Origin of the sequence: Aureimonas sp. SA4125 (assembly GCF_019973775.1) — a bacterium.
Classification (GTDB): Bacteria; Pseudomonadota; Alphaproteobacteria; order Rhizobiales; family Rhizobiaceae; genus Plantimonas.
The window spans coordinates 4,148,447-4,205,293 of sequence record NZ_AP025032.1; the positions used below are offsets into that span (position 1 = coordinate 4,148,447).

The 56,847-nt window shown below is 67.4% G+C and carries 52 protein-coding genes (2 of these 52 only partly in view); 28 read left to right on the plus strand and 24 right to left on the minus strand.

Annotated elements, in window-relative coordinates; translation table 11 throughout:
* The 9 genes from Sa4125_RS19670 to Sa4125_RS19710 all read left to right on the plus strand — a co-directional run.
* Positions 1-159, plus strand: the final stretch of a protein-coding gene (locus tag Sa4125_RS19670) for a reverse transcriptase family protein (RefSeq protein ID WP_224000800.1). The gene continues 879 nt to the left of window position 1, outside the view; the window shows 159 of its 1,038 coding nt (coding positions 880-1,038); the start codon falls outside the window, past its left edge; it ends in the stop codon at positions 157-159.
* Positions 160-357: 198 nt separating this feature from the next.
* Complete coding sequence (locus tag Sa4125_RS19675) at positions 358-1,986, plus strand: ABC-F family ATP-binding cassette domain-containing protein (protein WP_224000802.1); 1,629 nt, start codon at positions 358-360, stop codon at positions 1,984-1,986.
* 208 nt (positions 1,987-2,194) lie between these two features.
* Positions 2,195-2,599: a hypothetical protein gene (locus tag Sa4125_RS19680; protein ID WP_224000804.1), complete on the plus strand. Its 405-nt coding sequence runs from the start codon at positions 2,195-2,197 to the stop codon at positions 2,597-2,599.
* A gap of 210 nt (positions 2,600-2,809) precedes the next feature.
* Positions 2,810-3,958, plus strand: a complete 1,149-nt coding sequence (gene exbB, locus Sa4125_RS19685; protein ID WP_224000806.1) for a tonB-system energizer ExbB — start codon at positions 2,810-2,812, stop codon at positions 3,956-3,958.
* Positions 3,959-3,962: 4 nt separating this feature from the next.
* Entirely contained in the window at positions 3,963-4,484 is a 522-nt protein-coding gene (gene exbD / locus Sa4125_RS19690) for a TonB system transport protein ExbD (protein WP_224000814.1), read from the plus strand.
* Positions 4,481-5,467 (plus strand): TonB family protein, encoded by a 987-nt coding sequence (locus Sa4125_RS19695; protein ID WP_224000816.1) that lies wholly within the window; start codon positions 4,481-4,483, stop codon positions 5,465-5,467. The genes exbD and Sa4125_RS19695 overlap by 4 nt, the downstream gene beginning before the upstream one ends.
* A gap of 112 nt (positions 5,468-5,579) precedes the next feature.
* Complete coding sequence (locus tag Sa4125_RS19700) at positions 5,580-6,449, plus strand: fumarylacetoacetate hydrolase family protein (protein ID WP_224000818.1); 870 nt, start codon at positions 5,580-5,582, stop codon at positions 6,447-6,449.
* Positions 6,446-7,183, plus strand: a complete 738-nt coding sequence (locus tag Sa4125_RS19705; RefSeq protein ID WP_224000820.1) for an SDR family NAD(P)-dependent oxidoreductase — start codon at positions 6,446-6,448, stop codon at positions 7,181-7,183. Before Sa4125_RS19700 ends, Sa4125_RS19705 begins: the two co-directional genes overlap by 4 nt.
* Before the next feature lie 153 nt (positions 7,184-7,336).
* Complete coding sequence (locus tag Sa4125_RS19710) at positions 7,337-9,643, plus strand: EAL domain-containing protein (protein WP_224000822.1); 2,307 nt, start codon at positions 7,337-7,339, stop codon at positions 9,641-9,643.
* 58 nt (positions 9,644-9,701) lie between these two features.
* Here the strand turns inward: Sa4125_RS19710 and otnC are convergent, their stop codons facing one another.
* Together otnC and Sa4125_RS19720 are read right to left on the minus strand one after the other, a co-directional pair.
* Positions 9,702-10,346 (minus strand): 3-oxo-tetronate 4-phosphate decarboxylase, encoded by a 645-nt coding sequence (gene otnC / locus Sa4125_RS19715; protein WP_224000823.1) that lies wholly within the window; start codon positions 10,344-10,346, stop codon positions 9,702-9,704.
* Between the two features lie 14 nt (positions 10,347-10,360).
* On the minus strand, positions 10,361-11,383 hold the full coding sequence (locus Sa4125_RS19720) for a LacI family DNA-binding transcriptional regulator (RefSeq protein ID WP_224000825.1): 1,023 nt from the start codon (positions 11,381-11,383) through the stop codon (positions 10,361-10,363).
* A gap of 225 nt (positions 11,384-11,608) precedes the next feature.
* Between Sa4125_RS19720 and ltnD the strand changes: the two genes are divergently transcribed.
* The 8 genes from ltnD (at position 11,609) to Sa4125_RS19760 (ending at position 20,173) form a co-directional block, all read left to right on the plus strand.
* The gene (gene ltnD, locus Sa4125_RS19725) at positions 11,609-12,550 is read left to right on the plus strand and encodes an L-threonate dehydrogenase (protein ID WP_224000827.1); all 942 of its coding nucleotides are present in this window, start codon (positions 11,609-11,611) and stop codon (positions 12,548-12,550) included.
* The gene (gene otnI, locus Sa4125_RS19730) at positions 12,550-13,341 is read left to right on the plus strand and encodes a 2-oxo-tetronate isomerase (protein WP_224000829.1); all 792 of its coding nucleotides are present in this window, start codon (positions 12,550-12,552) and stop codon (positions 13,339-13,341) included. Before ltnD ends, otnI begins: the two co-directional genes overlap by 1 nt.
* Positions 13,338-14,597, plus strand: coding sequence for a 3-oxo-tetronate kinase (otnK, locus tag Sa4125_RS19735; protein WP_224000831.1), 1,260 nt, complete (start codon positions 13,338-13,340; stop codon positions 14,595-14,597). Before otnI ends, otnK begins: the two co-directional genes overlap by 4 nt.
* 11 nt (positions 14,598-14,608) lie before the next feature.
* Positions 14,609-15,373, plus strand: a complete 765-nt coding sequence (locus Sa4125_RS19740) for an SDR family oxidoreductase (RefSeq protein WP_224000833.1) — start codon at positions 14,609-14,611, stop codon at positions 15,371-15,373.
* Between the two features lie 108 nt (positions 15,374-15,481).
* Positions 15,482-16,546 carry a sn-glycerol-3-phosphate ABC transporter ATP-binding protein UgpC gene (gene ugpC, locus Sa4125_RS19745; RefSeq protein ID WP_224000835.1) on the plus strand — a complete coding sequence of 355 codons (1,065 nt, stop codon included), beginning with the start codon at positions 15,482-15,484 and terminating at the stop codon, positions 16,544-16,546.
* A 178-nt stretch (positions 16,547-16,724) separates the two neighbouring features.
* Complete coding sequence (locus Sa4125_RS19750; RefSeq protein WP_224000837.1) at positions 16,725-18,044, plus strand: ABC transporter substrate-binding protein; 1,320 nt, start codon at positions 16,725-16,727, stop codon at positions 18,042-18,044.
* A gap of 370 nt (positions 18,045-18,414) precedes the next feature.
* Positions 18,415-19,266, plus strand: coding sequence for a sugar ABC transporter permease (locus tag Sa4125_RS19755; protein WP_224008054.1), 852 nt, complete (start codon positions 18,415-18,417; stop codon positions 19,264-19,266).
* A gap of 61 nt (positions 19,267-19,327) precedes the next feature.
* A complete protein-coding gene (locus tag Sa4125_RS19760; RefSeq protein WP_224008057.1) occupies positions 19,328-20,173 on the plus strand; it encodes a carbohydrate ABC transporter permease in 846 nt (281 codons plus the stop codon).
* Between the two features lie 407 nt (positions 20,174-20,580).
* On the opposite strand, the gene Sa4125_RS19765 is transcribed toward Sa4125_RS19760, so the two are convergent.
* The 10 genes from Sa4125_RS19765 to Sa4125_RS19810 form a co-directional block, all read right to left on the minus strand.
* Positions 20,581-20,946, minus strand: coding sequence for a hypothetical protein (locus Sa4125_RS19765; protein ID WP_224000839.1), 366 nt, complete (start codon positions 20,944-20,946; stop codon positions 20,581-20,583).
* A 1-nt stretch (position 20,947) separates the two neighbouring features.
* Positions 20,948-21,682, minus strand: coding sequence for a hypothetical protein (locus Sa4125_RS19770; RefSeq protein WP_224000849.1), 735 nt, complete (start codon positions 21,680-21,682; stop codon positions 20,948-20,950).
* A gap of 122 nt (positions 21,683-21,804) precedes the next feature.
* Entirely contained in the window at positions 21,805-22,695 is an 891-nt protein-coding gene (locus Sa4125_RS19775; protein ID WP_224000851.1) for a DMT family transporter, read from the minus strand.
* Between the two features lie 200 nt (positions 22,696-22,895).
* Positions 22,896-24,710: an ABC transporter ATP-binding protein gene (locus Sa4125_RS19780; protein WP_224000853.1), complete on the minus strand. Its 1,815-nt coding sequence runs from the start codon at positions 24,708-24,710 to the stop codon at positions 22,896-22,898.
* Between the two features lie 211 nt (positions 24,711-24,921).
* A complete protein-coding gene (locus Sa4125_RS19785) occupies positions 24,922-25,866 on the minus strand; it encodes an acetamidase/formamidase family protein (protein ID WP_224000855.1) in 945 nt (314 codons plus the stop codon).
* A complete protein-coding gene (locus tag Sa4125_RS19790) occupies positions 25,856-27,481 on the minus strand; it encodes an ABC transporter substrate-binding protein (protein ID WP_224000857.1) in 1,626 nt (541 codons plus the stop codon). Before Sa4125_RS19790 ends, Sa4125_RS19785 begins: the two co-directional genes overlap by 11 nt.
* A gap of 29 nt (positions 27,482-27,510) precedes the next feature.
* On the minus strand, positions 27,511-28,431 hold the full coding sequence (locus Sa4125_RS19795; protein ID WP_224000865.1) for an ABC transporter permease: 921 nt from the start codon (positions 28,429-28,431) through the stop codon (positions 27,511-27,513).
* A complete protein-coding gene (locus Sa4125_RS19800) occupies positions 28,431-29,327 on the minus strand; it encodes an ABC transporter permease (RefSeq protein ID WP_224000867.1) in 897 nt (298 codons plus the stop codon). Before Sa4125_RS19800 ends, Sa4125_RS19795 begins: the two co-directional genes overlap by 1 nt.
* Entirely contained in the window at positions 29,324-29,938 is a 615-nt protein-coding gene (locus tag Sa4125_RS19805) for a transcriptional antiterminator (RefSeq protein ID WP_224000869.1), read from the minus strand. The genes Sa4125_RS19800 and Sa4125_RS19805 overlap by 4 nt, the downstream gene beginning before the upstream one ends.
* Positions 29,935-31,041 (minus strand): transporter substrate-binding protein, encoded by a 1,107-nt coding sequence (locus tag Sa4125_RS19810; RefSeq protein ID WP_224000871.1) that lies wholly within the window; start codon positions 31,039-31,041, stop codon positions 29,935-29,937. Before Sa4125_RS19810 ends, Sa4125_RS19805 begins: the two co-directional genes overlap by 4 nt.
* A gap of 167 nt (positions 31,042-31,208) precedes the next feature.
* Between Sa4125_RS19810 and Sa4125_RS19815 the strand changes: the two genes are divergently transcribed.
* The 4 genes from Sa4125_RS19815 to Sa4125_RS19830 all read left to right on the plus strand — a co-directional run bounded on the left by Sa4125_RS19815 (position 31,209) and on the right by Sa4125_RS19830 (position 34,309).
* Positions 31,209-32,630, plus strand: coding sequence for a TadE/TadG family type IV pilus assembly protein (locus Sa4125_RS19815; RefSeq protein ID WP_224000872.1), 1,422 nt, complete (start codon positions 31,209-31,211; stop codon positions 32,628-32,630).
* A 2-nt stretch (positions 32,631-32,632) separates the two neighbouring features.
* On the plus strand, positions 32,633-33,157 hold the full coding sequence (locus tag Sa4125_RS19820; RefSeq protein WP_224000874.1) for a TadE/TadG family type IV pilus assembly protein: 525 nt from the start codon (positions 32,633-32,635) through the stop codon (positions 33,155-33,157).
* 26 nt (positions 33,158-33,183) lie between these two features.
* Positions 33,184-33,699, plus strand: a complete 516-nt coding sequence (locus tag Sa4125_RS19825; RefSeq protein ID WP_224000876.1) for a hypothetical protein — start codon at positions 33,184-33,186, stop codon at positions 33,697-33,699.
* An 85-nt stretch (positions 33,700-33,784) separates the two neighbouring features.
* Positions 33,785-34,309 carry a biliverdin-producing heme oxygenase gene (locus tag Sa4125_RS19830; protein WP_224000878.1) on the plus strand — a complete coding sequence of 175 codons (525 nt, stop codon included), beginning with the start codon at positions 33,785-33,787 and terminating at the stop codon, positions 34,307-34,309.
* Here the strand turns inward: Sa4125_RS19830 and Sa4125_RS19835 are convergent, their stop codons facing one another.
* Positions 34,310-36,463, minus strand: a complete 2,154-nt coding sequence (locus Sa4125_RS19835) for a histidine kinase dimerization/phosphoacceptor domain -containing protein (protein WP_224000880.1) — start codon at positions 36,461-36,463, stop codon at positions 34,310-34,312.
* A gap of 141 nt (positions 36,464-36,604) precedes the next feature.
* Positions 36,605-37,054: a type II 3-dehydroquinate dehydratase gene (aroQ, locus tag Sa4125_RS19840; RefSeq protein WP_224000882.1), complete on the minus strand. Its 450-nt coding sequence runs from the start codon at positions 37,052-37,054 to the stop codon at positions 36,605-36,607.
* 355 nt (positions 37,055-37,409) lie between these two features.
* Here aroQ and Sa4125_RS19845 point away from each other — a divergent pair, with 355 nt between their 5' ends.
* Positions 37,410-37,685, plus strand: coding sequence for a hypothetical protein (locus tag Sa4125_RS19845; RefSeq protein WP_224000884.1), 276 nt, complete (start codon positions 37,410-37,412; stop codon positions 37,683-37,685).
* Between the two features lie 160 nt (positions 37,686-37,845).
* Positions 37,846-39,078: an amidohydrolase family protein gene (locus Sa4125_RS19850; protein WP_224000886.1), complete on the plus strand. Its 1,233-nt coding sequence runs from the start codon at positions 37,846-37,848 to the stop codon at positions 39,076-39,078.
* Between the two features lie 88 nt (positions 39,079-39,166).
* Here Sa4125_RS19850 and Sa4125_RS19855 read toward each other — a convergent pair whose 3' ends face one another.
* From Sa4125_RS19855 to Sa4125_RS19870, 4 genes are all read right to left on the minus strand, one after another.
* On the minus strand, positions 39,167-40,354 hold the full coding sequence (locus Sa4125_RS19855) for an aminotransferase class V-fold PLP-dependent enzyme (RefSeq protein WP_224000888.1): 1,188 nt from the start codon (positions 40,352-40,354) through the stop codon (positions 39,167-39,169).
* A 225-nt stretch (positions 40,355-40,579) separates the two neighbouring features.
* A complete protein-coding gene (locus Sa4125_RS19860; protein ID WP_224000890.1) occupies positions 40,580-41,731 on the minus strand; it encodes a carotenoid 1,2-hydratase in 1,152 nt (383 codons plus the stop codon).
* 259 nt (positions 41,732-41,990) lie between these two features.
* Positions 41,991-44,543: an FtsX-like permease family protein gene (locus Sa4125_RS19865; protein ID WP_224000896.1), complete on the minus strand. Its 2,553-nt coding sequence runs from the start codon at positions 44,541-44,543 to the stop codon at positions 41,991-41,993.
* A complete protein-coding gene (locus Sa4125_RS19870) occupies positions 44,533-45,264 on the minus strand; it encodes an ABC transporter ATP-binding protein (protein WP_224000898.1) in 732 nt (243 codons plus the stop codon). The genes Sa4125_RS19865 and Sa4125_RS19870 overlap by 11 nt, the downstream gene beginning before the upstream one ends.
* Positions 45,265-45,442: 178 nt before the next feature.
* Between Sa4125_RS19870 and Sa4125_RS19875 the strand changes: the two genes are divergently transcribed.
* Complete coding sequence (locus tag Sa4125_RS19875) at positions 45,443-47,734, plus strand: Tex family protein (RefSeq protein ID WP_224000900.1); 2,292 nt, start codon at positions 45,443-45,445, stop codon at positions 47,732-47,734.
* 122 nt (positions 47,735-47,856) lie between these two features.
* On the opposite strand, the gene Sa4125_RS19880 is transcribed toward Sa4125_RS19875, so the two are convergent.
* Positions 47,857-48,687, minus strand: a complete 831-nt coding sequence (locus tag Sa4125_RS19880; protein ID WP_224000902.1) for an aldo/keto reductase — start codon at positions 48,685-48,687, stop codon at positions 47,857-47,859.
* A 174-nt stretch (positions 48,688-48,861) separates the two neighbouring features.
* Here Sa4125_RS19880 and Sa4125_RS19885 point away from each other — a divergent pair, with 174 nt between their 5' ends.
* Positions 48,862-49,854 (plus strand): phosphotransferase, encoded by a 993-nt coding sequence (locus Sa4125_RS19885; RefSeq protein ID WP_224000904.1) that lies wholly within the window; start codon positions 48,862-48,864, stop codon positions 49,852-49,854.
* Between the two features lie 86 nt (positions 49,855-49,940).
* On the opposite strand, the gene Sa4125_RS19890 is transcribed toward Sa4125_RS19885, so the two are convergent.
* The 5 genes from Sa4125_RS19890 to ribA all read right to left on the minus strand — a co-directional run bounded on the left by Sa4125_RS19890 (position 49,941) and on the right by ribA (position 55,248).
* Positions 49,941-50,711, minus strand: a complete 771-nt coding sequence (locus tag Sa4125_RS19890; RefSeq protein ID WP_224000906.1) for a RibD family protein — start codon at positions 50,709-50,711, stop codon at positions 49,941-49,943.
* Between the two features lie 4 nt (positions 50,712-50,715).
* On the minus strand, positions 50,716-52,404 hold the full coding sequence (locus Sa4125_RS19895) for a sulfatase (RefSeq protein ID WP_224000908.1): 1,689 nt from the start codon (positions 52,402-52,404) through the stop codon (positions 50,716-50,718).
* A 135-nt stretch (positions 52,405-52,539) separates the two neighbouring features.
* Entirely contained in the window at positions 52,540-53,310 is a 771-nt protein-coding gene (locus Sa4125_RS19900; RefSeq protein WP_224000910.1) for an FkbM family methyltransferase, read from the minus strand.
* Between the two features lies 1 nt (position 53,311).
* Positions 53,312-54,049 (minus strand): CDP-alcohol phosphatidyltransferase family protein, encoded by a 738-nt coding sequence (locus Sa4125_RS19905; protein ID WP_224000912.1) that lies wholly within the window; start codon positions 54,047-54,049, stop codon positions 53,312-53,314.
* 62 nt (positions 54,050-54,111) lie between these two features.
* A complete protein-coding gene (gene ribA / locus Sa4125_RS19910; RefSeq protein WP_224000914.1) occupies positions 54,112-55,248 on the minus strand; it encodes a GTP cyclohydrolase II RibA in 1,137 nt (378 codons plus the stop codon).
* Between the two features lie 365 nt (positions 55,249-55,613).
* On the opposite strand from ribA, the gene Sa4125_RS19915 reads away from it, so the two are divergent.
* The 3 genes in view from Sa4125_RS19915 to Sa4125_RS19925 are tightly spaced (at most 10 nt apart) and all read left to right on the plus strand, a layout consistent with a single transcriptional unit that may run on beyond the window.
* Positions 55,614-56,402 carry a zinc-binding alcohol dehydrogenase gene (locus tag Sa4125_RS19915; RefSeq protein ID WP_224000916.1) on the plus strand — a complete coding sequence of 263 codons (789 nt, stop codon included), beginning with the start codon at positions 55,614-55,616 and terminating at the stop codon, positions 56,400-56,402.
* Positions 56,403-56,412: 10 nt separating this feature from the next.
* Complete coding sequence (locus tag Sa4125_RS19920) at positions 56,413-56,811, plus strand: 6-carboxytetrahydropterin synthase (RefSeq protein WP_224000918.1); 399 nt, start codon at positions 56,413-56,415, stop codon at positions 56,809-56,811.
* Positions 56,808-56,847 carry the 5' end (the start) of a glycosyltransferase family 4 protein gene (locus tag Sa4125_RS19925; protein ID WP_224000920.1) on the plus strand. It continues 1,007 nt past the right edge of the window, so 40 of the gene's 1,047 nt are visible here — the first part of the coding sequence; its start codon is at positions 56,808-56,810; its stop codon lies beyond the right edge, outside the window. Before Sa4125_RS19920 ends, Sa4125_RS19925 begins: the two co-directional genes overlap by 4 nt.

The window sequence follows — 56,847 nt, forward strand, 5'->3', positions numbered from 1 at the left end:
GGATCAACCTCGGAAACAGGCCGTAAGATTTCCGATCAGATGAACTCACTGAGACAGAAAAGGTCCGCAAGGCGATTTGCATCAGAAGCCACACGTAATGAAGTCACGAAGTCGCCTCCCGCCCCGAAAATGGCTGATCCATTGGGCCTTCCTTGGTAGTTGAATGTTGTGCGGACTCGTTGCAGCTCTGTTTTTTCCAACATAGCAATGGCCTCACTGTGCAGGTACTGGCCAAACCCACCCTCGCCACCACCCCCGCCCTGTGCTACAGCACCCCCTCGCATTGCACTGCAGCATGACGGCCATCCGGCTGCGCCTGCCGTCGCGCTCCGCTTTTCCGATGTCCGGGCTGAACCCATGCTGCAGATCAACAATCTCGTCTTCAACGGCTGGGGCCGGAAGTTCTTCGACGATGCGAGCGTGCTCCTGCCGGTCGGGGCGAAGGTCGGGCTGGTCGGGCGGAACGGCGTCGGCAAGTCGACGCTGTTCAAGCTGATCCTCGGGTCGCTGTCGCCCGATGGCGGCGAGATCGCGCTGCCGAAGGCGGCGCGGATCGGGTCGGTCGACCAGGAGCATCCGGCAACGCCCATCAGCCTCATCGACACCATTCTCGAGGCCGATCTCGAACGCGCCGAGCTGACCGCGTCGCTGGAGACCGCCGAGCCGGAGGCGATGGGCGACATCTACATGCGCCTCTTCGACATCGATGCCGACGGCGCGCCGGCGCGGGCGGCGGAAATTCTGGCGGGCCTCGGCTTCTCCACCGCCGATCTCGACCGGCCGATGTCGGAATTTTCCGGCGGCTGGCGCATGCGCGTGGCGCTGGCGGCGGCGCTGTTCTCGGCGCCCGACATGCTCCTCCTCGACGAGCCGACGAACTATCTCGATCTCGAAGGCGCGCTGTGGCTGGAAGCGCGGCTGAAAAAATATCCGCATACCGCGCTGATCATCAGCCATGACCGCGAGCTCCTGAACAATTCCGTCGACCACATCCTGCATGTCTCGGAAAAGAAGCTCGACCTCTACACCGGCGGCTACGACGACTTCGAGACGCGCCGGGCCGAAAACCAGCGCCTCGCGACCTCGGCAAAATCGAAGCAGGACGCCGAGCGCGCCCATCTCCAGAGTTTCGTCGACCGCTTCAAGGCGACGGCCTCCAAGGCCGCGCAGGCGCAGTCGCGGATGAAGCGCCTCGCCAAGATGCAACCCGTCGGCCTCACCATCGAGGAGCGCATCGCGCCCTTCACGCTGCCCTCGCCGAAACGCCCGCTGGCGCCGCCCTTGATGCAGCTCGACGAGGTCGACGTCGGCTATGCCGACGGCGTGCCGGTGCTGAAGGGGCTGAACCTTCGCCTCGACGTCAACGACCGAATCGGCCTTCTCGGCGTCAACGGCGCGGGCAAGTCGACCTTCGCAAAACTCGCCGCCGGCGCCCTGCAGCCTTTGTCCGGGCGCATGCAGCGCGACCGCCGGGTGGAAGTCGGCTGGTTCCACCAGCACCAGATCGAGGCGCTGGACCCGCAGGACACGCCGATGGACATCATCCGGCGGTCGCTGCCGGACGCCTCCGAGGCGCAGCGGCGCTCGAAGCTGTCGCAGTTCGGCTTCAATTTCGACAAGCAGGAGACGATCGTCGACGCGCTGTCGGGCGGCGAGCGGGCGCGGCTGCTGCTGAACCAGGTGGCGATGACGGCGCCGCACATCCTCATCCTCGACGAGCCGACGAACCATCTCGACATCGATTCCCGCCGGGCGCTGCTCGACGCCTTGAACGACTACGAGGGTGCCGTCATCCTCGTCACGCATGACCGCTCGCTGATGGAACTCGTCGCCGACCGCCTGTGGCTCGCCGCCGACGGCCATGTGAAGCCCTTCGACGGCGACATGGACGACTACGCCAAATTCGTCCTCGAACGCACCCGCGCCGGCCAGCGCGCGCCGAGCCAGGTCCGCGAAGGCAAGCAGAAGAAACGCGCCCGGGGATAAGGGCTTTGGCGCGGGCCGCGAGGTGGCAGGGCGGCTGATGCTGGTGGCGCGCCACTTCTGCCGGGCTCGGGCGCCAAGGCGGCGAGTGACGGCGACGCATGCCCCCCGTACCAATCGCCCACAGGAGAAGCGCCGCCCTCTCATCGGCCAGGCCGGGGTGCATCGCGCCAAAATCCCTGCCACAATGGCGGCATCCGGGAGACCCCTCATGCTCCGCCTTGCTCTCCTCGCTTTCCTCCTGCCGCTGCCGGCTCTGGCCGACGAGACCCCCGACCTCTCCGGCACCTGGCAGGGCACCTACGACTGCGCGCAAGGCGTGACCGGCCTCGTCCTGACCTTTTCGCCCGATCCGCGCGGCGGCTATGTCGGCACCTTCGCCTTCCGCGCCGTGAAGGAGAACCCCGGCGTTTCCGCCGGCGCTTTCGCCGTGACGGCGCTGTACGACCTGGAGGAGAACAGCTTTACCGTCGATCCCGGCCTCTGGCTGACGCAGCCGGGCGGCTTCGTCACCGTGCCGCTGGTCGGCAGGCTTTCGGAGGACGGCCAGGCCTTTGCCGGCGAGGTGCTGACCAGGGGATGCGGTAAGTTCCTGGTCCGGCGCTATCTTTCCTGACGCCGCGCGGGGGTCAACGGCGACGGCCGCGCATCTCTCGGGCGCGCGAAATCTAGAACGTTTCCAATATGATGATCCGCTCTGGCGTTTGCGTTGCGAGATGTCTATTGAAACCTGATCATCCCTATCATGTTCACCTGTACGGGGGTGCGCCGGGAGACCGCACGGGCGGTCCCCCCGGGTTTCGACGACATCGAGAGAGACGCCGCCATGCCACGCTTTTCCGCCCGGTCCGGACCGATGTGCCCCTCGCGCCAGCTGGCGGCCGTCTGTCTCGCGCTGGCGGTGCTGGTCGCGCCCGCCGCCGCGCAGGATGCGCCGGCAAGCCCGGCGCCCGCCGAAGCGCCTGCTGCGCCGGCCACACAGCCGGCTCTTGCCGCGCCGACCGCACCTGCCGCTTCAAGCTCCCCTTCGCCGTCCCCTGCCCCCGTCCTACCCGCGACCCCGTCGGGTCCAGCGACATCTCCCGCCCCGGCTCCTGAACAAAGCTCGCCCGTCGTTCAGCCGTCCGGACCGGGCGAAGCGGCGGCCGGTGCGGCACCCGAAGACGCCACGGGCGCACCGGCGCTTTCAGCGCCAGTCGAAACGGCCCCGCCCTTCGCCGACGCTCCGACCGCCGACGCCGGTCGCGACGGCCCGGCCGCGACCCTGCCGCACGATCTCTCGCCCTTCGGCATGTTCATGGCCGCCGACATCGTCGTGAAGGCGGTGATGCTGGGCCTTGCCTTCGCCTCGGTGGTCACCTGGACGATCTGGCTCGCCAAGGCGCTGGAACTGGCGATGGCGCGCCGCCGCGCCACCCGCGCCCTTCGGCGGCTGGAGCGCGCCGAAAGCCTCGGCGAGATCACCACAGTCGAGCGCGACAGGGCGTGGCCGAAGCGCGGCCCCGTGGCAGCGCTCGCCGCTGCCGCCGCGCTCGAGATCACCCGCTCGCAGCACCTCGCGGCCGACGGTATCAAGGAGCGCGTTCAGATCGCGCTGCAGCGCATCGAGGCGCGGGCCGGCCGCTCGATGTCGCGGGGCACCGGCCTTCTCGCCACCATCGGCTCGACCGCGCCCTTCGTCGGCCTGTTCGGCACGGTCTGGGGCATCATGAACGCCTTCATCGGCATTTCCCGCGCCAACACGACCAACCTTGCCGTCGTCGCGCCCGGCATCGCCGAGGCGCTGCTCGCCACCGCCATCGGCCTCGTCGCCGCCATTCCCGCGGTCATCATCTACAACGTCTTCGCCCGTTCCATCGCCGGCTACCGCGCGGTCCTCGCCGATGCCTCGGCCGAAGTGCTGCGCCATCTCAGCCGCGATCTCGACCGCCGCGAGCGCTTCGTCGCGGGCGAGCGGCGGCAGGCGGCGGAGTAGGCCCGTGGGGATCAAGCTCGGCTCCGGCAGCGACGACGATACCGGCGAGGTTTCCGACATCAACGTGACGCCGTTCATCGACGTCGTCCTCGTCCTCCTCATCATCTTCATGGTCGCCGCTCCCCTGTCGACGGTCGACGTGCCCGTCGACCTGCCGGTTTCCAACGCCGCGCCGCAGCAGCGGCCGGAGGAGCCGATCTTTCTCACCGTGCAGGCGGACCTCTCGCTGTCTCTCGGCAACGAGACGGTCGCGCGCGAAGCGCTGCAGGCGGTTCTCGACCGGCAGAGCGAAGGTGACCGGGAGCAGCGCATCTTTCTGCGCGCCGACGGGGCGGTCGCCTACAGCGAACTCATGACCGTGATGAACGTGCTGCGCTCGGCCGGCTACCTGAAGATCGGCCTCGTCGGCCTCGAGGATACCGCAGCGCCGGCCGGCCCTTCCGCGCCGGGCGCCGGCGGCCCCGGCACTCTCGCACCGTCCCTTCCTGCCTCGCCGGGCGACGCGCCCGCGCTCCCGACGCCATGACCGAGGCTCCCGACCTACGCGCCCTCGAGGCATCCGGCAGCGGCGCCTGGCGCTGGGGCCTGGCGGCGAGTGTCGTCGCCGCCGCCTATGGTGGGCTCGTCTGGCTTGCTTTTGCGATGCCGCCGCCGGAAGGCACCATCGGCGAGATCAACGAAGCCGTGATGATCGAACTGGAGCCGGTGACGGCCGAAGTCGAAGCACCGCCGCCTGCCCCCGAACCGGTGGAAGAACCCGCGCCGGAAGTCGCCGAGGCGCCGGCCGAGCCTGTGGCGCCGCCGCCGGAGCCTGCCCCCGAGCCTCTGCCGACGCCCGAACCCGTCGTCGAGGAGCCACCGCCGGAGGTGACGCCGCCGCCGCCCGAGCCCCCGGTCACACGGCCGCCGCCGGAGCCACCGCTGCCGGAGCCGCCCCCGCCAGAACCCGAGATCGTCGAACCCGAGCCGCTCCCCGAGCCGGAGGAGATCGTGCCGGATCTGCCGGCGGTGGAGACCGAGGCCGAGGCGATCCTGAACGCCCCCATCCCGATGGCCCGCCCGACCCCGCCCCGGCCACAGCCGATCCGAAAGGAAGTCCGCAAGCCGCCGCCGCCGAAGAAGAAGACCGTGGCCGAGAAGCCGGCGCGCCGCGAGGTCACCCGCGCCACTCCCCGGCGCACCGCGACCACCGAGCGCTCCGACTCCGCGCCGGCGCGCAATGCGTCGTCGGCGCCACGCGTCTCGCCGGCCTCCTGGCAGCGCCGGGCGGTCAGCCATTTCCGGAAATTCCGGCGCAAGGTGACCATCTCGACGAGGGGCGTCGCCCGCGTGGCGGTGACCATCGACCGCGGCGGCCGCGTGGTCTCCGCTCGTCTCGCCAGCTCTTCCGGCAACGGCGATTTCGATGCCGAAGCCATAGCGCTGGTGCGGCGCGCGAGCCCGATCCCCGCCCCGCCCGAGGGCGTTGGCGGGCGCACCGTCTCGCTGGTCGTGCCCGTCAACATGTAGTCGCGGCGTCGGCAACGCCGGTGGACTCCCCGCCGCCAGTGCATGCCGCGACGGATTGACCGTCGCGCCGAAAGGCGTAATTCAGGGCCCGTCAATCTCGGGAGGAAGACGCATGAAACTGTTACGCCACGGTCCGCTCGGCGGCGAGAAACCGGGTCTCTTGGCCACCGACGGCACGATCCGCGACCTGTCGGGCGCGATCGGCGACCTCGATGCCGCCCGCCTGTCAGCCGAGGGTCTGGCCGAGATCGCGGCACTCGATCCGATGAGCCTGCCGGTCGTGGATGCGGCAACGCGTCTCGGCTGCCCCGTCTCCCGGGTCGGCAAGTTCATCGCCATCGGCCTGAACTTTTCCGATCACGCGGCCGAATCCGGCCTGCCGGTGCCGGAGGAGCCCGTCGTCTTCATGAAGGCGACGAGCTGCATCGTCGGACCGAACGACGACGTGATGCTGCCGAAGGATTCCGTCAAGACCGACTGGGAGGTCGAACTGGGCATCGTCATCGGCGCCACGGCCCGCCATGTCAGCGAGGAGAAGGCGCTGGACTGCGTCGCCGGCTACGCCCTCATCCATGACGTGTCGGAGCGCGAATTCCAGATCGAGCGTGGCGGCACCTGGGATAAGGGCAAGGGTTGCGATACCTTCGGCCCGATCGGCCCCTGGCTCGTCACCAAGGACGAGGTCGGCGACGTCCAGGCGCTCGGCATGTGGCTCGATGTCAATGGTGTGCGCAAGCAGACCGGCACCACCGCGACGATGATCTTTTCGGCCGCCCACATCGTCTCCTATGTCAGCCGCTTCATGACGCTGGAGCCGGGCGACGTCATCACCACCGGCACGCCGCCCGGTGTCGGCATGGGCATGAAGCCGCCGCAGTATCTGAAGGCGGGCGACGTCGTGACGCTCGGCATCGACAAGCTCGGCAGCCAGCGCCAGACGGTCGTCGCCTTCGACGCCGTCTACCCCGCGGCGGCGGAATGAGCGGGCGCTTCTCCGGCCGCCGGGCGGTCGTCACCGGGGGTGCCGCCGGTATCGGCCTCACCGTCGCGCGGCGGATCGTCGCCGAGGGCGGCACGGTGGCGATCTGGGACCGCGATGCCGAACGGGCAGCGGCAGAGGCCGCCACGCTCGGCGGCATGGCCGTGTCGCTCGACATCGCCGACTGGCCGTCCGTCGAAAAGGCTGCGGCCGAAACGGCGGAAAGGCTCGGCGGCATCGACATTCTCGTCGCTTCCGCCGGCATCACCGGTCCGAACGCCACGCTCGAGGACTATCCGCCGGACGCCTGGAGAAAGGTCTTCGACGTCAACGTCCACGGCCTCTTCCACTGCGACAAGGCGGTGGTGCCGTTCATGCGGACCGGCGGCTACGGCCGCATCGTGAACATCGCCTCGGTCGCCGGCAAGGAGGGCAATCCCAACGCGTCGGCCTATTCCGCCTCCAAGGCGGCGGTGATCGGCCTCACCAAGTCGCTCGGCAAGGAATTGGCGACAACCGGCATCACGGTAAACTGCGTGACGCCGGCAGCGGTGAAGACGGCGATCTTCGACCAGATGAGCGAGGCGCATATCGCCTTCATGCTGTCGAAGATCCCCATCGGCCGCTTTGGCACGGTCGACGAGGTCGCCAGCCTCGTCTGCTGGCTCGCCAGCGAGGAATGCTCCTTCACGACCTCCGCGGTCTTCGACATTTCCGGGGGTCGCGCAACCTACTGACGACTCCCAAAGCCCCGCCGGGACCGCCGGCGGGGGAGATCTGACCGGGCAATCCAGCCGGCGGGCGCGGCGAGGCTCTCGCCGACCGACTTCATCCTTCCTTATGGAGCTGTCTGTACGATCGCCTCTGTCGTCTGCATTGGGATCCGGCGCATGAATTCTTCCCTGGCGATCGAGACAGAGAGGCTCGCCGAACTGGCGACCTTCGAAACCACGGACAGCGCACCCTCCGCGCCGCTGAATGCGCTGGTCGACAGCGTCCGGGAAATGTTCGGCGTGACGGCCTGCGCCGTGACCATGCTCGACAGCCACAGGGTCTGGTTCAAGGCGGTCGCTGGTCTGGACGCGGTCCAGATCGCCCAGAACAGCGCCTTCTGCGACCTGACCCTTCAGAGCGACAAGATCTTCGTCGTCGAGGATGCCCTGGCGGATGACCGGTTCGCCGAAAGCGGCCTCGTCGCCGAAGCGCCGCATGTGCGTTTCTATGCCGGGGTTCCCCTGGTGGTCCAGCCAGGGATTGCACTTGGCAGTCTCTGCCTCATAGACGTGAAGCCGCGGCAGCTGACGGAAGCCGAATCGAGCCTTCTGTGCCGTCTGGGGCTCGTCGCTCTCGGCCTGATCGAAAGCCACAAGACGGCGACCCAGGGGTTCCGGATCGCCGCCGATGCCGCGCTTCAGCATTACGACCTGATGGAGCAGCGGCAGGAAGCCAGTCTCAGGGACCGTCACTTCTCCCATGTCGAGGCGATCGCCACCATCGGATCCTGGACCTTTGATGTGTCGACCGAAAGCATCGCCTGGTCGGACGAGAGCTACCGCATCTTCGAGATCCCGCCGGGGACGAAAATAACGACCGAGCGCGCGCTGTCGATCTACCCCAAGCATGAGCGGATCTTCGTGCGCAACCTGGTCGACCTGGCCCTGAACGAGGGCAAGTCCTTCGACGAGGAGATGGAGATCGTCACCGACGTCGGCACCACCAAGCGCGTCCGGGTCACCGGCGACGCGGAGATCGTCGGCACTGGCGCGCGGCGGCTCTACGGTACGGTGCAGGACATCACGCAATTGCGGGCGGCCGAATCCGAGCTCTGGCAGGCCGAAAACTACGATGTCCTGACGGGTCTTTCCAACCGGGCGGCCTTTAGCGCGCATCTGGCGGATACCTTCAGCCGCCGGGTGGCGTTCTCGGACAATGTGATGGTCGGCCTCCTGCTGGTCGACGTCGACCGGCTGAAGGATCTCAACGAGACGCTCGGCCACGCCGCAGGCGACGCGGTGTTGCAGAACGTCGCCGACCGGATGTTCGAGACGGTCGGTCAGGAGGCCCTGGTCGCCCGCATCGGCGGCGACGAGTTCGCCATCACCTTGAACGGCAGCGCGACGGAAGCCGAAGCCGCCATGGTCGCGGCACGGATCATTGCCGCCGTGCGCCGCAGGTTTGCCTTCGGTCGCGAGACGATCTCACCGCAGATCTCGGTAGGCGGCGCCATCGCCGACCGGAACGATACCACCGACAGCTTGCGCCAGAAGGCCGGTCTCGCTCTCCTCGCCAGCAAGGCAGCGGGGCGGGGCGGCTATGTCGCCTTTCGCGAGGAAATGCGCGACGCGATCGTGCGACGGATCAACATGGTCCGCCATGTCGACGAGGCGCTGCTCGCGCATCGCGTCCTGCCGTTCTACCAGCCGATCGTCCGGCTCGACACCGCCGAGATCGTGGCTCTCGAGGCTCTGGCCCGTATCCGCGAGCCCAATGGCACGATCCTGGCCGCGGGCGCCTTTCACGAGGCGCTGGACGAACACCGCATCGCCTATGGTCTCACCGGGCAGATGCTGCCGCAGATCGCCGCCGACGTCAGGGGCTGGCTCGATGCAGGCATCGGCTTCCAGAGGGTCGGGATCAATGCGACGGCCGCCGACTTCCAGTCCGGCGACCTGCGCTCGCGCCTCAACGACAGCTTTGGCAATGTCGGCGTGCCGCTGAGCCACGTCGTCCTGGAAGTGACCGAGTCGGTGTTCCTCGACGGCAATGAAGCCGCGGTGATCAAGGCCATCAGTGAATTGCGGGGCGACGGAATGAGGGTCTCGCTCGACGATTTCGGCACCGGCTTTGCCTCGCTGACTCACCTGCGCAGCCTGCCGGTCGATTCGATCAAGGTCGACAAATCCTTCATCGACGGTCTCCTCGTCGACGCCAGCAGCGGACCCATCGTCGAGACGCTCATCGATCTTGCCCGCAAGCTCGGCCTCGGCATCGTGGCGGAGGGCATCGAGACCGCCGAGCAGTTGGCGCGGCTGCGCTCGCTTGCCTGCGATCTCGGCGGCGATCCGTCTTTCGTCGGCCTGGGCCAGGGCTACCTCTTCGCCCGCCCCGGCGATGCGGAGACGACAGCGACCTTGATGCGCGAGCGCGCCGAGCGGCCGGATGCCGCCGCAGCACGGCCACGGCGCCGGCCTGCCTGACAGCGCATAGTGGGACCAGACCTTCGGCCCACTTCTTCGACAGGGCCGCAATCGGCTTTCAGCTTGGAAAGGCCGCGGCGAGTTCCTCCACGGCCTCGCAGCTCAGCGGCGATGCCGGCCGATCGCCGATGAGGAAGTACAGCTTCGCCGTTTCCTCCAGCTCCTCCATGATCTGCACCGCTTCCTCCAGCGACCGTCCGGCGATGATCGGGCCGTGATTGGCAAGCAGCATCGCATGATGGTCGCGGGCCGCATCGCCGACGGCAGCGGCGAGGCGCCGGTCACCCGGCCTGAAATAGCCGACCAGCGGGAGCCGGCCGACCTTCATGACGTGATAGGCCGTCAGCGGTGGCATGACATTCGACGGATCGGCGTGGCAGAGGCACGAGATCGCCACCGAATGGGTGGAATGGAGGTGCACGATCGCCCGCGCCGTCGGCCGGGCCGCATAGACGGCACGATGAAAGAACGCCTCCTTCGACGGCGGATCGCCAGAAAGCAGGTCCCCCTCCGGCGACACCTTCGAGATGCGTTGGGGATCAAGAAAGCCGAGGGACGAGTTGGTCGGCGTGACGAGGATCGCGCCGTCCTTGAGCCGCACCGACAGATTGCCTGCGGTACCGTGCGCGAGCCTTCGCTCGTACAGGAGGGCCCCCTGACGCACGATCGCCGCGCGCAGTTCCGTTTCGCTTAAGTCCTGCATCTCAACGCTCCCCGTCACACGGTCGCCCCTTCGATCAGTTCGAAGCCGAGATCGACCACCTGTTTTGGTCCCCCGGCAAACAAAAGTTCGGCACCGAGCTGGCCCACCCGTCGCCGCGGCGTCAGGATCGTCGCCAGCGGCTGTGGCGCGAGGCGGGCGATGTCGAGACCGTTATAGCCCATGATCGCCAGTCTCGACGGGATCTCGATGCCCTGCTGCAGACAATGGAACAGTCCGCCCACCGCCATGTCGTCGTTGGAAAAGTAGACCGCGTCGAGATCGGGGGCGGCGGCAAGCAGACGCGCCAGAGCCTCCTTGCCGGCGCCGATCGACGAGGGTTCGGCAATGACCTCGCTCGCCCGAAGCGCCAGACCGGAGTGCGTCAGGATCTCGGTAAAGCCGCGAAGGCGGCGGGCGGCGCGGTGATCGAGGCCGAGATAATGGCCGACATAGCCGATTCGCCGGTAGCCGCGGGCAAGGAACAGCTCGGCGCTGGCGCGGCCGGCGGAAAGATTGGAGAAGCCGACGACGATGTCGATACCCTCGCCGTCGATGTCGAGAAGTTCGGCGACGCGCACCCCCGCGCCGCGCAGCATCGCCTTTGTCCGCGCGGTGTGGTCGAGACCGGCCACGATTAGACCGGCAGGGCGCCAGGCGAGCATGGCCGCGACCAGCGTCTCCTCGCGCAGGGGATCATAATCGGAGACTCCGATCACCGGCTGGAAGCCCGCCCGGTCGAGAGCGAGGCTCGCGCCGCCGAGGAGATCGGGAAAGACGATATTGCTGAGCGAGGGGATGACGACACCGACCAGGTTGGAGCCGGACGAGGCCAGCGTCCCGGCGACGCGGTTCGGAACATAGCCGAGATGCTCCACCGCCTCGCGTACCCGCTGGCGCACCTTGAGCGACGAGAAGCCTTTTTGGCGCAGGACCCGCGACACCGTGCTTTCGCTGACACCGGCAAGCCGGGCGACGTCGCTGAGCGTCGAGGACGTTCCCGGCTTCGCAGACCGACGTTTCTGGATGATCGACGGCAAGGCGTCACCGCTTCTGCTGCGTCGGCGGCGCCGACGGCGTGTTGAAGATTTGAAAACCCGTGCCCGAGACCATGTTGCACAGTCTGACGGCAGCGTCCGCCCTAAAATGGCAGCGCTGCCACTTTTCGGTTGGCAGTGCGGGCAAGGTCGGATAGCGTCGCGCCAGATTTCTGCAGCAAAGCTTCGACGCCCGACAAGAGCCGCCTCACGGCCTGGGATAGTTGGGTGTCTCGGGAGGAGACGATGATGACCAGCGCCCCGGCGACCCCGCAGAGCATTGCCGTGATCGGCCTGGGATCAATGGGCCTCGGCATGGCCCTGTCGCTTTTGCGCGCCGGCCACCAGGTCGCCGGCTACGATGTCTCCCCTTCCGCTCTCGAAGCCTTTGCCGCCGACGGCGGACGTGCAGCGTCGTCCGCTGCCGCGGCGGTCGAGGGTGCCGATGCCGTGCTCAGCGTCGTCGTCAATGCCGCCCAGACCGAGGCGCTGCTCTTCGGCGAGAACGGCGTCGCCGCGGCGATGCCCGAAGGCGCGGTCTTCATTTCATCGGCGACGATGGATCCAGACGTGGTCCGGCGCCTGGCCGCGCGGCTCGAGTCGACGGGTCGCCTTTATCTCGACGCGCCCATCAGCGGCGGTCCCGTGCGCGCGGCCAAGGGCGAGCTGACGGTCATGGCGTCGGGCAGTCCGGCCACCTTCGACCGCGCCCGCCCCTGTCTCGAGGCGATCGCGCTGAAGGTCTACGAGCTCGGCGACGATGCGGGAGCCGGTGCCGCCTTCAAGATGATCAACCAGCTGCTGGCCGGCGTCCACATCGCCGCCGCCTGCGAGGCGATCGCCTTTGCGGCCAAGCAGGGACTGGATCTCGCCAAGGTCTACGAGGTGATCACCGCCTCGGCCGGCAATTCCTGGATGTTCGGCGACCGCGTGCCGCACATTCTCGATGGCGACTACCGCCCGAAGAGCGCGGTCGACATCTTCGTCAAGGATCTCGGCATCGTCCAGGACATGGCGCGGACGGCAAAGTTTCCGGTGCCGATATCGGCCGCCGCGCTCCAGATGTTCCTCGCCGCGGCCGGCTCCGGCATGGGCCGCGAGGACGACGCCTCGCTCGCCCGCGTCTATGCCGCGCTCGCCGGCGTCAACTTGCCCGGACACACAGCCTGATGCCCCGCTTCGCCGCCAACCTGTCGATGATGTTCAACGAAGTCGCTTTTCTCGATCGCTTCGGGGCGGCCGCGCGCGCCGGCTTCGACGCGGTCGAGTTCCTGTTTCCGTATGAGCATCCGCCCGAGGCCGTTGCCGAGAAACTCGGCGCCCACGGCCTGACGCAGGCCCTCTTCAACCTGCCGCCGGGCGACTTCGCCGCCGGAGAACGCGGAATCGCCTGCCTTCCCGACCGCGCGGGCGAATTGCGCGCGGGCGTCGAGACGGCGCTCGTCTACGCCCGCGCCACGGTCGTGAAGCGGCTGCACATGATGGCGGGCCTCGGGTCGCGCCAGAACGCGGCAGCCGTCGCCGCCTACCGGGACGCCGTCTCCTTTGCCGCCGACCGGCTCGCCGAGGCCGGCATCGACCTCGTTCTCGAACCGATCAACGGCCGCGACATGCCCGGCTATTTCCTCGACGATTTCAACTGGACCGCCGATCTGATCGCCGAACTCGCACGGCCGAACCTGAAGCTGCAGTTCGACATCTACCATCGCCAGATCATGCGCGGCGACGTCGCCACCGCGATGGCCGACCTGATGCCGATCATCGGCCATGTCCAGGTGGCGAGCGTTCCCCGCCGGCACGAACCGATGACGGGCGAACTGAACGACGTCTTCCTCTTTTCCGAGCTCGACCGGCTTGGCTATGCCGGCTTCGTCGGCTGCGAGTACCGGCCGGCCGGTGCGACGACGGACGGCCTCGGCTGGTTCGATGGCGCGCGTCCGGCGGGCGGGAGGGCGGCATGACCCTTCGCCTCGGCGCCATTGCCGACGACTATACCGGCGCGTCGGACCTGGCCAACACGCTGACCCGCAATGGCCTGCGCACCGTGCAGACGATCGGCGTTCCCGCCGACGGCCTCGAGCTTCCGGGCGTCGATGCCGTGGTCGTCGCGCTGAAGAGCCGGTCCATTTCCGCGGCCGACGCCGTCGAGAAATCCCTCGCCGCCTATGGCTGGCTGGAGGCTCGCGGCGCCGGCCACATCCTGTTCAAGGTCTGCTCGACTTTCGATTCCACCGATGCCGGCAATATCGGCCCGGTGACCGATGCGCTCCGACAGGCCACCGGCGAGTCCATCGTCCTGGTGACGCCGGCTTTCCCCGAGACCGGAAGGACCGTCTACCAGGGCAACCTCTTCGTCGCCGGGGTGCCCCTGGCGGAAAGCCCGATGAAGGATCATCCGCTCAATCCGATGCGCGATTCCGACCTGCGGCGCGTGCTGTCGCGGCAGTCGGCAGAGCCCGTCGGGCTGATTCCGCTCGACGCTGTCGCGGCGGGTGACGGCGCCGTCGGCGAACGCCTCGCCGCGCTCGCCCGTGAAGGCTGCGGCGCGGCGATCGCCGACGCGGTGTTCGATGCCGATCTCGAGACCCTCGGCCGCGCGGCCTTGCGCCAGCGGCTGTCGGTCGGCGCCTCCGGCCTCGGCCTCGGCCTTGCCCGGGCGCTCGCCGATGGTCCGCCGTCTTCCGCCGCAGCACCCTTTCCAGCGCTTGGGGGCCCTGCCGCCTGCCTTGCCGGAAGCTGCTCGGCCGCGACTCTCCGGCAGATCGCGGCCGCGGAAGCCAGCATGCCCGTGCTGCGGCTCGATGCCGAAGCGCTTGTGACGGGCAATGGCGCCGTTGCCGAGGCCCTCGCCTTTGCGCGCGAAAATCTCGCGCACGGCCCGGTCCTCATCGCGTCGAGCGCTGCGCCCGACGTGGTGGCGGCACTGCAGGCCCGGCACGGCGGCGCCGGTATCGGGACCGCGATCGAAGCCGCCTTCGCCGAGATCGCCGCAGGCCTCGTCGCGCTGGGCGTGCGCCGGCTGGTCGTCGCCGGCGGCGAGACGTCGGGCGCGGTCGTCGATCGCCTCGGCCTCGCCGCCTTCGCGCTCGGACCCGAAATCGCCCCCGGCGTTCCGGTGCTGCGCAGCCTCGGCGGAACGGACATGCGGCTGGCGCTGAAATCGGGCAATTTCGGCGGACCGGATTTCTTCCGTGACGCTCTCAACATGATGCCATGAGCGAGGACCAGATGAGCAACGCGAACCACGGCCGGATCGGCCTCGTCACCGGCGGCGGCACCGGCGTCGGCAAGGCGATGACCCGGGCGCTTCTGGCGGCCGGCTGGCGCCTCGTGATCACCGGCCGTCGCGCCGCGGTCCTCGATGCCGCGGTGGACGAGCTCTGCGGCAATGACGGCCGCGTCGTGGCGGTCCCCGCCGACATCGGCGATCCCGCTTCCGTCGCGCTCTTGTTCGACGAGATCCGCGCCCGCTTCGGCCGGCTCGACCTCCTCGTCAACAACGCCGGCAGCAACGTGCCGGCGATCCCCCTGGAAGATGTCAGCTTCGCCCAGTGGAACGCCATCGTCGCCGCCAACCTCACCGGTGCCTTCCTCTGCACCCAGGAGGCTTTCAAGCTCTTCAAGACGCAGACGCCACGCGGCGGGCGCATCATCAACAACGGCTCGATCTCGGCGACGACACCCCGGCCGAACTCGGCCCCTTATACCGCGACGAAGCACGCCATCGCAGGACTCACCAAGGCGACGGCGCTCGACGGCCGGCCCTTCGACATCGCCTGCGGCCAGATCGACATCGGCAATGCGGCGAGCGAGATGACCTCGGTGATCTCCACCGGCGCGCTGCAGGCCGACGGTTCGACCGCGGCCGAGCCGACGATGGATCCGGCGCATGTCGCCGATGCCGTGGTGTCGATGGCCTCCCTGCCCCTCGACGTGAACGTGCTGACCATGACGATCATGGCGACGAAGATGCCCTTCGTCGGCCGCGGCTAACATCTTAGGCGCACAGCGCCTGATACAGCACCCGCCCTAAGACCGGGCGCAGCGGCGAGAAGAGGCGGACAACGCCCAGCGCCAACAAAGAGTTTGGGAGAGAACGACATGGCCTCGGTCGACATCATCGACGTCAAGAAGAATTTTGGGGCCCATCCCGTCATCAAGGGCGTGAACGTGCGGATCGAGGACGGCGAGTTCGTCATCCTCGTCGGCCCGTCCGGCTGCGGAAAGTCGACGCTGCTGCGCATGCTGGCCGGCCTCGAGCACGTGACCGCAGGCGAAATCAAGATCGGCGACCGCGTCGTCAACGATCTGCCGCCGAAGGACCGGGACATCGCGATGGTGTTCCAGAACTACGCGCTCTATCCGCATATGACCGTCGCCGAGAACATGGCCTTCTCGCTGAAGCTGAAGAACGCGCCGAAGTCCGAGATCGATACCCGCGTTCGGCCGGCGGCAGAGATCCTCGGCCTCACCGCCTATCTCGACCGCTATCCGCGCCAGCTTTCCGGAGGTCAGCGCCAGCGCGTGGCCATGGGCCGGGCGATCGTGCGCGACCCGCAGGTCTTCCTGTTCGACGAGCCCCTGTCCAATCTCGACGCCAAGCTGCGCGTCTCCATGCGCAGCGAGATCAAGAACCTCCACCAGCGCCTGACCACCACCACGGTCTACGTCACCCACGACCAGATCGAGGCGATGACCATGGCCGACAAGATCGTCGTCATGCAGGACGGCCGCGTGGAGCAGATCGGTGCGCCGCTCGAGCTCTACGACCGGCCGAACAACCTCTTCGTCGCCGGCTTCATCGGCTCGCCGTCCATGAACATGCTGACCGGCAAGCTCGATCCGAACGACGCCACGCGCTTCATCACCGGCGACGGCGTCGTCCTTCCGGTCTCCGGCTCGCGCCCCGAGGCCCTCGGCCGCGCGCTCGTCTATGGCGCGCGCCCCGAGGCGATCCATCTCGGCGGCGACGTCATGCTGGAAGTGATCGTCATCGAGCCCACGGGATCGGAAAGCCAGGTCATCGGGCGCATCGGCGCAACAGATGTCACCTGCGTCTTCCGCGAGCGCGTCACCGTGCGGCCGGGCGAGAAGATCCCGGTCTCGATCGACCCGAAGGCCGTGCACCTCTTCGACGCGGCCAGCGGCGAGCGCCTCTCGGCCTGAGGCTTTCGGCCTGAGGCTTTTGGCCCGAGGCTTCTGGTCTAAGGCCTCTGGTCTTAGACTTCTGGCCTGGGGCTTCTGGCCTGAGTTTACGGTCCGAAAGGGCCCAAGATGGCGGCGGCATCCCGGGAAGCCGACCGCACACAACAAGAACAGTCCCGCACCCTTGGAGGAGACAGCCATGTCCATCAACCGCAGAAAACTTCTGACCACCTCGGCAGGCCTTCTGGCCGCCGGTGCCTTCACCGGCCCGTTCGGCGTCGGCCGCGCCTTCGCGCAGGCGGCGGGTCCGACCTATACACCGGAAGCCGGCGCAAGCCTGCGCCTCCTGCGCTGGGCTCCCTTCGTGCCGGCGGAAGAGGAAGCCTGGCTCGCCAACACCAAGAAGTTCATGGAGGCGACCGGCGTCGAAGTGCGCGTCGACAAGGAGAGCTGGGAGGACGTGCGCCCGAAGGCCGCCGTCGCCGCCAATGTCGGCTCCGGCCCCGACATGGTGATGAGCTGGTTCGACGATCCGCAGCAGTACCCCGACAAGCTTGTCGACCTCACCGAGCTCGGCACCTATCTCGGCGAGGCGAATGGCGGCTGGTATGCCGGTCTCGAGGCCTATGCCAAGCGTGACGGCAAGTTCATCGCGATGCCGCTCTGCGCCATCGGCAATGCCGTCGTCTACCGCGACAGCCACATGAAGGCCGCCGGATTCTCGGAATTCCCGAAGGACACCGCCGGCTTCCTCGAGCTCTGCAAAGCCCTCCAGGCCAAGGGCACCCCGGCTGGATTCCCGCACGGCAAGGCCGTCGGCGACGGCAACAACTACGCCCATTGGCTGTTGTGGAGCCATGGCGGCAAGATGGTCGATGAATCAGGTGCCGTCACGATCAACAGCCCGGAGACGCTCGCCGCCGTCAACTACGCGATCGAGCTCTACAAGACCTTCATCCCCGGCACCGAGAGCTGGCAGGACGTGAACAACAACCGCGCTTTCCTCGCCGGCCAGGTCTCGCTGACCGCCAATGGCGTCTCGGTCTACTACGCCGCCAAGAAGGATCCGGCGATGAAGGAGATCCTCGACGACATGCGCTCGGTCAACTTCCCGATCGGCCCGGTCGGCGAGAGCGTCGAGCTGCACCAGACCTCGACCCTCTCGGTCTTCGCCCACACCAAGTTCCCGGAGGCGGCCAAGGCCTACATCAAGTTCATGTACGAGGCGGACAACATGAACGCCTGGATCCAGGGTGCCAGCGCCTATTGCTGCCAGCCACTGAAGGCCTTCGAGAGCAATCCGGTCTGGACCGCCGACCCGTTCCACGCGCCCTATGCGCGGGCCTCCGAGACGCTGCGTCCGAATGGCTATGCCGGCCCGCTCGGTGCCGCCTCGGCCGGCACCATGGCCGACTACGTCCTCGTCGACATGTTCGCCGAAGCCGTGACTGGCCAGTCCTCGGCGGAGGATGCGATCACCAACGCCGAGCGCCGCGCCAACCGGTACTACCGGGTCTAGCTGTCTCCAGCGGGCAAAGGGATGGTGCCCTTCGGCACCCCCCTCTGCCCTGCCGGGCATCTCCCCCTCAAGGGAGGAGATCGGCTGATCTGAAAAGCACGCGGTCCGGAATTTTGCGGACATGGTGACGGGACTGATCTCCCCCCCTCGAGGGGGAGATGGCCGGCAGGCCAGAGGGGGGCGCACGCCGCAACGGGTGATCCCTCCTTTCGATACGAGGCGACGGCGCCGTCCACCGGTGCAAGCCGTAAATCCTCCGGGAGAGGGAACAAGACCGATGTCCACCACCACGATCAAGCGGGCCGAGCCGCAGAAGGCCTCGGCCTTCGAACGCCTGGCGCAAAGTCGCAACGGGCTCGGTTTCCTGTTCATGCTCCCGGCGGCGCTCTTCCTCCTGGTCTTCCTGACCTATCCGCTCGGCCTCGGCGTCTGGCTCGGTTTCACCGACGCCAAGATCGGCCGGCCCGGCATCTTCATCGGCCTCGAGAACTACCAGTTCCTGATGGGCGACCGGATCTTCTGGCTCTCGGTGTTCAACACCGTTCTCTACACCACCGTCGCCTCGGTGCTGAAATTCGTGCTCGGCCTCTGGCTGGCGCTGATCCTCAACGAGCACCTGCCCTACAAGTCCTTCTTCCGCGCCATCATCCTCCTGCCCTGGGTGGTCCCGACCGTGTTGTCGGCGCTGGCCTTCTGGTGGATGTTCGACGCGCAGTTCTCGATCATCTCCTGGATCCTGATGGAGATCGGGCTGATCAACGCACCGATCAACTTCCTCGGCGATCCGACGAATGCGAGGGCCTCGGTGATCGCCGCCAATGTCTGGCGCGGCATTCCCTTCGTCGCGATCTCGCTCCTCGCCGGCCTGCAGACCATTCCGGCCTCCCTGCACGAGGCGGCAGCGCTCGACGGCGCGACGTCCTGGCAGCGTTTCCGCAATGTCACGCTGCCGCTGCTCACCCCGATCATCGCCGTCGTGATGACCTTCTCGGTGCTCTTCACCTTCACCGATTTCCAGCTGATCTACGTCCTCACCAAGGGCGGCCCGGTCAACGCCACGCATCTCATGGCCACGCTCTCCTTCCAGCGCGGCATCTCCGGCGGCCAGCTCGGCGAGGGCGCCGCGATCGCCGTCGCGATGATCCCGTTCCTCCTCGCCGCGATCCTGTTCAGCTTCTTCGGCCTGCAGCGCCGCAAGTGGCAGCAGGGCGGATCGGACTAAGGAAAAGACAATGAGCCAGACCCAACCCGAAGCCGGCCACCTCACCGACGACGTCGTCGGCATGTCGCAGTACAATACGCTGCCGCGGCGCATCCTCGTCATCTACCTGCCGCTGGCGATGTTCTGCTTCGTCCTGTTGTTCCCGTTCTACTGGATGGCGATCACCGCGGTGAAGCCGAACGACCAGCTGACGAACTACTCGGAATACAGCCCGTTCTGGGTAGTCAGGCCGACGCTCGACCACATCAAGTATCTCCTGTTCGAGACCTCCTATCCCGGCTGGCTGTGGAACACGACGCTGGTCGCGGTCTGCTCGACGGTGATCGCGCTCGCGGCCTCGGTGTTTGCCGCCTATTCGATCGAGCGCGTGCGCTTCACCGGCGCCCGCGTCGCCGGCCTCCTCGTCTTCCTCGCCTACCTGATCCCGCCCTCGATCCTCTTCATCCCGCTCGCCTTTATCGTCTTCCAGGTCGGCATCTTCGATTCCAAGCTGGCGCTGATCCTGACCTATCCGACCTTCCTCATCCCGTTCTGCACCTGGCTGCTGATGGGCTATTTCCGCTCGATCCCCTTCGAGCTCGAGGAAAGCGCCCTCGTCGACGGCGCGACGCGCTGGCAGATCCTGACGAAAGTCATCCTCCCGCTTGCCGTCCCCGGCCTGATCTCCGCCGGCATCTTCGCCTTCACGCTGGCCTGGAACGAGTTCATCTACGCCCTCACCTTCATCCAGTCCTCCGAGAACAAGACGCTCCCCGTCGGCGTCCTGACGGAGCTCGTGCGCGGCGACGTCTACGAATGGGGCTCGCTGATGGCCGGCGCGCTGCTCGGCTCGCTGCCGGTGGTGATTTTGTACTCGTTCTTCGTCGATTATTACGTGTCGTCGATGACGGGCGCGGTGAAGGAGTAGGCGGGAGACGGTAGTCGCGCCGTGACGGGGCCGCTCCCTGTCGCGACGGGATCGCACGGAGGGCAGGCAATCTTGCGCAATGCGCCCGAGCTTCGTCATCCCGGCCTTGAGCCGGGATCCATGCCAAACCGTCGAACAAGTGGGGTAACGGTGGACATTCCCACCGTCCTGATCCGGACCGAAGCGGAAACGCAGAGGCATGGATTCCGGCTCAAGGCCGGGAAGACGATGCGGCGGGTGGCACGAAGTGACAAGATTGCAACCGAGGCACCATCAAGCCTCACCACCGTTATACGGCACCGTCCCACGCTGATAGGCGCACTGCCCGCCTGAAACCGACCGCTCGTGCAGATCGGTCGGTAACTGGAAGCCATCCTCTCACCTGCAATTCTGCATCGACCTTCGCTTCAACCTGGCTCGGCGCCGATAACGATCTCGTCGGCCTCGTTCGGATCATTGAGCCAGATCGAGAGCCGGGTCCGATCGCTGCTGACCGGCAGGGTCATGACCGGTTCCCCCGCCACGAGGGTGATCGTCACCCGGCGGTTCGCGGTGCGGATGGCATGGTTGAGGTCGGGCCGGAGCGCCAGGGCAACCTCGCCGAGGAGACCCAAGGTCACGCGGCAGCGGCCTTCCTGTTCATGCTTAGCTCTGATGCTGACGCCCCACTCGTTGAAACTGAACGCGGCATCACGGTATTCCGGGATCGTCGTTTTTCCAGCGTCGTGGATAAACAGCATGCCGTTTTCTAGATCCAGCGTTCTCCGTGTCATCTCACTTCTCCTTCTTCGACCGAACAGCACTCCCCTGACGCCCATTGCAGTTTTGGCACTGAGGGAACAGCCGCTGAGATCCGACTGGACTCCTCCATCGGGTGGGCAATTGATGATCCTTGAAGAAGTTGCGGCTTGCCAAGCCTGAATCTTTTGATCCGCAGGTGTGGCATCCGGTTTCGCGACCGATCCGATTAATTTCCTCGACCTCACGCTTTGTATAGCTCCGACTTGGGCTGCGCGCCGGAATGGATTCGCCTGCAAAGCGGCCAGGCCCAATGCCGTTGCGCTGCAAATCGTAGAACCGCGCCTCGGCCTCCCGGGCCTGCGCAGCATTGGAGAGAATTTCGCCTCGAATGGTCTCCGTCAAGCTTGGAGTGGGTTTCCAGGCCGGATCAACTGCGCGGACGCGGCGCAAGGCAAGGTCGAGCATCAGCCGGCTTGCGGCGAGTTCTGCGGCCTCGGCCGGCGTCGGCTGAGTGACGCGGTTGCCGCCACCCGTCCGCCGCGGGCCCGAGCCACTTGGCGCTCGACCGGACTGGGCGATCCGCACGAGCTCCTCTGTCCACTGCCCGCCGCCGGTCTGACCCTTGGGGAGGCGCAGTTGGCTTGGATTGTAGCCGTACTTTAGAGCGCGGACGAGCTTTCGCGACACCAGCGATAAACGCAGGCTGGCGACACGTTCGTGCAGAGCGACCAGGCTTGGCAGCGTATCCAGAAAGTGTCCTGTCCGCATGCTGTCCTCCGCTTCCCACCCCAAGAGGATACGGCGAGGCCAGACTGACGCGGATAAGTTTTACGGATTATTTTCCTATATATCGACCAGGGACCTTCGACGCTTGGCTGAGTAGCGGAGTGTCACAGGTCTCCCGTCAGACCCGCCTTCACCCGCGCCTTCCGATTCTCCCGCCACCAGATGTACAGCCCGCTGCCGATCAGCACCGCCGTGCCGAGCACCGTCGTCAGGCGCAAATGATCGCCGAAATACAGGACGCTCAGCGCCGTGGACGCCAGCACCTGGCTGTAGAGGAAGGGCGACAGCAACGAGGCGGGGGCGTGGCGGAAGGCGCTGACGAGGCTGAAATGGCCGATCGAGCCGACGAAGCCGATCAGCACCATCAGCCCGAAGGTCGGCAGCGACGGCGTCACCCAGACCGGGATGACGAGGAAGGTGAGGATCACCGTGCCGACCGCGGTGGTGTTGAACTGCGTCGCCGGCGCCTCGTCGCTGCCGGCGAGCTGGCGCGTCAGAAGCATGTAGAGTGCGTTGACGAGGGCCGCGGCGAGCGGCAGCAGCAGATAGGGGTCGGTGCCGGAGGCGCCCGGCCGGACGATCAACATCACCCCGCAGAAGCCCGCGACCACCGCCGCGATGCGGTGGATGCCGACTTTCTCCTTCAGGAAAATCACCGACAGGATGGTGATGATGATCGGCGAGAAGAACATCACCGACGTCGCGTCGGCGAGCGGCACGTGCACCAGCCCGAAATACATGAGCAGCGTCGCCGCGAGCAGCATGCCGCCGCGGACGAACTGCAGTACCGGCCGCTTCGTCTTCAGAAAGCGCGTGCCGCTGGTGCGGTAGAGATAGCCCGTCATCAAAAGCGTCTGGAAGAAGTAGCGGCCCCAGACGATCTCCAGCACCGGCAGGACGGTGGTCAGTTGCTTGCCGATGGTGTCCATGGTGGAGAAGACGACGCCGGCAAGGACCGTCATGAGAATGCCGGCCAGAAGATTGCTGCTGTTCACGGGGGATCTGCCTGATGGGGTCGAAAGGGCGAGTCGGCCTGTAGGCTTACGACCTTATCGCGCCGCCCTCGCGAGGGCGACAGCCGATGCGGCATTTGATCCCCCAGCATGATTTCCACTGGATGCCTTTTTCGATCCTGCTGAGCGCCGGCTTGGCGCGCCGGAAGAGCGCCGACGCGTTTGCCTCCCGCGCCTCCCCGTCAGGCCGCCACCATGTGCCCGCCACCGACATCCTCGAGCACGAGGCGAACCGGCGGATCGCCGACGCGGCGCACCGGGCTCGGGATCTCGCCGTCCATGCGCGCCAAGCCCGCCAGTTGTCGGCGCGTCGGATCGGGCTGCGGCACCGCCGCGATGAGCCGGCGGGTATAGGCATGGCGCGGGTCGCCAAAGACCTGGTCGCGGGTGCCGCGCTCGACGATCTGGCCAAGATACATCACCGCGACATGGGTCGAGATATTCTCGACCACGGCCATGTCGTGCGAGATGAAGAGATAGGCGATCCCGAACTCGGCCTGCAGCTCGCGCAGGAGGTCGAGCACCCGGGCCTGCACCGAGACGTCGAGCGCGGAAACGCTCTCGTCGGCGATGATGAGCTTTGGTCGCAGCGCCAAGGCGCGGGCGATGCAGATGCGCTGGCGCTGGCCGCCGGAGAACTCGTGCGGATAGCGGCTGGTCTGGTCGGGCGAGAGGCCGACGCGGCGAAAGAGCTCGGCGGTGCGCTCGCGCCGCTCGGCCTTGTCGCCGATGCCGTGGATGACCAGCGGCTCGGCGACGAGATCGCCGACGGTCATGCGCGGATCGAGCGAGGCGAAGGGATCCTGGAAGATCATCTGGACGTCACGGCGCATCGCCTTGCGCCCCTTGGCGTCGAGCCCGCCCATGTTGCGGCCGCCGACGACGATGTCGCCCTCGTAGGGCACGAGCCCCGCCAGCGCCTTCGCCGTCGTCGACTTGCCGCAGCCCGATTCTCCGACGAGGGAATAGGTCTCGTTGGCGCCGATCGCGAGGCTGACGCCGGCCACCGCGTGCACCTGCCGCTGCACCCGGCCGAACAGGCCGCCGGTGAGGTCGAAGCGCACGGTGAGGTCGTTCAGCATCGCCACAGGCGAAAGCGCCGTGGCAGGCGCAGCCGAATTGGCCGTCCCAAGCGTCGCCTGACGCCCGGCGCCTGCGCCCATGCGCGGCACGGCCGCGAGAAGCGCCTGCGTATAGGGATGTGTGGGCGCGGCAAACAGCGATTTGACCGCCCCCTCCTCCACCACCTGTCCCTGGCGCATCACGACGACGCGGTCGGCCATCTCGGCAACGACGCCCATGTCATGGGTGATGAGGATGATGGCGGTGCCGAATGTCTGCTGCAACTCCTTGAGGAGCCCGAGCACCTGCGCCTGTACCGTCACGTCGAGTGCCGTCGTCGGCTCGTCGGCGATGAGGACGTCGGGCTCGAGCGCCAGGGCCATCGCGATCATGACGCGTTGGCGCATGCCGCCGGAGAGTTCGTGCGGATGCTGCGACAGGCGCGCCGCGGCATCGGGAATGCGCACCGCCTCGAGCGCCGCGATCGCCTTTTCGCGCGCCTGCGCGGCGGAAACGTCGCGGTGCGCGCGGATCGCCTCGGTCAGCTGCCGGCCGATGGTCAGCACCGGGTTCAGCGAGGTCATCGGCTCCTGAAAGATCATTGCCACCCGGTCGCCGCGGATGTTTCGCAGGCCGCGTTCGTCGAGGGTGGCGAGATCGGTGTCGCCGAGCCGGATCGCGCCGCCGGCGATGCGCGCGGCGGGTTTTGGCAGAAGTCCCATGATGGCCAGCGCCGTCATCGACTTGCCCGAGCCGGATTCGCCGGCAATGCACAGCGTCTCGCCACGTGCGAGGGTGAAGGAGAGGTCGCTGACCACCGCCTTCGGCTCAGCGCTGCCGCCGACGGAAACGGTGAGGTTCTCGACGCGGAGGACCGCATCGGATGTGATCTTGGAAGTTACAGCCTGACTTGGACGCGTGGTGCTGAGGATCATGGCAGATGCGGGTGCGAGACACCCCCCTCTGTCCTGCCGGACATCTCCCCCTCAAGGGGGGAGATCGGCAGATCGATGGATGGTGCCTCTCGTCGCCACCGTTTCCAAGGCGCGAAGCCGTCCGAGCCCTTGATCTCCCCCCTTGAGGGGGAGATGCCCGGCAGGGCAGAGGGGGGGGCGACGGCGCCGCAGCCCCAGGCAAGACCTGCCCTCATTCGAAGACGCAGCGCGGGAAGTAGAACGAGACGACCCAGTTCGGCATGTCGACGATCTCGGAAATCCTGAGGTCGCCGCAGGCCGAGACGAGCATGTAGGCGTCGACCGGGTTCATGTTGTAGCGGGCGGCGAGCAGCTCGACCATGTCGGCGACGGCGCGCTTTGCCCCCTCCATCAGGTCGGTGCCGATCCCCGTCGTCACCTCGTAGCCCTTGGCGTCGAGGTGGCGCGTCACCGGCCCGGCCGTGGTGAAGCGCGGCATTTTGAGGTTCGCGCCCTTCACGAGGTCGAGCGTCAGGACCGTGTTCATCCGGCTTTCGATCGCCGTGCCGCAGACCTCGCCGTCGCCCTGGGCGGCATGCGTGTCGCCGACCGAGAACAGCGCGCCCGCGACCTCCACCGGCAGGTACAGCACTGTGCCGGCGGAGAGATCGCGGATGTCGAGATTGCCGCCGACGCGGCGCGGCGGCACGACGGAATGCAGGCCCGGCTCGGCCGGCGCGTTGCCGATCGTGCCGGCGAAGGGCTTCAGCGGCACATGCCCGTGCGCGCCGAAGGCCGCCGGCTCCATCGTCGCGGTATCGTAGTGCCAGAGCGTCAGCGCCGGCTCCTTGAAGTCGTCGGCGAGAAGCCCGAAGCCTGGAATGTTCGCCGTCCAGCCGAAGCCCGACGGCTTGAAGGCCTCGATCGTCACCTTCAGCGCGTCGCCGGGCTCGGCCCCCTCGACGAAGATCGGCCCGGAGACCGGGTTGATCCGGCCGAAGTCGAGCGTCGCGACATCGGCGGCGGTGGAGGCCGGGGTCAGCTGCCCGGCCGAGGCATCGTGGCATTCGAACTCGATGGTCGAGCCGGGGGCGACGCGCGCCGCCGGCTCGAATGCGTTGTCCCAGCCGAAATGATGCTGCCGGCCGTGGATCGTGTAGTTGCAGTTACTGCACATCGGACACCGACACGTAGTCGTAGTTGACCGGGATGTTGACGGGATCGACGAACAGCGCGTCCGCGCCCGTCATGCGCGCCGACTTGATGGTGTAGCGCTGCTCGTTGAACACCGGCACCCAGGGCGCATCGGCCATGATGGCGGTGTAGATCTCGCCCCAGAGCTTGAAGCGCTCTTCGGCCCGCGCCGGATCGGCGATGGAATCGGCTTCCACCGCCTTCTTGTCGAGCGCCTCGTTGCAGTACCAGGACCAGTTCCAGCCACCCTCGACGGCGCCGGCACAGCCAAGGATCGGACCATAGAAATTGGACGGATCGGGGAAGTCGGCGATCCAGCCCATGCCGCCCGACCAGATCATCGCCGCGCCCTCCGGCGCGCCGCCGGCGGCGATGACGTTCGCCTGCGCCAGCGACTGGATCGAGGCCTTGATGCCGATGGCGGCGAGATCCTGCTGGATCGCCTGGGCGATGCGCGGCTGCGGGTCGGTGTTGGCGACGAAGAGCTCGGTCTCGAAGCCGCCCTCATGACCAGCCTCGGCGAGCAGCGCCTTGGCGGCCGCGACATCGTATTTGTAGCCGGCGAAATCCTTGACATAGCCGGGCATCGAGGGCGGCAGCGGCTGGTTGGCGGGCACCGCGCGGCCGTTGATGATCTGAACGATGCGGTCCTTGTTGATCGCCATGTTGACGGCCTGGCGAACCTTCACGTCGTCGAAGGGCTTCATCCGGGTGTTCATGGTGATGTAGCCGGTATGCAGCTGGCCACCCTCGACGACGCGTTCGGCCGTTTCCGGATTGCCCATGACCTCGGTGAACTTCGCCGGCGGAATGCCGTCGCCGGGAATGTCGATCTCGCCATTCTGCAGGCGCAGCATGGCGACGATCGGCTCCTGGCCGATCTCGAAGGTGATGCCGTCGAGGCTCGGCACGTTGGCGCGCCAGTAGTCGGGGTTCTTCTTGAACACGACGCGCTGGCCGAGCGTCCACTCGGCGAGGCTGAAGGCACCGGTGCCGACCGGCTGACGACCGAAATCGGCGCCGGCAGCGTCCACCGCCTCCTTCGGCACGACGGAGGCGAAGTTGAGGCCCATCACGTGCAGGAAGGTCGCGTCGGGACGCGACAGCTCGATCTTCACGGTCTTGGCATCCGGCGTCGTCACGCCCGACAGGCTCTCGGCGGTCCCGTCGGCCATGGCGTCGAAGCCGGCGATGGCGCCGAAGAAGCCGGCGCCGGGGCTCTGCGTCTTCGGATTGGTGACGCGGTCGAGCGAGTATTTTACGTCCTCGGCGGTCATCACGCGGCCGTTGTGGAACTTGACGCCCTCGCGCAGGACGAAGGTGAAGGTCTTGCCGTCGGGCGAGATCTCGTAGCTTTCGGCAAGGCCCGGCCGGAGCGTCGTCGTGCCCGGCTCATAGTCCATCAGCCCGTCGAACAGGCTCTTGATCATCGACCAGTTCTGCCAGTCGTAGCCGATGGCCGGGTCGAGGGTGGCGACATCGTCCTTGTAGGCGACGATGATCTCGCCGCCGGCCGTGCCTTGTGCGGCCGCCGGCAGCGGCGCGAAGCCGATCATCAGCGCAGAAGCGGCGACACCAAGCGAAAGAAAGGTCTTCATCAGGGTTTCCTTTGGTTGGACGGAAGGTTTCAGCGCATTTTGATGCGCGGATCGACGAAAGGGGCGAGGAGGTCGGCCAGGAGATTGCCGAGGACGATGGCGACGGCGGAGACGAGCGTGACGCCCATGATGATCGGCAGGTCGACGCGCTGGATCGCCTGCCAGGCGAGCTGGCCGATGCCGGGCCAGCCGAACACGCCCTCGACGACGACGATCCCGCTCATGAACAGGCCGATGTCGATGCCGATCATCGCGATCACCGGCAGGATGGCGTTGGGGAGGGCATGCCGGATCAGGATGGTGCCGCGACCGAGGCCCTTTGCCCTGGCGGTGCGGATATAGTCCTGGCGCAGCACGTCGATCATCGACGAGCGCATCATCCGGGAATACCAGCCGGCACCGATGATGCCGAGCGTCAACGCCGGCAAAACGAGATGGCTAGGGGTGCCGTAGCCGCCGATCGGGAACCAGCCGAGCTGGTAAGCGAAGATATAGAGGAGGAGCAGGCCGACGACGAATTGCGGCGCCGAGACGCCGACGAAGGAGGCGACCATCAGCGCCTGGTCGGTGCCGCTGCCGCGCCGCACCGCCGCGATCAGCCCCATGGAGACGCCGATGACGAGTTCGGTGCCGATCGCCGCGGCCATCAGGAGAAGGCTCGCCGGCAGCCGCGCGCCGATCAGTTCGGCAACCTCGGAACGCTGCAGGTAGGAGCGCCCGAGATCGCCCTGCAAGAGGCCCAGGAAATACCGCCAATACTGGACGAGGAAGGGCTGGTCGAGGCCGAGCTGGGCGCGGATGTTTTCGACCATCTGCGGCGAGGCGGTGCGGCCGGCGATCTGCCGCACGGGATCTGCCGGCAGAAGATACAGAAGCGCGAAGGTGACGAAGGAGACGCCGACGAGGATGAGGACGGCCTGGAACAGCCGGCGCAGAAGATAGACGGCCATCAGTCGCGCCCCCGCTCGGTCGGGTCGAGCACGTCGCGCAGCGCGTCGCCGACGAGGTTGAAGGCGAGCGCGACGACGAGGATGATCGCGCCGGGGAAGAACACCAGCCAGGGCGCCGCCTGGAAATAGGTCTGGTTCTCGAAGATGATGTTGCCCCAGGAGGCGTCCGGCGGCTGCACGCCGACGCCGAGATAGGACAGCGTCGCCTCGAGCAGCACCGTCGTCGAGATGCCGAGCGTGCCATAGACGATGACCGTCGATGTCAGGTGCGGCAGGATGTGGCGGAAGAGGATGCGGATCGGCCCGGCACCGAGGCTGCGCTCGGCGGCGATGTATTCGCGCTCCGCCAGGGCCCGCGTCTCGCCGTAGACGACGCGGGCCACCTGCACCCAGTTGACCAGCGCGATGACGAGCGCGACGATCCAGAGGCTCGGGCTGAGAACCGCGGCCAGGCAGATGGCCAGGAGCAGCGCGGGGAAGGCCATCATCAGGTCGGTGAAACGCATCATCAGCCCGCCGATCCAGCCCTGGACGTAACCGGCGACGACGCCGACCGCCGTGCCGATGAGGAGCGCCGCGCCATTGGCGACGATGCCGATGATCAGCGAGTTGCGCGCGCCGTAGAGGAGCCGCGTCAGGAGATCGCGCCCGAGAAGATCGGTGCCGAGCCAGTAGGTAGCGGTCGGCCCGAGCGGCGCGCCCTCGATAGTGAGTCCGTCGAAGAACTGCTCGTTCGGGTCGAAGGGCGCGATCCACGGCGCGGCGATCGCGGCAAGGACGATGAGCCCGATGACGGCGAGGCCGAAGACCGCGAGCTTGCGCCGGAGGAGCCGCGCCCAGACTCCCGCGGCGACGGGACCGGCGGAAATGGCGATGGGGGCGGCGGAGGTGCTCACGAGCGACCTCCGTGCCGGCTATCGCCGGTCGTCCCGGCTTCCTGCTTCAGCGCATTGATGCGACGCGCCGCCTCCTCGATCGTCACCTGCCAGCCCGTGGCGAGCGTGCGCAACTGAGCAAAGGCCTGCTCCTCGCCGATACCGGCGGAGGACAGCGCCACCACCGCCTTGACGACGCTCTGACGCTCGCCGACCCGCTCGCGCAGCATCGCGACCTCGCGCGCCAGCGTCTGCCGGGCGTCAAAGCCCTGGCGGGCGATGAGAAGCGCCGAATAGACGCCGGCATGCCCGACCGGCTTCAGAAGTTGCGCATCCGCGCGGTGCGACAGTGCCCATTCGATCCGGCCCGGCGCTTCCGAGCCGATCAGTGCCACGAGCGGCATCGGCGCCTCGCCGGGAGCCCAGGGGAACTGCGCGTCGAAGCCGAGATCGGCATCAAAGAAGATGAAGTCGGCAGCCATCGCGGACGCCCGCAGATCCGGCCAGCATTCCTCGACCTCGAGGCCGATGGCCGCCAGCTGGCGCAGGATCGCCGCCACCGTCTGGTGCGGCCGGTGCAGGACGACGGCACGGCGGCCGCCGAGATTGGGGATGCGGGGACGGCGGCTCATTGCACCACCCTCAGGCCGGGCCGTGCGAACAGCGTGTGCGGATCGTAGCGCGAGAGATAGGGATCGGGTGCAACCAGCGGGCTGGATTCCAGGACTTCGAACCCCACGCCGCGGATCCGGCCGAGCTTGACCGGGAGGCTGGAATGCTGGGTCTGGCGGTCGATGGCGATCCGGCCGAGAGCGGTGGTGAAGATGTGGCCTCCGAACACGCCGGCCGTCGCCTGCGGCGCGTCGCTGCCTGTGCGGGTGATGGTCTCTGCGAGGACCGTGACGGCTGAATGGGCGGCGGCCATGAAAGACGAAGTGGGGCCGGACTGCGCGGACTGGGCATCATGGAAGAACGGCCCGATCGACAGGTGCCCCTCGCCGCTGCCTTCCAGAGCCGGCAATTCGGGCTCGGTGAGGTTGCAGCTGACGATCGGCCGGCGCTCCGGCAGGAAGCGCGAATCCGAGGCGCCGAGCGCGGCATAGGCCTTGAAGAAGGCGTAGGACGAGGGACCGATCAGGTTGTTGAGGATGAAGTTCGGCACCGTAGCGCGGATCTCGTCGATGAGCCTGGCGACATCGGTATCGCCCATCGGCAGGTAGCGCTCGCCACGCACTTCGCCGCCGGCGTCTGCCACGAGGTCGCGGGCGACGCGGTTCATCTCCCAGCCCCAGATATAGTTGGAGCCGACCAGGAAGGCGTCGCGGCCGAAACGCGGGATGACATGGGCGATCAGCGGCACGAGATGCTGATTCGGACAGGCATGGCTGTAGACGACGTGCTCGCTTGCCTCGAACCCCTCATAGGGCGCCGGATACCAGAGCATGCCGCCGCATTTCTCCAGCACCGGGATGACTTCCTTGCGGCTCCAGGAGGTGATGCAGCCGACGACATGCCGCGCGCCGGAACGCTTGAGGATGTCCTCGCAGAGCGGCGCATAGGCATCGATGCGCCCCTCGGGGTCGCGCTCGACCGGGACGAAGGTCACGGACGCCTTCGGATCGGCGTTGACCGACTCGACCGCCATCATCGCCCCGTGGCGGCAGGCCTCGCCCAAGAGCGAGTAGTTGCCGGAGCGCGAGAAAAGCAGCCCGAGTTCAATGCGCTTGCGAAGCAAGGCCTCTCCAAATGAAAAGGCCCCGCCGTCCTGCACACTGAAGCGTGGGACGATCGGGGCCAGGATGCCGTCCGGCAACGGGGCCGGTATGTCGGGCCACAGTAGCCGGAGGGACACGCCTGTCAAGGCGACCTGCACGATATCGGCGCAAGTTGATAAAATAGGCATTGCCCCATTCACTGAGCTTTAATTTTTCTACTGCACCCTTGCGATACGCTTTGGAGAGGTTGACGGTGGCAACAAAACGCTTGCACAGCTTCGCGAGGTCTCGCACGGGAAACCTGCCGTTGATGATGGCCCTGCTCCTCGTCCCGATGACGGTGGCGGCCGGCGGCGCGGTCGACTTCATCCAACACGAAAAGCTTCGGACCGAGCTGCAGGACGCCCTCGACCGCGGCGTTCTGGCCGCAGCAGCCCTGTCGCAGACACAGACCGCCCAACAGACGGTGACCAACTATCTCGCCTCGGCAATCCCCGGTCGGAATGTGGCGCTTCAAGTCACGGAAGACCGGACGATCAATTCCCGCAAGGTGACCGCGACAGCCAGCCTTTCCTACAACACAGCCTTCCTGCAACTGGCCGGCCTCAGCACGCTGACCGTTCCGGCTTCGGCCGCGGCGCAGGAAACGCGCCAGAAAGTCGAACTGTCGCTGGTTCTCGATATCTCCGGCTCGATGTACGACAATGGCGGCATGGTCCAGCTAAAGCCGGCGGCCAAGAGCTTCGTCGACACGATCCTCAAGGCCGAGGTTCGCCCGGTCACCTCCGTCAGCATCATCCCCTTCGCCGGACAGGTAAACCTTGGCCAGGGTGTCTTCGACTACCTTGCGGCCGGCTCCAGCGCGGCCGGTCAATCCAGCTATGTCAGGCGCCACACCTACAGCTCCTGCTTCGAAATGCTCGGAACCGACTTCGGCGCCGGCGTACCGGACTTCCCCACACGCGATCAGGTGCCGCATTTCACCTACTACAACTACAACGCAAAGGGTAAGAAGCCGTGGTGGTGCCCGACGGACGACGCCTCCGTTGCCTATCTTTCCAATGACCCGGTCTATCTGAAGGGCCGGATCGACGCTCTTGAGCCCTTCGACGGCACGGGCACGGCCTACGGGATGAAATGGGCCACGCTGCTTCTCGACCCCGCCATGCGTCCGGCCATCAGCGGCATTGCAGCCAAGAAACTGGCACCCATCCCCGCGGAATTCGTCGGCCGCCCTGCCGCCTTCGGGGACATCGAGACGCTCAAGTTCATCGTTCTGATGACCGACGGCCAGATCGGCTTCCAGCCACGTCCCGCCAGCCTGGCTACCAACGCCGTGACGAACAAGAACATCAGCGCATCCGCCGATCATCGCGAGATCTTCGCCGGCCAGGTCAGCAATCAGTACAAGCAGATCTGCGACTACGCCAAGTCGAAGGGCGTCACCGTCTTCACCATCGCCTTCAAGATCAGCGACAACAATGTCGCCAAGAATCTTGCCGCCTGCGCCAGCAACGCGTCTTACGCCTATCGCGTCGACGGACTGGATATCACCAACGCGTTTCAGTCGATTGCGACGGCCATCCAGAAGATCAAGTTGATCGGGTGACCATGCGGCGCGCGCTCAAGAGTCTTCTGAAGGATCGTAAGGCGGCGACGGCCGTGGAGTTCGCCTTCGTCGCTCCGTTGTTCTTCGCTTTGGTGTTTTCGACCATCGAGGCGGGCTGGACCATGACGCAGGGAATGATGCTGGATCGTGCTCTCGACCAGACCATCCGCCTCGTGCGGCTGGGCTCGGCAGACGCGCCGAAGACTCAGGATGCGATCCGCTCCGCCATCTGTTCGAGAACGCCGGTCATTCTCGACTGCCGGAACGTTCTGTCCGTCGAGATGGTCCAGATCAATACGCCCGCCGACTTTCCGACCGACGCCGCACGCTGCGTCGACCGATCCGGCGCGGTCAATCCGACCCTGCGCTTCAGCAACGGCGAGCGCGCCTCCATCATGTATGTGCGGGCCTGCGCCGTCGTCGATCCCGTGACCCCGCTGATGGGACTGGCCCTCGCCCTGCCCAAGGACTCCACCGGTGGCTATCGTCTCGTCTCCACCTCCGCCTTCATGAACGAACCGGGATGAGGAAACGGACTTCTCGCCGGCGCACGATGCGGGCATTCGCTTGCGACAGGCGCGGCATCGCAGCCATCGAGTTCGCCATCATCGCGCCCACCCTGTCGCTGCTGCTCCTCGGGTCGGTGACGCTGTTCAGCCTGCTGCGCGACAGCGGCCGGTGCGAAAAGGCGACCTTCACCATCGGGGATCTCCTGTCCCGCCAGACGACCGTCGACAACACTATTCTCGCCAACATGACGCAGCTCTTCGCCAAGATGACGCCGGCCGACGCCCCCAGCCGGACCATGCGAATGACCAGCGTCAAGAAAACCGCGGGCAAATACAGCGTCGACTGGTCCTATGCGGTCGCGCCGCTCGTCAAAATGACCACGGCGACCATTCCCATCGCCAGCCTTCCCGACATCGCCGACGGCGACTCATTCCTTCTGGTCGAGTCGCACGTGGCCTATCGACCTCTCGTTTCGATCGCCGGCTTGATCGACGGTACGCACGACCAGTTGTCGATCAACCGCCCGCGCTTTACGGCTGCCGTCGTGAAGACGGATTGAACCGGATGGCCGGCCCCTTCCTGCCGAGATGACAGCGCGGGGCCGTCAGCGTAGAACAGGTTCTTTCGCCACGCTCGGGACTCTCGTGACGCCTGCCCATCTCGTTCTTCGCCATGGCACCGCCGACGCTCACGAAATGGTCGATGCCGCCTTCGGGCGCTTCGACCTCGGCCGGGCCGAGGACTACCGCCACTTTCTCCTGGCGCAGGCACGGGTGCTGCTGCCGCTCGAAGCGCGGCTGGCGACAGCGCTGCATCTACCCTTCCGCCCTCGCGGCCACCTTCTCGCCAGCGACCTCGCTTCGCTCGATGCCGTCGTTCCCGAGCCGCTGACGGTCGAGGGACTGGATGGTGAGGAAGCGCTTCTGGGCGCGCTCTACGTGCTCGAGGGATCCCGGCTCGGCGGCGGCATGCTGGCGCGCCGTGTCGGCCCCGATCTGCCACGCGCGTTTCTCGGCGCGACGCATCTGCGGGGCGAATGGCGGACGCTTCTGGCTGCGCTCGACGCCGCGGGCGAGACCGAGGCGGCGCAGGCGGCCATGGTCTCCGGGGCGCGCTTTGTCTTCAACCTTTATGCCGAAGCGGCGGGACGTCCCCTGGCCATCGCCTGATCAGGCGTGCGCGACACCGACGGCTGCCGTCAGGATCGCCCGAAGGCCCGGACCGTTGCTGTCGTAGCTGATGTTGCCGTCCAGCCGCTCGACGATCGCGCGGATCATCCTTGTCCCGAAACCCATTTCGGGAGCCTGCATGCCCCGCCCCTCGTCGGCGACGATCAGCCGGAAACTGCTGCGATAAGGCTCGAGCACGATGGAGATCCTGCCGGGCTCGCCGTCATAGGCGTATTTCCGGGCATTGATGATGAGCTCGGTCAAGATCAGTCCCGTGCTGACCGCGCGATCGGCCGGCACGAGGATCGGGGCGAGATCGACCTTCAAATGGTCGCTCCACTCCGACCCCATGGATCGGCGCATATCCTCGCACAGCTCTTCCAGGTAACGACCGAGATCGATCAGTTCGACATTGTCGTCCTGATGCAGCCGCCGGTGCACGAGGGCGACCGCGGTCAGCCGGCGCTGCGCCTCGTCGAGTTCGCTGACGACGGCCGGATCCTTCGAGGCGCGGGACTGCATGGAAAGGAAGGCGGATACGAGCTGCAGGCTGTTCTGCACCCGGTGGTTCACTTCCTTCACCAGGTAGTCCTTCTGGCGAAGCAGGCCCTCCTTCTCGGCCAATGTCGCTGTGAGCTCGCGGTTCAGCGCTTGGAGACGCCGGCTCTGCCGCTCCTTGACCACCGCGTCGCGCAGCCTTCCGGCCGCCTCGATCTCGCCGAGCGTCCAGGGCCGTGCGGCGCCGCGGACGGTCTCGCTCCAGGCGGCGAAGGAGGCGCGGGGGTTGAGGATCTCGCCCTCGGCCTGGACTATGGCCTTGTGCGGATCGCCTGCCCACTTGATCACCTCGACCCGCTCGGCCCGGAACCACAGGTAGGCGATCGGTGGCTGGCCCGGCGGGGTGACAGAGAGAAGACCGCTGGCGGTTTCGCGGTAGGCCTCGGCCGGCGCGTGGAGGCGGGACAGTCGATCCGTCGCAACGGGATCGGGTCCGCTCTGGGCTTGCAGCCAGACTGCAATCGCCAGGATCGCCGCGGCGTCCGGACAGCTGCCGGTCGGGCGCACGTCGCGCCCCTGCACCAGGGCAAAGCCGTCGGCCCCCAGCATCCTCTGCAGTTCAGAGAGGCTCGACAGAGAGAGTTCGGAGTCCATGCCCTCGCGGGCCAGACGCGCCACGATCGCATCCTCTGCCGCCCGCAGACGCAAGCGCTCGCGGTAGATTTCGGCCTCCTCCCGGGCGCGGATCTGTCGGGCGAGTCCCCCGGCCAGAACCCCGCAGGCAGCCCGCATGTCGACGGCGAGATTGCGCGGCGTGCGGTGGTGGCAGGCGACGAGCCCCCACAGCATGCCGTCCTTGACGATTGAGATCGACGCGGAAGCGCAGACGCCCATGTTCTGGAGGTAACGGATGTGGATCGGTGAGACGCTGCGCAGCGATGCGTCGCTGAGGTCCAGCCCAGCGAAACCTGCGGGGCGCAAGGGCGCCGGGTCATAGCCGACATCCGGGATCACCCGGACGTGGTGGCGCACATAAAGGGCGCGCGCCTGCTTCGGGATGTCGGAGGCGGGAAAATGATGATTGAGAAAGGAGCCGAGGGCCGGATCACGGGCTTCCGCCACGACGGTGCCGGTCTCGTCCTCGAGAAAGCGATAGATCATGACCCGGTCAAACCCGGTGAGGTCACGGAAGACTGTCGCCGCCTGGTCGCACAGGGCGCCGAGGTCGCAGGCGCGGCCAAAGCCGGTGCCGGCGTGGTCGAGATAGGCCAGGACCGCGCTCGCCGAACGCCGGATGTCGGCAACCGGCTCGAGCTCGACCACAAGGTGCGGCGCGGACTGATGGAAGACCGCGTCAAACTTCTCCCCGCGCCCCTCGACCTCGATTACCGCCGGCGCGTGAGCGGAACCGCCCGGAGGCGCAGCCTTGCCGATCAGCGTCTCGAGATCCGATCCGAGCCAATTCACGGCCAGCCGCGTTTCGAGATCGCCAGCACCGGCGACGACCCGCATGGTCTGCCGATCGACCACCAGGAGCAGCCCGTGTGGCTGGATGGACCCTGGAATATGGATCGGCTCCCGATCACAGACCGTCAGATCGCCGCCGAGGTTGGAGAGATCATAGGCCTTGGTCAGTTTGGATTTCGCATCGCCCACACAACACCTCTGGTCTTCGAATCGCACCGATGTGAAGACGCCTAAGATTTCTTGCGTGTTCGGGTTCCATTGTTCCTTCGTGCCGAGGGGCCGATTTGCAGAGGAGAGACCGGATTCGGGCCCGAGCCGGATGCGGTTCGATCAGACCTTGGCCATACCGAGCAGCGTCGCCATCCGCCGTACGGCCAGGACATACCCCTCGACGCCGAAGCCGGCGATCACGCCTTCAGCGCGCAGCGAGACATAGGAGTGGTGGCGAAACGCTTCGCGCTTGTGGACGTTGGAAATGTGGACTTCCAGTACAGGGCCGTCGAACGTGTTGAGGGCGTCCAGAATGGCGACCGAGGTGTGAGTGAACGCGGCGGGATTGATGATGATGCCCGATCCCGCCTCGCGCGCCTCGTGGATCCAGTCGATGATCTGGAACTCGGCATTGCTCTGGTGAAAGCGTATGGCGAGCCCGAGCGTCTCCGCCTGCTGCCGGCATTCGCCCTCGACGTCGGCAAGCGTTTCACGCCCGTAGATCTCCGGCTGGCGCTTGCCGAGAAGGTTGAGGTTCGGGCCGTTCAGAATGAAGATCGGTCTGGTCATGGTCATCCCCTGGATCGGGCGCATCCGCCCCTGCAGACGCAAGAGCCGGCCCTGCCGCATGCCGCCGGCTCGCGCGTCGCCGACATGAAGTCCTAGACGGGGACAGGTCCTGCTCGCAACAGGTGGCCGGTCGGCAGTCGCGTTGCCGTGGCCGCCCTCCCCGGCCGCCGGCCGTCTTCGCCGGCAGCCGCCGTTTCCGGGCGGCCGGCTGGCCGCGGCGCTCGTCCCGGCAGCCTTGTTTGCCCGCAGCCTCATCGCCTGCCGGCGGCCCTCACGCAGCCGTTCCGGTTCGGCTCCGCCGACGGCCTGGCGCAAGCTTGCGCTGTCATAGCCTCGCGTCAGCCAGGAGATTCCGATGATCACCCCGACCCACGATTCCTTCGTCACCTCGAGCTTTCGCACTCTTGGCTATGCCGGGGCGCTGCTCTTCACCGTTTGCCCCCCGGCCTTCGCCTACGAGGCCTATCTGATGCTGTACACGACGGCCGCCGAGGAAAACCCGTCCATCGGTCTCTTCGCCTCCGCGGCACTCGTCCTGTCCTTCGCCAGCGTGCCGATGATGCTCGTCGGTCGCCGCAAGCGCGTTTCGGGCCAGCAGAGCCTGGCGCATCTCGAGCCCGGCGCCGTCTGAAGCTTTCCGGGGTGCGCTGCCGTCCCGACGGACCGACGCAACGATTGAGACCCTGCCCTGGAGCGGCCAGGCGCGACGATGCGCTCCACCCTTGAGTGCTGCAACGCAACATGCTGCAATGGATACCGGCCGTGCCGCCCGGCGCCGCCGGGAGCCGCGCATGGACTTGATCCTCAGAAACGCTTTTCTCGCCGATCGCCCCGGCCGGCCGGTCGACATCGGCATCGCCGGCGGGCGCATCGCCGCCATCGAGGACAGCCTGGCCGCAGACGGCCAGAGCCTCGACGTCTCGGGCTGCCTCGTCTCATCGGGCTTCGTCGAGACGCACATCCATCTCGACAAGTCCTGCATCATGGAGCGCTGCCGCTCGGTGCGCGGCGATATCACCGAGGCGATCGAGGAGGTGGCGAAAGCCAAGCGCGGCTTCACCGCCGAGGACGTCTACGCCCGTGCCCGCCGCACGGTGGAAAAGGCGATCCTCCACGGCACGACGGATATGCGCACCCATGTCGAGGTAGACCCCGGCATCGGCCTTGTCTCCCTCGACGCCATCGAGCAGCTCGCCCGGGATTATGCCTTCGCCCTCGGCATCGAGATCTGCGTCTTCCCGCAGGAGGGAATGACGAACAATCCCGGTACCGAAGAGCTGATGATCGCCGCCATGAAGCGCGGGGCAAGGGTCGTCGGCGCCGCGCCCTACACCGACAGCGACCCGCACGGCCAGATCGACCGCGTCTTTGCCATCGCCCGCGATTTCGACGCCGACATCGACATGCATCTGGATTTCGGCCGACTCGACGGGACGGAGAGTCTCGATCTCGATTACGTCTGCGCGCAGACCGAAAAATTCGGCCGTGGCGGCCGCGTCGCCATCGGCCACGTCACCAAGCTGAGCTATGCCGACCCCGAGCGGTTTGCCGGTGCCGCAAGACGCCTCGCGGACGCCGGCGTCGCCCTCACCGTCCTCCCCGCGACCGACCTCTTCCTGATGGGCCGCGACAGGACGCACGCCCATTCGCGCGGCGTCACGCGGGCGCACGACCTCCTCGCGCATGGCGTCAATTGCTCGCTCTCCACCAACAACGTCCTCAACCCCTTCACCCCCTATGGTGACGCCTCGCTCGTGCGCATGGCCAACCTCAACGCCAACATCTGCCACATCGCCAGCGCGGCAGACCTTGCGGCGTGTTTTGCGATGGTCACCACGCGGGCGGCAAAGCTGATGAACCTTGGCGACTACGGACTTTCCGTCGGCAAGTCGGCGGACCTCGTCGTTATCGACGGCGCGACGCCCGAGGGCGTCGTGGCGGAGGTCGCGCCGGTGCTGGCGTCTTTCAAGCGCGGGCGGCCGGTGATGACCCGGGCGCGGGCGGAGATCCATCGGCCGGGGTAAGACATCGCTGCCTCGTCGCAACCGGTCTCGTTTCACCGGTCAAAGACGGGCCTCCGCCCCGGTCTGGGCCGCGGCGGAGGTCTGGACGCTATGCGGCCTTCGCAAGGACGGTCTGGTCCGTGCAATAGCGAGATTGCGCCGCGGCGACGCCCGAGCCGAGCGCGATCTTCGCGCCGCAGTCGACGAGGGCCATCTCGGCCACCGACAGGGCGCCGAGCAGCATCATCTCGTTCGTCGCGCCGATGTGGCCGATCCGAAAAACCTTGCCGCTGAGACGCGTCAGGCCCGAACCGAACGAGACGCCATAGCGATCATAGGCCCGGCGCAGCACCTTGACCGCGTCGACATCGGCCGGCACGCAGACCGCCGACACGGTATCGGAATGCCATTTCGGCTCGCGGGCCATGAGGTCGAGCCCCCAGGCCGATACCGCCGCCCGCACGCCGGAAGCGATGTGGTGATGCCGCGCGAAGACGTTTTCCAGGCCCTCCTCGAAAAGGAGATCCAGCGACGCGCGCAGGCCGCGTAGCAGCGGGGTCGCCGGCGTATAGGGGAAATAGCCGTCCTTGTTGGTGCGCTGCATGTCCTCGAAGGAGAAGAAGCAGCGCGGAAACCGCGAGGACTTGTGCGCTTCCAGAGCCTTCTCGCTGACGCAGATGAGGGCGAGGCCGGTCGGCAGCATGAAGCCCTTCTGGCTCCCCGCGACGATGCCGTCGACGCCCCATTCGTCCATGCGAAAATCGATCGAGGCGATCGAGGAGACGCCGTCGATGAAGAGGAGTGCCGGATGGTCCGAGGCGTCGAGCGCCTTGCGCATGCCGGCGACGTCCGAGGTGACGCCCGTCGCCGTCTCGTTATGCGTGCCGAGCACGGCCTTGATCTCATGCGCCCTGTCGGCGGCGAGGATGTCGGCGAACGTCTCCACGGGAACGCCCTTGCCCCATTCGACGTCGACGATCTGCACCGTGAAGCCGAGGCGCTGGCACATGTCGGCCCAGAGCACGGAGAACTGGCCGAAGGTCGAGATCAGCACCTTGTCGCCCGGGTTGAGGGTGTTCGTCAGCACAGCTTCCCAGCCGCCCGTCCCCGTCGACGGATAGATGAAGGGCTGGCCCTTCTGCGTCTGGAAGACCTTCTTCAGATCGGCGAAGAGCGGCAGAGTGAGTTTTGGAAAATCGTGCGAGCGCATATCCTCCTGCGGAACGCTCATGGCACGCCGGACGGTGTCCGGGACGTTGGTCGGGCCCGGAATGAAGAGACCTGGATGGTGGTTCATCGTTATCCTCAAGATGTCACGGCGACTGGATCTGCGCCATTTTCGTGTCTTGAAGTGATCGCGACGCCACGAAAGAGCCCGCACTCTGTACGAACGCTCCGTCCCGGTGCCCTTGTCGCTAAATCCTCCCGTTCGTGAGGGTGCTCCCGCCGGACCTTTCTGAAAAGTTAATTCTTCAAGCAGCGTCCATAAGAAAAATTAATCTTGGCGCTACACTTTTCTGCCTCACATCCTGAGCCTCCCCGCATAGCCCGTCAGCTCCAGATAGCCTCGCCCTCCCGGCACGGTCACCGCGCCCTCCCAGTACACCGGCATGCCGCCCGAGCGGCCGTCGAGTTCCTGGTCGTCGAAGAGCGGCGTGAGGAGGAAGCGGCGCGTGCCCTCGGGAAGCCGAATGGTGAGGGTCTGCTCGACGGGATAGGCGGCGTCGGTGCGCGGCGAGGTCCAGCGGCGGACCGGGGCGAGCGTCACGTCGTCAGGGTCGAACCGAAAGATGCTGCCGTCGGGGCGGCGGAAGGAGCCGCCGGCCCAGAGCGTCGCGTCGTTCTCTCCGCGGATTCGGAACGCCATCAGCGCGCTGCCGTCGTCGAGATTGAGGCCGGTCCAGTCCCAGCCGACGGCGCCTTCCGACAGAATGTTCGACGACCATTCGCGGTCGAGCCAGGCCTCGCCGGTGACCGCGACGGCCTGGCCGCCACCGCTCTGGCCGTTTCGGGTCAGCGTGCCGGTGACGGCGAGATGCGGGAGGGAATAGTAGCGGCTGGCATCGGCCGGATTTTCGCCCTTGCGGCTGTAGCCGTCCTCGCCCTGCGGAAAGACGTCCTGCGTGGGAGTGAAAGCGAGCTCGAAGGCGAATTCGGGCGTCGCGACGACCGTGGTGAAGCGCCCGGCGGCGTCACGGCGAAAATTCCAGTCGCGCAGGACGACGTCGGCGTCGCCGGTCTTCGCCGCGGCGATTCCAAATCCCTCGCGGGCGGCGCGCTCGCCGTGGAGGAGATGGCCGACGGCGGGGTCGGACAGGGCGGCATGGGCAAAGAGGATCTGTGTCGGCGCGAAGGCGCTCGGATTGTCGGACTCGTCCGGCGGCAAGGTCCTGCCGGCAGGCGGGCTGCCGTCCGAGGGCCGGCTGCGGAAGAAGGTGACCTGGAAGCCGAGGTCCTGTCCATCCGGCGTCTTCAGCCAGCCGGTGACGTACCACCATTCCGTGCGGAAATCGGGATGGGCGCCGTGGTCCTCGGGGAAGACAAGTGGGACGCCCGGCTCGGCGGCCGGATAGGGGCGTTCGGCGGCCGTCGCTGCGGACAGGCCGAGGAGGACGGCCAGGAGGGTGGCGATAAGGCGGATTGCTCGGGCGAAGCGGACGGCAGGCGCAGCCAACCTGGTTCGGTTGCGGCTTGGGCTACCCTCCTCTGCCCTGCCGGGCATCTCCCCCTCAAGGGGGGAGATCGACCGGGGTGGGAGACGCGTGAATTCTGGAACCGGTGCAGAACAGGAAGGGCCGCGGTTGCGCTTGATCTCCCCCCTTAAGGGGGAGATGGCCGGCAGGCCAGAGGGGGGTGCAGCCCGCGGTCTCATCAGCCTTGGCCTCCATCGACAATGGTCGAGGCAAGGCTCGCTACCAATCCATAAATGCCCATCACCAATCCTCCCGCACCGCCAGCACGGCACTCGTCGCGTTCGCACGGCGTCCGGCGACGAGCGCGGTGCCGGCGGCGGCAAGCACCAGAGCGGAGACGACGGCGAGGATGGTGCCGAGCGGCAGGATCGTCGTCATCGTCCAGTTGAAGCTCTGCGGGTTGATCACATGGATCAGCACCTGCGACAGAACGAGGCCGAGGCCCGTGCCGGCCAGCCCGCCGACGGCGCCGAGAAGCGCACCCTCCAGCCCGAGCATCGCCATGATCTGCCCCTTGCCGACACCGAGATGGCGCAGCATGCCGAACTCGCGCACCCGAGCGATGGTCTGCGACGACATGGTCGCGGCAACGCCGGCAAGGCCGACGAGGATCGCCACCGCCTCCAGCACGTAGGTCACGGCAAAGCTCTTGTCGAAAAGGTCGAGGGCGAACCGCCGGAGCGTCGCCGGCCGGGCGATCGAGACGGTGGACCGCACCTCCTCCGGCAAGGCTTCGAGCAGTGCCGCGCCGGTCGCATCGGCGTCGGCGCCCGGGGACAGCGTCACCGCCGCCTCGCCGCGCGCGGTGTCGCCGGTGAGGCGCTGGTAGTCGGCGCTGCCGATGACGATGGCGCCCTGCTGCCGCGCATAGTCTCGCCACACGCCGGTCACCCGGAACTCTTCGCCCTCGCCGAGCGGCAGCGCGATCACGTCGCCGGGCTGCCAGTCGTAGAGGCGCGCGGCGGGCTCGGATACGTAGACGGGAATGGGTGCCCCGCTCGGCGCCGCCGTCTCGTCCTGCGGCGTCGCGGCGGCCGCAGGCGTCTCGGCTTCTGCGATCAGCACCATCGCCTCGGGATCGACGGGCCGCGCGATCAGTGTCACCGGGGGTCGGTCGGGCCGGAGCGTCAACGGGATCTGCCGGCTGAAGGCGATGGCCGCAACACCCGGGACGGCCGCGAGGCGCGCCTGCATTTCGGGGTCGAAGCCGGCGCCGCTCTCGGCGCGGAGATAGACGTCGGCCGAGAGCACGTCGACGAGCCACTGGTCGACGGCGCCGCGAAAGCTCGTGACCATGGTCGCCATGGCGATCATCAGCGCGGTGCTGGCGACGATGCCGCAGAGCGCCGTTGCCGCCGCGCCCGGCGCCCCGTGGACATGGCGCACCGCGAGCGGCAGCGCGACACCGCGTCCCTCTCGGCGCGCGAGCGGCGCCAGGAGCTTTCGCGCGAGCCAGGGGACACCCGCGACGCCGCCGGCCAGAATCAGCGCCATGCCGGCAAAGCCGAGAATCGGCAGATTGCCGAGGGGCGGCGCAAAACTGGCGAGCCCGCCCGCCGCCATCAGCACCAGCGCCGGCTTCCACGGCACGGGCCTGCGCGGATCCAACATGTCGCCGCTGTTCTTCAGGGCCGCCGCGGGGGCCGCCTTCGACGCTGCCAGCGCCGGCAGCACGCTGCCGAGGAGCGCGGCGCCAACGCCGAGCGCCCCGAAGACGACGGCGGCCAGCGGCTGGAAGACGACGCCCGCAGCGGCGCCCCGGAAATAACCGGCGCCGAGATCGCCGCCGAGATAACGCAGCGCAAGGCTGGCGAGGGCATAGCCGGCGACGAGCCCGGCCAGAGCGCCCAAGATGCCGATCACGAAACCTTCGAGCGCGACCACCGCGACGATGCCGCGCCGGGGAAGTCCCAGCGTGCGCACCAGGGCAAACGCCCGCAGCCGCCGCGCCACCGACAGCGACTGCGCCGAAAAGACGAGGAAGCCGCCGGTGATCAGCGCCACCAGCGCCAGCATGTCGAGATTGACGCGGTAGGCCCGGGACAGGGCGCTGCCCTGCGCGGCCTCCGTCTCCGTGCTGGCAAGGCTCGCATCCGCCGGCAGCAAGGCGGCGATCGCCGTCCGGGCCGCGGGCGCGTCACGCAGTTTCAGGTCGAGCCGGTCGAGGCGGCCAAGCCGGTCGAAACGCCATTGCGCGGCCGCGATGTCCATCACGCCGATCGCCTGGCCGTCCGGCACGCCGGCAAGAACGCCGGCGACCCGCAGCGTCGCCGTGCGGCCATTGGCGCGGACCGGCAGAACCGTCCCGATCCCGGCGCCCGTCGCATCGAGCGCGGCGCGCGAGAGAAACAGCGCCGTCGCGTCGAACAGACCGCCGGTGTCCGCGCCGTTCGTGCGCTGGCCGACGAGGCTCGGCGTCACCGTCGCGGCGCGGATGATGTCGAGGCCGAGAAGCGTGAAGCCCGCGCCCCCTGCCCGCGCCTCGAGGCTGACGACGGGGCTGGCATCCGCAACGCCCGCGACGCCGATCACCTGGGGGTAGAGGTTCTCGTCGAAGCCGAGCGGGCTTGCCGCGCGCACCGAGAGGTCGGCCGCGCCGTTGACGCTGCGCATGGCGCCATCGAAGGAGGCAAGCGCCGAGCCGTTGACGAGATGCACGGCAAAGCCGAGCGCGACGCCGACCGCGATGGCGATCACCGTCCCCAGAAAGCGTGCGGGATGGGCGCGCGCTTCGCCGAGGATCAGCCAGCGCAGCGCCAGCCGCGCGGCGAAAAGACCGGGCTCAGCCGCCATCGAGGTCCCGGAGTCCGTCGGCGGTGAGAGTGAGGATGCGATCGGCGATGGCCGCGGTGGCGCGGGAATGGGTGACGATCACGGCGGCCGAGCCGCCTTGTCGGGCGGCACCGGCAAAGAGCGCGAGCACGGTTGCGGCGGTCGACGGGTCGAGGTTGCCGGTCGGCTCGTCGGCGAGGATCAGCGCCGGCCGGTGGACAAGCGCACGCGCGATGGCGACGCGCTGCAATTCGCCGCCGGAGAGATCGCGCGCATAGTCCGCGCCCCTGTCGCCGAGGCCGACGGCCGCGAGCATCGCCTCGGCGCGGGCAGAAATCTCGGCGGCGTTGGTCGAGACCAGCGCCAGCGGCAGAGCGACGTTCTGGCCGAGCGTCAGATAGGGCAGGATGTGAAAGGCCTGGAAAACGAAGCCGATACGCTCGCGCCGCAGCCGCGTGCGCCTGACTTCGTCGAGATCGCCAAGGACGGTGCCCTCGATGGCGACGCTGCCGGAATCGCTGTCGTCGAGACCGGCGAGGATGTTGAGGAGCGTCGATTTGCCGACGCCGGATTCGCCGACGATGGCGACGACCTCTCCAGCCCCGACATCGAGGTCGAGCCCGGAAAACAGCAGCCGTCCGCCCGGAACGGATTTGGCGAGGGAAGCGACGGCCAGCGTCCTTGTAGCCGCGCGGGTGCCGACAAGTCCTGCGGTTTCGGCCCGAGAGGGGGTGGGTGGCATCGCGTCCGCGCTCCCGAGGAGTATCAGGCTGTCGGACGCTGATATGCGTCTGCGGCGACCCGAGGCAACCATCAGGACCGGCAGTGGCGCGAATGCCGCAGGCGCGGAACGCTGCCGGCTTTCTTGCCGCCGGCGGATGGCGGGGCTAAACCACGCGCTTCGACCAGAGGAGACAGACATGGCCGACCGCCCGAGCATCGAGACCATCATCGCCGGCGAGATCGGCGCGCGGGCCGAACAGGTCGCGGCGGCGGTGGCGCTCCTCGACGGCGGCGCCACCGTCCCCTTCGTCGCGCGCTACCGCAAGGAAGCGACCGGCGGCCTCGACGACATCCAGCTGCGGGCGCTGGAAACCCGCCTCGGCTATCTCCGCGATCTCGAGGCGCGGCGCGCCACCGTGCTGAAATCCATTGCCGACCAGGGCAAACTCACGCCCGCCCTCGCGTCGGCGATCGGGGCCGCTGCGACGCGACCGGTGCTGGAGGACCTCTACCTCCCCTTCCGGCCGAAACGTCGCAGCCGGGCGGACGCCGCCCGCGAACGCGGCCTCGGGCCGCTGGCGGAGACGATCCTCTCCGACCGCCGCACCGATCCCCTCGCCCTTGCTGCAACGTTCGTCGGCAAGGACGTCGCCGACGTGAAGGCGGCGCTAGAAGGCGCCCGCGACATCGTCGCCGAGACCATGGCCGAGACGCCGGCGCTCGTCGGCGCGATCCGACGGCACCTCGTCGACAAGGCCCGGCTGCGGGCCCGCGTCGTTTCCGGCAAGGAGGAGGCCGGGGCGAAATTCTCCGACTATTTCGACCATGAGGAGAAATGGGCGACGGCGCCGAGCCACCGCGTTCTCGCCATGCTGCGCGCCGCCAAGGAGGGCGTGATCAGCCTCGACATCGAGGTCGACGCCGACGACGCGTCGCCGGTGAAGCCGGTCGAGGCGATGATCGCACGGCAGTTCAACATTGCCACTTCCAGCGGCGGCGCTGCCGACGCCTGGCTCATGGGCGTCGCGCGCTGGGCCTGGCGGCAGAAGATTCACGGGCATTTGTCGACCGAATTGATGGGCACGATCAAGGAGAGCGCCGATGCCGAGGCGATCCGCGTCTTCGCGCGCAATCTGAAGGATCTGATGCTGGCCGCACCGGCCGGCGCGAAGGTGACGATGGGGCTCGATCCCGGCATCCGCACCGGGGTGAAGGTCGCCGTGATCGACGCCACCGGGCAGCTCGTCGACAGCGCCACCGTCTATCCCTTCCAGCCGCGCAACGATCTGCGCGGCGCCTCGGCCGCGCTCGCCGCGCTGATCGCCAAACACCGCGTCGAGCTCGTCGCCATCGGCAACGGCACGGCGAGCCGCGAGACGGAAAAGCTCGCCGCCGCGGTGATCGCCGATCTGCCCGGCAGGAAGCCGACCGCCGTGGTGGTCAGCGAGGCCGGCGCCTCGGTCTATTCGGCCTCCGAGATCGCCTCGCGCGAAATGCCCGACGTCGACGTCTCGATCCGGGGCGCCGCCTCGATCGCGCGGCGGCTGCAGGATCCGCTGGCGGAGATCGTCAAGGTCGACCCGAAGGCGATCGGTGTCGGCCAGTATCAGCACGACGTCGACCAGGGAGCCCTGTCGCGGGCACTGGAGACCGTGGTCGAGGACGCGGTGAACGCCGTCGGCGTCGACGTCAACACGGCCTCGTCGGCGCTGCTGTCGCATGTCTCGGGCATCGGACCGGGCCTGGCCGAGGCGATCGTCGCGCAGCGCGACAAGGAGGGCCCGTTCAAGACACGGCGCAAGCTCCTGACCGTGCCGCGTCTCGGGCCCAAGGCCTTCGAACAGTGCGCCGGCTTCCTGCGCATCCGGGACGGCGCCGAGCCGCTCGACGCCTCGGCCGTGCATCCGGAAGCCTATCCCCTCGCCAAGCGCATCGTGTCGGCCGCCGGCAAGGATTTGCGCACCTTGATGGGCGACGCGGCGACCCTGCGCAGCCTCGACCCGGCAAAATTCGTCAGCGAAGGTTTTGGCCTGCCGACGGTGCGCGACATTCTCGCCGAGCTTGAAAAGCCCGGCCGCGACCCCCGCCCCGCCTTCCGCACGGCGACCTTCGCGGAGGGGGTGAACGAGATGTCGGACCTGAAGCCCGGCATGTCGCTGGAGGGCACGGTGACGAATGTCGCCGCCTTCGGCGCCTTCGTCGACATCGGCGTGCACCAGGACGGGCTCGTCCACGTCTCGCAACTCTCCGACCGTTTCGTGAAGGACGCGTCGGAGGTGGTGAAGACCGGGCAGATCGTCCGGGTCCGGGTGCTGGAGGTCGACGTCAAGCGCAAGCGCATCAGCCTGTCGATGAAGACCGCGACAGACACGGCCGACGCACCGCCGCCACGCGAAAACCGGCAGAGCAAGCCGCCGCCACCGCGCGCGGAACCCCCGTCGCAGGGCGCCTTCGGCTCGGCGCTGGCCGATGCGTTGAAGCGCCGCTGAAGAGAGTCCGCGGAGCTAGCCATTTCAGAAGCCGGCTTATCAAAATTCGACGTCCTCCCTGCGATGACAGCACACGACACGGTCGAGGACATACTTCTGAGGGCGGTGAGACGCGCCGGACGCTACAGCATGTCGAGGGGCGCGCGGCGCGTCGGCGAGGGAAAGCTGCGATCGATGCGGGCAAGATCCTCCGGGCTGAGGTCGAGGCCGAGCGCGCCAGAATTCTCCACGACATGGGCGAGCGTCCCGGCCTTCGGAATGGCGATCATGCCCTCCCGCCGCAGCACGAAGGCGAGCGCGATCTGTGCCGGGGTCGCCCCGCGCTCGGCCGAAAGAGCCGCCAGGGCCGCATGCCCGAGCAGCCTGCCCTGCTCCACCGGGCTGTAGGCCATCGCCGGCATCCGCCGTTCCTGCAGCCAGGGCAGAAGGTCGAATTCAGGTCCCCTGCGCGTGAGATTGTAGAGGATCTGGTCAGTGGCGCAGCTCTCGCCGCCGGCCTCCATGAGTTCCTGCATGTCGGCGAGGTCAAGATTGCTGACGCCCCAATGGCGGATCTTGCCCTGGCTGCGCAGCGTCTCCATGGCCTCGACCGTCTCCGCCAGCGGCACGCCGCCGCGCCAGTGCAGGAGGTAGAGGTCGATCCGGTCCGTCCCGAGCCGCGCGAGGCTCCGTTCGCAGGCAAGCGGCAGACGCTGGCGCGACGCGTTCTGCGGATAGGCCTTGCTGACGAGGAAGATTCCGTCGCGCCGGCCTTCCATGGCCTCGCCGACAAGCTCCTCCGAGGCGCCGTCGCCATACATCTCGGCCGTGTCGACAAGCGTCATGCCGAGCTCGAAGCCGTGACGCAGCGCCTCGATCTCCCCTTTCCGGCGCGCCCGGTCCTCGCCCATCATCCACGTGCCCTGACCGAGAGCCGGCACCGCCTCGCCGTTCGCAAGCATGACCTGTTTCATTCCAGCTCCTGTCGTGCAATTTGCGAGCCGCTCGCAGGCCGCCTTCCGCCAGAGGTAGTCCGCTCCGCCGGGATGTCATCGGCGGGAGCGCGGAGTTAGGGGATGGGGCAATCGGTTGCCATCGCCGCAGCAACGGGGTTGTTTCGCCCGAGCCCCGAATCGGAACCTCCACGCATGATCTACGACGAACCGTTTCTGCAGCAGCTGGAAAGCGGCCTGCGCGGGACCCTCGCGGCCTGGGACATGGGGCCGGCGGCGACCCTGTCGCGACTCGGCATTTCGGAGAACGCGCTGTTTCTGGCCGAAGAGGGCGAGCGCCGCATCGTGCTCCGGGTGCATCGGCCGCACTATCACGGCGAAGCGGAGATCACCTCGGAGCTTTCCTGGATCGAGGCCCTGCGCGCCGGCGACGTCGTCGCGACGCCGCGACCTCTGCCGACACGCGAGGGTTCGCTCCTCGCCAGCTTCGACGCCGCGGGGGAACGCCGGCGGGTGGTCGCCTTCGCGCACATGACGGGCACCGAACCCAGCGGCGACCTTCTGCGCTGGTACGGCCATCTCGGCGCGATCAGCGCCCGCCTGCACGCGCACGCCCGCGCCTGGTGCCGGCCGGCCGGCTTCGTGCGCAAGCGCTGGAATTTCGATACCATCATCGGGCCAGACGCCTATTGGGGCGACTGGCGCGACGCGCTCGGGCTCGATGCCGAGGGTCGCGCCGTGCTGGAAAGCACCCATGCCCGGCTCAAGGCCGATACCGCAGCCTTCGGAGAAGGCGCCGATCGTTTCGGCCTCATCCATGGCGACATGCGGTCCGCCAATCTCCTCGTCGACGGCGACCGCCTCGGCGTCATCGACTTCGACGACTGCGGCTTCTCCTGGTTCGCCTATGATCTTGCCGCGGCGATCAGCTTCATCGAGCACGAGCCGATCGTTCCGGCGCTGACGGCGGCGTGGCTCGGCGGCTATCGCAGTGTCGCGCCCTTCTCCAAGGACGAGGAGCGCGCGCTGCCGATGCTGGTGATGCTGCGCCGTATGCAGCTCACGGCTTGGATCGCCTCCCATGCCGAGACACCCACCGCCCGAAGCCTCGGCCCCGCCTACACCGCCGGCACGGTCGCGCTCGCAAATGCTTTTTTGTCGCGCGAGACGCGTACGGATGCCGGCTGAGCCGCCGGCGCTGCATCAGGGTGCCCCAGGATTCCGGTCCGCCGACGATGCAGCCCGACCCCATCCTCGAGCGAGGGCGACAGATCTCAGCCCGTCCCGCTTTTCCGGCATTCGAGGTCGAAGAGGATATCGCTGCCGAGGTCATAGATCCTGCAGGGCGCGCGAAGCGCCTCGTCGAGGCGGGTGATGGTCGGCAGGACGAGCCCGGCCGGTCCGGAGCCGATGACGATCGGCGAGACGGCGACATGCAGTCGATCGACCTGACCGCTGCTCAGGAAGGCGCCGATCGTGTCGGCGCCGCCTTCGACGAGGACGGTGTGAAGACCGCGGGCGGCCAGAGCGCCCAGAATGTCGCTCGGCGACAACCGCCCGTCCCTGGCCTCGAGATGGATGATATGGCCTCCCGTCTCCCGACACGCCGATCGATCCCGAATGACGAGCGCCTGCGGGCCGCCGTCGTTCAGAAGGCTGGCCTCCCCCGGCAGGCGTCCCCTGGGATCGATGATCACCCGGACGGGACAGGGTCCCTCCACTTCGCGCACGGTGAGACGCGGGTCGTCGGCGACCACCGTTCCGACGCCCACGATGACGGCATCGACCAGAGCGCGCAGCCTGTGGAGATGAAGAATGCCGTCCGGGCCGGACACATCGCAGGCATCACCACTGATCGTCGCGACGCGGCCATCGAGCGACTGGCCGACCTGGGCGACGACGAAGGATGCCGGGGACGGGCGCGCGATGGCAGAGTAGACCTGCCACGCCGGATCGTCGCGGTCCTGGCCCGCGACATCGCCTGCCGATCCCTTCAGGCGCAGCAGCGACTGCCAGGTATGGTCGCTGACGATCAGCCGTTGCATGCGATCATGGGTCCCCTCGCCCGTCGTCTTCTTTCAGCGGTGGCTGCGCAGCATCGCTCATGGCCCGGACGAAACCTTCCCGGAACGACCACATCGGCATGACCGGGCCGCCGTCCCGCGGCAGCATGCCATCGGTCAGATCCATCCCGTCGAGCCGCCGAAGAAGGGCAGGATCGTTGGCGATCACGTGAAACGGGACGTCGCGCGTCGCCGCGTCACCGGTCACGATACGGGCCGGCTGGTGATCGCCGAGGACAACGAAGACGGCGTCCTCGCCGAACTGTGCGACGAACTCGCCGATCGTCGCCAGCGCATAGTCGACCGACAGGAGGTACTGCGCCCGCACGCGGTCCGGCTCCGCCCAGACGACGGCCGGCGTATCGCCCGATCGCGCCTGCCTGTTGAAGACACTGCCGTCGCCGACGTCTGCCCAGGGAACCAGCGTGGGAATGGGCGTCCAGGGCGCATGACTCGAGATCAGAGCGGCTTCGACCATGACCGGTTCTGGGGATTGAACCACGATGCGATGGGCGGCCGTCAGCGTGTACTGGTCCGGCATCGTCACCCAGTTGAAGGGAAGGCCCCGATACCCCAGCCCCTTCGACGCGTAGACATCGTCATAGCCGAAATAGTCACCCTCCGGCCAGTCCATCGTGATCGCCGGCATGACCGCGATGGTGCGCCAGCCTGCCTCGCGAAACAGCCTGTTGAGGCTTTTCCGGGGGCTCGCGATCATTCTGGCGTAGCGGGTCTGGTCGGTGGTGGGGAGGCCGGAGAGGAGCGCGCCGTGGGCGAGCCAGCTCTGCCCGCCGACCGTCGGAGAGGTCATCCAGCCCGATCTTGCCGTATATCCCGTCTCGCCGATCAGGCTTTCCACCGCCTCGAGCCGCGCAACGATGCGCTCCCGGTAGGCCGGGTTCGACAGAACCGTGCGTCCGTAGGATTCGACGAAAAGCACATAGACGTTTCGGCCGGCCAGCGCCTGAAAGAGCTTTGCCTGCGCAAGATCGTCCAGCGGGTCCTGCCGAAGTTCGGCTTCGAAGCGGGCAAGGTCGCTGGCCGAACGGCGCATGAGCGCCACCCGGTCGGCGACATAGCGGACGGCGCCGGCGTCGATGACCGGGCTGCCCGACGAACGCTCGCTCGGCCAGAGGGCAAAGAGGCCGGCGACCCCGAGCAGGGCGGCCGCAAGCCCACCCGCGAGCCGGCGCTGCGGCCTGCGGATCCGCCGTGCGCCGGCAAGGCACCAGGCCAGAAGCGCGGTTACAGCGGTCCCGGCGAGAAGCGCGGCGGCCACCGCGGCTGCGGCCTTCGGCGTGCCGATGGTGCCGCTCAGGAGATTCCAGCCGTCCCGGAGGATGACGAGATCGAAGAGCGGGTTGAAGGGACGACCGAGCGCGGTGCCGGTGCCGAGATCGGCAAGCTTCAGGACGAGAAGCAGCACGGCAAGGAGAGAGGTCACGCAAAGGACCAGGCGGAACAGCCGACCGCGGCAGAGAAGCAGGAGGCCGATCGCCGCAGGCAGTTCCACCGGCACGGCACCGAGCGCGTCAAGCGAAAGATCCGCCGGGCGGGACGGCAGAACCAGAACCGCGGCGAGAAGGACGCAGCCGAAAACGAACCGGAGCGTGCCCGGCCAGGTGGATGTCGGCTCCCGCGCGCCGAGCAGTGGGCCGCTTGACGCGTCATTCATGGCGGGCCGGCGCCCTGACCGCGTCTCGCCTCGATGCCGACGGCCAGCACTGGGCCGCTTTGCCGCGCGCAGTGCCGAACCTCGGTCCTCTCGACATCGCTGGATGAAAAGGCCGCTCCGACACGGCATTCTGCTTCACCGCTTCGCCTCGCTGCGGTCCGAAGGGATGAGGCGCGCATAGACGTCGCCGGAAGCGCCCGACAGGCTCACGCAGCGCAGGAAATGCCGAAAATCGCCGGCCGGCATCCAGCCCTCTGCATGAAAGCGCTGGCGCTCGCCGACGACCAGATTGAATTCGTAGGGACCAAGCTGCGACAGGCGGTCCAGACAGCGCTCGGCGATATCCATGGCGGCGGGCAGATATTCGAAGGAGATGAGCGGCAGGGCTTGCGAAAGCCCCTCCAGCACATCGGCCTCGCTTCCCTCGACGTCGATCTTCACGAAATCCGGCCGGCCATGTCTCCGGATCAGGGCATCGAGGGTGACCATCGGCACCTCGATCTCCTCGTCCCACTCGACGCTTTCAAAGCCCCTTGTCGCGCCGATCCTTCCCGGCCAATCGGGGATGATGCTGGACAGCGTCGGATGGCGGCGGGAGATCTTCAGCCGGGCGCTGCCGTCCGCGCGCCCGACGGCCTCGCCCCGCACGTCGATGGCGCGGCCGGATGCGATTCGCTGCAGGATCTTCCGGAAAGCCGGTTGCGGTTCCACGGCGACGACGCGCGCGCCGGCCTTCGCCAGGGCCAGCGACCGGTTGCCGGCATGGGCGCCGATATCGAAGGCCAGGGCGCCCGGCTTGACGAGCGCGCGCATGAAGCGGCGCATGGCCATGACCTGCCAGGGCTGCCCGTGATAGACCAGCAGCGATCGGATCAGCCCGATCGCGGACGCGAAGCGAGCGGCCATCCTAGCCGGTCTTTCGGCCATCACCCTGCCGAACCTGATCGAACAGGTCGCGCGCGAAGGAGGCCGTGAGAAGCGCGAGGGCCGCCAGCGCGATGGCATTCGAAAAAGGCGGCTCGACCACCGGCGTCATCACCGCACACAAGACGGAGACCTGGATGACGCAGACGGCCTTGCGCAGGATGCTCGGCCGGAGCGTCTTCGATAGCCGGGGGAGCATCGCGTGGATCGCCAGATAGCCGTAGCGCATGGCCCCGAGGAAGACGACGAAGACACCGGCCTTGCCGCTGGCACAGGCCAGGAGCGAGAGGATGAGGATCAGCAGCGCATCGACTTCCATGTCGAACCGCCCGCCGAAATCGGAATGGGTTCCATGATGGCGGGCCGCAAATCCGTCGACGCCGTCAAGCGCGAGGGCGAGGAGGACGACCGAGACGAGCGCCCAGGCGAGCGTCTCGTCGCCGCCGGGGCCGAGACGCTCGAACTCGGTAAAGGCCGCGGCGACAAGGGCGGTCAGCCCTGCGCGGAAACCCGTGATCATGTTGGCGACGCCGAGCCGGCGATGCGGATGGTCGTCGAGACCTGCCAGCGCAATGGCCGCGATGCTGCCATAGACGCCGAGGGCGACGACCACGAACCGCCAGTCGGAGGCGGCAAGCTTTGCCGCCGCAGGGGCCGTCATCGCCAGTGCCACGGCAATGGCGCCGAAAACGCAGAGCGCTTCCCGGAATACCGGGCGCACGTCATGCCGGCCCCGGCCTCGGAACAGCCCGGACACCGCGCGAGCGTAGGGGCGGGCTCCGATCATTTCGTTGCGAGCGCCGACGCGATCGCTGCGACGTCGAGCATGTGCCCTGCGCGCCGCGCCTTTGTCGTCAGATAGTTCCGGTTGTCCCTGGTGACTTCCCCGAGAACCGCGGTCCGGCGCGTGACCGCAATGCCGGCATTCTCCAGAAATGCCGCCTTCGACGGATTGTTCGTCAGGAGTTCCACATTCAAAATGCCCAGCAGGTCGAGCATGGCGATCGCGGCCTCGTAGCGCCGGGCATCCGGGCCGAATCCGAGCGCGGCGTCGGCATCGATCGTGTCGAGCCCCAGCGACTGGTAGCCATAGGCCCGCATCTTGGCGGCGATCCCGGTGCCGCGCCCTTCCTGGTCGAGATAGAGCAGGACGCCGCCACCGCGCGAAGCCATCGTCCGGAGCGAGCCGCGCAACTGATCCCCGCAGTCGCATTTCAGCGAGCCGAAAAGATCGCCCGTCAGGCAAGAGGAGTGGATGCGGGTCGGGACAGGGCCGCGGCGATCCGGATTTCCGACCACGATGGCGAGCTGATCGCGCTGGGAGAGGCCGCCTCGGAAGACCACGAACTCGCTTTTCGGCATGTCCGGCAGCGGGACAAAGGTGCGCGCGACGATCTCGAACTGTTTCTCGGCCTCGCTCGCGAACGCCACGTCGCCCTTTGTGAACTGTGCGATCCCGGCAAAGGCCTCGTCGTCCGGTTCGATCTCGACGACGACGAGGGCGGGGAGGAGAAGGGCAAGGCTTGACATCAAGGTCAGATGCGAAAGCTCTGGTGGCGCCTCGGACCACGTCTCCGGCCTGTCCACGTCGAGCCGATAACCGAGGGCGCAGGCTCTTTCGAAGGAGGCATCTCGAAGCCCGACGAGGGCGCCGGTCGATGTCGCCATTCCGATTGCCGCCGCACGCGGGGGCGTCAGGAAGATCGAATGGGTGCCTTCCGTCACGTCGGCGAAGCGATCGTAGCCCGCGGCACTCGCGGCATCGAGAGCCAGCGCTGCAAAGCTGCGATCGGAGCGGAACACGACGGGGCGACCATAGCGCAGTTCGGCTGCCGCGATTTCACAGGAACGACGCGCGACATCGAGCGGTTCGAGGAATGCTCTGGGTACTCGGCTCATGCCCGCGGCGGTGTCCAGCATTGATGCGTTCCAGTATTCGTTGATCATTCCAACTGCATCTCGAGAATTAGGCGCGACGTTGCGCTTTGCCACTTCGCGCTGCTGCGACAATTGGGCGCGAGAGGTGACGAACTGGCCCATCGCTCTATTTGGCAGAGGCGTTAGAGACTGGGTGCACCACCATTCGAGAAACTGAACCTTTGCAAGACAGCCGTGACTACAAGGCCTTATGGCTCGAAGCCGAGCATCGCGCCGTCATGCGCGATGGCGTCCTGCCGCCCCAGTCTTCCGGCGAAGCTGTTGTCTCTGCACGCTTCGGTGCGATCAGCCGAGGGACGGAGTCGCTGGTCGCCGGGGGGAAGGTTCCTGCGAGCGAAAGAGAGCGCATGCGCGCTCCTTTCCAGGACGGAGATTTCCCCTTTCCCGTCAAATACGGCTATGCCGTCGCCGGCGTCGTCGAAGCGGGACCGGCAGAGTGGACGGGGCGGAAGGTCTTCTGCCTCCATCCGCACCAGAGCGTCTTCACCGTTCCCGTCGAGGCGTTGCGTCCGGTTCCCGATGGCGTGCCGCTGGAACGGGCGGTGCTGGGCGCCAACATGGAAACCGCCCTCAACATCGTCTGGGACGCCGGCATCCAGCCGGGCGACAGGGTCGCGGTCATTGGAGCCGGAGTGGTCGGATTGCTGGCCGCCCATATCGCGGCGTCGATCCCCGGGACCGAGACCATCGTGATCGACATCGACCCCCGCCGCGCGGCGACGGCCTCTTCTCTCGGGCTCTCCTTCGCCTCCCCCGAACAGGCGCCGAAAGACTGCGACGTCGTCATTCATGCCTCGGGATCACCGGATGGGCTGGCGGTGGCGCTTGCCGCTGCCGGCTTCGAGGCGCGTCTCGTCGAGGCGAGCTGGTACGGCGATCGGCAGGTCGCCGTCCCACTCGGGCAGGCCTTCCATTCGCAGAGGCTGACGCTCGTCAGCAGCCAGGTCGGGCATGTTCCGGCCACACGGCGGGCGCGCTGGAGCCGGTCGCGTCGACTCGATCTCGCGCTCTCGCTTCTCGCCGATGCCCGGCTCGATGCACTCTTGCCCGCGGAGACCGCCTTTCTCGACCTGCCGGGCGTCTACGCAGACATCCTCCGGAATCCCGCGACCCTCTGCCATCGCATTCGCTACTGAAAGGACCGCCATGTTCGCCGTCGAAGTGACCGACCACATCATGATCGCCCATTCCCTCCCGCGTCCGGTCTTCGGTCCGGCGCAGGGAATGCACGGCGCCACCTTCACCGTGGATGCGGCCTTCTTCACCCCCGATCTCGATGAGGACGGGCTCGGCGTCGATATCGGCGCGGCGATGGAAATCCTGGCCGATGTCCTGAAGCCGCTGAACTACGGCAATCTCGACGAGATGCCGACGTTCAAGGGAAAGGTGACGACGACCGAGTTTCTCGCCAAGCACATCTTCGACGCCATCGCGGCGCTGATCGCTGCGGGCCGCATGGGCGAGGCTGGCGGACGGGTCGAGCGCCTGCGTATCCGCCTGCACGAATCGCATGTCGCCCGCGCCTGGTACGAGGCGGCGCTTTGAACCGACGCCTCGTCTTCGCGATCCCCGGCGATCTCA

What these genes read in the sequence shown, in the direction of transcription:
- Sa4125_RS19675 (WP_224000802.1), top strand. Translation starts at nt 358, where the DNA reads ATGCTGCAGATCAACAATCTCGTCTTCAACGGCTGGGGCCGGAAGTTC.
- Sa4125_RS19680 (WP_224000804.1), top strand. Translation starts at nt 2,195, where the DNA reads ATGCTCCGCCTTGCTCTCCTCGCTTTCCTCCTGCCGCTGCCGGCTCTG.
- exbB (WP_224000806.1), top strand. Translation starts at nt 2,810, where the DNA reads ATGCCACGCTTTTCCGCCCGGTCCGGACCGATGTGCCCCTCGCGCCAG.
- Sa4125_RS19695 (WP_224000816.1), top strand. Translation starts at nt 4,481, where the DNA reads ATGACCGAGGCTCCCGACCTACGCGCCCTCGAGGCATCCGGCAGCGGC.
- Sa4125_RS19700 (WP_224000818.1), top strand. Translation starts at nt 5,580, where the DNA reads ATGAAACTGTTACGCCACGGTCCGCTCGGCGGCGAGAAACCGGGTCTC.
- Sa4125_RS19705 (WP_224000820.1), top strand. Translation starts at nt 6,446, where the DNA reads ATGAGCGGGCGCTTCTCCGGCCGCCGGGCGGTCGTCACCGGGGGTGCC.
- Sa4125_RS19710 (WP_224000822.1), top strand. Translation starts at nt 7,337, where the DNA reads ATGAATTCTTCCCTGGCGATCGAGACAGAGAGGCTCGCCGAACTGGCG.
- otnC (WP_224000823.1), bottom strand. Translation starts at nt 10,346, where the DNA reads ATGCAGGACTTAAGCGAAACGGAACTGCGCGCGGCGATCGTGCGTCAG.
- otnI (WP_224000829.1), top strand. Translation starts at nt 12,550, where the DNA reads ATGCCCCGCTTCGCCGCCAACCTGTCGATGATGTTCAACGAAGTCGCT.
- otnK (WP_224000831.1), top strand. Translation starts at nt 13,338, where the DNA reads ATGACCCTTCGCCTCGGCGCCATTGCCGACGACTATACCGGCGCGTCG.
- Sa4125_RS19740 (WP_224000833.1), top strand. Translation starts at nt 14,609, where the DNA reads ATGAGCAACGCGAACCACGGCCGGATCGGCCTCGTCACCGGCGGCGGC.
- ugpC (WP_224000835.1), top strand. Translation starts at nt 15,482, where the DNA reads ATGGCCTCGGTCGACATCATCGACGTCAAGAAGAATTTTGGGGCCCAT.
- Sa4125_RS19750 (WP_224000837.1), top strand. Translation starts at nt 16,725, where the DNA reads ATGTCCATCAACCGCAGAAAACTTCTGACCACCTCGGCAGGCCTTCTG.
- Sa4125_RS19755 (WP_224008054.1), top strand. Translation starts at nt 18,415, where the DNA reads ATGCTCCCGGCGGCGCTCTTCCTCCTGGTCTTCCTGACCTATCCGCTC.
- Sa4125_RS19760 (WP_224008057.1), top strand. Translation starts at nt 19,328, where the DNA reads ATGTCGCAGTACAATACGCTGCCGCGGCGCATCCTCGTCATCTACCTG.
- Sa4125_RS19765 (WP_224000839.1), bottom strand. Translation starts at nt 20,946, where the DNA reads ATGACACGGAGAACGCTGGATCTAGAAAACGGCATGCTGTTTATCCAC.
- Sa4125_RS19770 (WP_224000849.1), bottom strand. Translation starts at nt 21,682, where the DNA reads ATGCGGACAGGACACTTTCTGGATACGCTGCCAAGCCTGGTCGCTCTG.
- Sa4125_RS19780 (WP_224000853.1), bottom strand. Translation starts at nt 24,710, where the DNA reads ATGATCCTCAGCACCACGCGTCCAAGTCAGGCTGTAACTTCCAAGATC.
- Sa4125_RS19785 (WP_224000855.1), bottom strand. Translation starts at nt 25,866, where the DNA reads ATGTGCAGTAACTGCAACTACACGATCCACGGCCGGCAGCATCATTTC.
- Sa4125_RS19790 (WP_224000857.1), bottom strand. Translation starts at nt 27,481, where the DNA reads ATGAAGACCTTTCTTTCGCTTGGTGTCGCCGCTTCTGCGCTGATGATC.
- Sa4125_RS19795 (WP_224000865.1), bottom strand. Translation starts at nt 28,431, where the DNA reads ATGGCCGTCTATCTTCTGCGCCGGCTGTTCCAGGCCGTCCTCATCCTC.
- Sa4125_RS19805 (WP_224000869.1), bottom strand. Translation starts at nt 29,938, where the DNA reads ATGAGCCGCCGTCCCCGCATCCCCAATCTCGGCGGCCGCCGTGCCGTC.
- Sa4125_RS19820 (WP_224000874.1), top strand. Translation starts at nt 32,633, where the DNA reads ATGCGGCGCGCGCTCAAGAGTCTTCTGAAGGATCGTAAGGCGGCGACG.
- Sa4125_RS19825 (WP_224000876.1), top strand. Translation starts at nt 33,184, where the DNA reads ATGCGGGCATTCGCTTGCGACAGGCGCGGCATCGCAGCCATCGAGTTC.
- aroQ (WP_224000882.1), bottom strand. Translation starts at nt 37,054, where the DNA reads ATGACCAGACCGATCTTCATTCTGAACGGCCCGAACCTCAACCTTCTC.
- Sa4125_RS19845 (WP_224000884.1), top strand. Translation starts at nt 37,410, where the DNA reads ATGATCACCCCGACCCACGATTCCTTCGTCACCTCGAGCTTTCGCACT.
- Sa4125_RS19850 (WP_224000886.1), top strand. Translation starts at nt 37,846, where the DNA reads ATGGACTTGATCCTCAGAAACGCTTTTCTCGCCGATCGCCCCGGCCGG.
- Sa4125_RS19855 (WP_224000888.1), bottom strand. Translation starts at nt 40,354, where the DNA reads ATGAACCACCATCCAGGTCTCTTCATTCCGGGCCCGACCAACGTCCCG.
- Sa4125_RS19865 (WP_224000896.1), bottom strand. Translation starts at nt 44,543, where the DNA reads ATGGCGGCTGAGCCCGGTCTTTTCGCCGCGCGGCTGGCGCTGCGCTGG.
- Sa4125_RS19870 (WP_224000898.1), bottom strand. Translation starts at nt 45,264, where the DNA reads ATGCCACCCACCCCCTCTCGGGCCGAAACCGCAGGACTTGTCGGCACC.
- Sa4125_RS19875 (WP_224000900.1), top strand. Translation starts at nt 45,443, where the DNA reads ATGGCCGACCGCCCGAGCATCGAGACCATCATCGCCGGCGAGATCGGC.
- Sa4125_RS19880 (WP_224000902.1), bottom strand. Translation starts at nt 48,687, where the DNA reads ATGAAACAGGTCATGCTTGCGAACGGCGAGGCGGTGCCGGCTCTCGGT.
- Sa4125_RS19885 (WP_224000904.1), top strand. Translation starts at nt 48,862, where the DNA reads ATGATCTACGACGAACCGTTTCTGCAGCAGCTGGAAAGCGGCCTGCGC.
- Sa4125_RS19890 (WP_224000906.1), bottom strand. Translation starts at nt 50,711, where the DNA reads ATGCAACGGCTGATCGTCAGCGACCATACCTGGCAGTCGCTGCTGCGC.
- Sa4125_RS19895 (WP_224000908.1), bottom strand. Translation starts at nt 52,404, where the DNA reads ATGAATGACGCGTCAAGCGGCCCACTGCTCGGCGCGCGGGAGCCGACA.
- Sa4125_RS19900 (WP_224000910.1), bottom strand. Translation starts at nt 53,310, where the DNA reads ATGGCCGCTCGCTTCGCGTCCGCGATCGGGCTGATCCGATCGCTGCTG.
- ribA (WP_224000914.1), bottom strand. Translation starts at nt 55,248, where the DNA reads ATGCTGGACACCGCCGCGGGCATGAGCCGAGTACCCAGAGCATTCCTC.
- Sa4125_RS19915 (WP_224000916.1), top strand. Translation starts at nt 55,614, where the DNA reads ATGCGCGCTCCTTTCCAGGACGGAGATTTCCCCTTTCCCGTCAAATAC.
- Sa4125_RS19920 (WP_224000918.1), top strand. Translation starts at nt 56,413, where the DNA reads ATGTTCGCCGTCGAAGTGACCGACCACATCATGATCGCCCATTCCCTC.